We start from the raw sequence: 57671 nt of genomic DNA on the forward strand, positions 1-57671 counted from the left end.
GCTTCCGCCCCCTTGCCGTGCCACGACACATCGGCGTTGAGCATCACCCAGCGCCCGCCGGCGAAATCGTTCTGCAGGTGGTCGATGGCGATCACCGGCGCGGCGATGCGGTGGCCGTCTTTCTCGCCCCAGATGAGCGCGCGCTCGGTGGCATCGAAGGTGCCGCTGCCGCCGACCCGCTTGGCGCTTTCCTGCTGGCTGAGCCGGATCACCGCACTATAGGCCGCTTGCCAGCGCAAGCCTTCGAACTCGGGACGCGCCGCCGCCCGCGTCAATCCGGCGGCGCCGGGCGTCTTCTGGTAATCGCTGATCAGCAGGCGGCGGGCAAAGGCGTAATTCTCGGGCTGCGCCGTCCAGTGGCGGCCCTGACGCACCACGGGGCGGGTGAACGGCCGCCCCCCGAGCGTCAGCAGATTGCCGCCGCGCACGAGAAACGCCTCAATCGCCGGCCATTGCGCTTCGGGAAAGCTCGATCCGAAGGGCAGCACGAGCAGTTTGGTGTCGGCGCGCTGCAGCGTCAGCGCCAGATGATCGGCGGCGGCAAAATCGGCGCCCTTGAAGACGCGGTGCAGCAGCGCGGCCGGCACCGGCTGACTGTCGGCGGCAGGAAAACCCTTGTCCTCGAACACCACCACGCCGGACGGTCCGGCAACGGCCGCACCGCCCAGCGCCAGCGCCAGCGCCAGGATGCCGCCAACAAGCCAGCATTTCATGGCGCCATTCCGCCCCCGCTTGGACCCTGCCCCGTCAGGCGCGATGATTGCACCGCCCTGATGGCGCGACAATCGACGCCCAACCGGCAGATCAACAGAAAGGTGCGGCATCGTCATAGTCGCCATCCGGCCAACGGGTTTCCACGTCCCGGTCCGGCGATCGGGCGAGGGGATTGAAGACAGGACGGGAGCCGCTCGTCACAGCCCCCGCCAGCACGCCTGGGAGCGGGAGGGTTACCAGGGCGCATAAAAACTCATGACGGCGCGCGAACGCTGCGCCGGGCGGCACGCCGCAGCGCCACATCGCGGTGCAGCAAACCAACACGTTCGATCGCTGTGGTGCGGAGCAGAGGTCAGATTGGTGTTGATAACGCGCACGCCGAAACCCCATGACGAACAACTCTGCACACCCGACGACAGCCTTATTGCGGCCCGCTGCCCGGCATCCACAGGCGTCTAATCTAGGCCGTCTGAAAACGCTTTCCAAGTATATAAGAAAACGTTTTACTATGAGCCGCAGCGCGTCGCCGGCAAAACAAGTTTACCCACGCGGACGCCAATTTTTCCAATATTGACAAGGGGGTATAGAACAGCCCAAGCAGACATCATTCTGGCGCAGCACTCGGGCGCGGCAATATGGCTCCCCGCACTTTGTGAACGTTGCCCAACCCCGACGAGAAGGCCGCGACGCCTCGCCGGCGAAGTGGTCCGTCCAATGTCTCTCGACGCCAGCAAAGAAGGTGATGTCCTTCCGTAAACTTCGATTTTCACAAGCCTGCTCCGGATGATAAGTCTTATCGCTGGAGGCGCTTGAACAGCTGATGGGTCGCACACGCGTGAACGCATCAATCCGTTCTGCAGGAGCTCGCCGAGCCCGGGGAGGTCCCCATGCGGCGGACTAAAAGCCGGCGGTCGACTGCGACCGGGCCGACGGCGCTTTCGCTCGACCAGATTGTCGACCACAGCCATGTGCTGGTGGAACTGACCGAGGCGATCAACTGGCGCCAACTCGAAAAGATCTATGTCCAGACCTTCGTCCGCCCCGGCGAGGATCTGGCGCTCGGCGCCCGCCTGACCGTCGGTCTGGCGATCCTCAAGCAGCTTTATGAGCTGTCGGACGAGGTCCTGTGCCAGCGCTGGGCCGAGAATCCCTATTACCAGTTCCTCTGCGGCGAAAAGGAGCTGCAGTACCATCCCTCGTTCGACCCCGGCCGCATCGGCTTGCTGCCGCCGATCGGCGATCGCCGTTTCGGCACCATCTTCCGCGAATGTTTGGCCGGCACCGACGCCGACCAGGGCCTGCACCCGAGCAGCTCGCTGCTCGATTTCGTCAATCGCTGGGCCAGCGAGAAGGCGGCGCAGCGGCAGAACCCGACCCCAGCCAAATCCGAAACCACCGGCAAGCCGGCCAGCATCTTCGACGTCGCCAAGCTCGCCAGCGTCTCGATCAAGACCGTGTCGCTGGTGCTCAACAATCGCCCCAACGTCAGCGCCAAGACCCGCGCCGCCGTGCTCGAAGCGATCCGCGCTCTGTCTTATCGGCCCAATGTCTTTGCCCGCGGGCTGGCCAGCGAGCGCTCCTATCTGATCGCGCTGCTCTACGACAACCCGTCGATGGGCTACATCTCGGAGCTGCAACAGGGCGCCCTCGCCCATTGCCGCGACGCCGGCTACCACCTCGTGGTCGAGCCGCTCAATGCCCATACCGAAAACCTCGGCCAGGCGATCTCGACGCTGCTCGCCAGTTCGGGCCTGCACGGCATCATCCTGGCGCCGCCGTTGTGCGACATGCCGGAAGTCATCGACGAGGTGATCCGCACCCAGACGCCATGCGTGCGCATTTCGGCCGGTACTTATGTCGAGAAGCTGCCAACCATCGGCATCCGCGAGCAGAAGTGCGGCTACGACATGACCGCCTATCTGATCAGCCTGGGTCATCGCCGCGTCGGCTTCATCAAGGGCCATCCCGACCAGAGTGCCGCCAAGGGCCGTTTCGAAGGCTATTGTTCGGCGCTCGATGATTTCGGCCTGCCGCTTGACGACAGCCTGTGCGCCCAGGGCTTTTTCACCTTTCAATCGGGCAAGGACGCCGCCGAGCAGCTGCTGGTGCAGGACGATCCGCCGACCGCGATTTTTGCCGCCAATGACGACATGGCGGCGGGCGCGATCGTGGCGGCGCAGCGTCTCGGCATGAAGGTGCCCAACGACATTTCGATCGCCGGCTTCGATGATTCGATGGCCGCCAAGCTGGTGTGGCCGCAGCTGACCACCTGCCGCCAGCCGATCCGCGAAATGGCCTCGGCCGCCGTCGACCTGCTGCTCAAGAACGGCAAGAGCGGCAGCCCGATGCTGCAATACCTGATGCACGAACTGGTGATCCGCGATTCCACCGCCCCGCCGCCATTGCGCTAGGGCTGCGCTTACGCGGGCTTGCGGGTCCGATTGAGATAGGTGATCTCGGCCCGCGCCAGATGGGCAACGCCGGTGAACACGATCTTGACGAACCGAAACGGTTCGGTGCCGGAATGCGAATAGATTTTCGGCCGCCAATAATCATAGATCGTCTCGATGCTGGAGAAGGACTCGGTGGCATAATCGAGTTCCGTCCAGCTGTTGCCGTCGACCGAGCCGAGCAGCGTCAGAGAGGATTTCTGGGTCTGCTCGAAGGCGTGCAGCACGAAGCTCCTGAACCGCCCCGGAACGCTGTAGACCAGCTCCGAACCGGCATTGCCCGCCAGCCGGTTGCGGATTTCCTTGTATTTGCGGTCGTTGCCGCTGACCGGTTCGACCTTCTTGAAGAAGGTGGCCTCGTCGAGGCTGCGCATGGTGTCGATCTTGGAGCGATAGGCGACCGTGACCGGACCGACGACGTTGGAGGGAATTGAGGCGCCGACGCTGTTGATCGAGCGCACGCGATAATAATAACGCCCGCCGACCACCGCGCTGGTGTCGTTGAACAAGGGAAAATACGGCGTGGCGCTGTCCGAAACATTGGGGCCGACCGTTTCCCACGGACCTTCGGCCGCCTCGGCGCGCTCGACGACATAACCGGTGGCGCCCATCGCGCCGCGCCAGGAGATCGCGGTGACGCTGTCGATCGGCAGCAGCACCGGCGGCTGCACCGCCGAGACTTGCGGCGGCGGCATGCCCTGGATCTCGAACGCCTTGCGCCGGATGACCCGCAGCATGTGGGCTTCGTCGTAGGCCTGACCGGAGGGGAATCCCGGCCAATGCAGCGCCTTATGGATGCCGCCATACGGTTCGCTGTGCCAATAGAAGCCGCCGTCGCGATTATGAAAGCGCAGGCTCCACAGCAGCACGCCGACGACGCCGTCGGAGCGCGCGATGACGTTCGACAGCACCGTGGCGACATCCTCGGTCGAGACGAATCCGAACTCGCCGATGATGTAGGCCTTGCGGCCGGCGATGGTGCGGATGTTGTTCTCGATATGCGCCGGGATCGTCGACGGATCTGTCTCGTAGTGATGGGTGGTGACGATGTCGATCGCCGGCTCGACCAGGGCGCCGTATTGCACCGAGGGCACCGCGTTGCTGAAATCGCCGCGGCCGCCGTCCATCACGAGGTGATTGGGATCGAGCGACTTGATGAAACGGGCGATCTCTGCCGTCCACTCAAAAGGGGCGAACAGTTCGCTGCCGGTTTCCCAGCACAGGATCGCCTTGTCGTCGCGATAGGGCACGCCGGTGACCGTGTTGGTGCGGCCCAGCACGTAGCGAATGGTGGCCTTGAAATCGTCGATCAGCTCGCGGTCGGTCCAGAAGTCGTTGGGCTGCTTGCCGCGAAAGGCGGCGTAGCCGGGGCGCCCGCCCATCCACTGGTAATTGCTGACCAGCGACACCACGATGCGGATGCCGTATTCGTTGGCCAGCGCCAGCATCGAATCGAAACAGCGAAACGAGTCCTCGTCGAACTGGCCCGGGGCGAGCACATAGCTCGGCGCCTCAGGCGGAAACTCAACGGACTTCACCGGAAACGAGTAGATCCGCAGCACCCGCCCACCCATCTCGGCGACGGTGGCGAAGGCATCGCGCATTTCGTATTCGGTCGGCAGCCGATACGGATTGGAGCGCCGGAACTGCATGTCGTCTTCGATGTAGTTCAGATTGGGAACGTTGAACGAGACGAAGCGGAATGGCTTGCGCCCATCCATCAGCACGCCGTGATCGACGCTGATGAAGTGCTCGAATGCGGATGTCGCAGGGGCCATGATGATACCAAGCACGACTACAGGCAGGGCGTTACCTCGCCTGCCGGTCACGCCGAGGGCGAAGAGGAATTCGGACGCAATTTAGACCAAAACCATGGGCGTACCAGCCGGATTTCGAGCATTGATGGAAGTCATATTGCCCCTTGTCGAGACCACCGACGACGTGAACACCCCACCGTGAGATTGCGGCGAGCTTGTGGCAAAGCGGGCGCCCGCACGCCGCGCCGCTTGAGCATTCTCGACCAACAACTCTGGCGCGCAGGAGCGCCAGATCGCTTGCCGTTAACGGTAAGCGATTTCCGCCCGCGCCAGTTCAGCGTTGCCAACGAAGACGATCTTGAGGAATCGCGCCGCCGAAGTTGCCGACAGCCGATACAGTCGCGGCGACCAATAATCGTAATTGGATTCGCTGCTGGCATACGTCTCGGGCGTAACATCAAGCGCGCGCCAGGTCTTGCCGTCGTCGGACGCCAACAGGCGCAGTTGCGGTGTGGGCGAACGTTCGAAGGCATAAAGCGACAACGATACGAAAGCGCCCGGCACCTGGTAGACAATTTCCGATCCGGCCGCGCCGGCAAGGCGATTGCGGATCTCCTTGAAGCTGCGGTCATCACCCGTCACCGCCGCGACCGCCGTCGCCGCGTGGACCAGCGACAGGTCCTTCATGGTATCAAGCTTGACCTTATAAGCGACCGTCACCGGCCCGACGACGTTCGACGGCGGCGACGCCCCGGCGCCATTGCGGGCCACGACCCGGTAATAGTAGCGCTCGCCGAGCGTCGCGCCGGTATCATTGAACAGCGGGAAATAGGGCACGTCGGCATCGGAGACATCGGCGGCGACAACCGTCCAGGGTCCGCCGGTCTGGCTCGCGCGCTCGACGCTGTAGCTCGATGCGCCCATGGCCCCGCGCCAGGTAATATCGCCAACCGAGGCAAACGGCAGCAGTTCCGGCGCCGCGGGCTTGGCAACCAGCGGTTCCGTGAGGCCGCGGATTGCGAATGCCTTCTTCCGCATCAACGCCATCATGCCGGCTTCATCATAGGCCGCGCCGGAGGCGAAGCCCGGCCAGTGCAGCGATTTGTAGAGCCGCCCGCCGAACGGTTCGAAGTGCCAATAATAGCCGCCGTCGTCGTCGTGAAACCGAAGGCTCCAGAACAGGGCGCCGGAGATGTCGTTGTTGGCACCGACAACCGTATCGAGAATGGCCGCGTTCACCGGCGTCGGCGCAAACCCGAACTCGCCGATGACATACGCCTTCTTGTGGCCGATGGCGGCGATATTGCCGTTGATGTCGCCGACGATGCGGCTGACATCGGATTCGTAATGGTGCGTGGTGACGATGTCGATGGAGGGCTCGTCGAGCGCGCCCGGCTGCACCGAGGGGGCGATCTCGTCATGATCGCCACGGCCGCCGTCCATCACCAGATGATGGCGGTCGATCGACTTGATGGTGCGGGCGATCTCCACCGTCCAGGCGAACGGCGCCTGCAATTCGTTGCCGGTCTCCCAGCACAGGATCGCCTTGTCGTCCTTGTAGAGCGTGCCGGTGACGGTGTTGCGGCGCTCGAGCACATGGCGGATGGTGGCCTTGAAATCGGCGATCAGCTGGGGATCGGTCCAGAAGTCCTTCTCGCTCTTGCCGCGGAACGCCGCGTAATTCGGCCGCCCGCCCATCCATTGCCAGTTGTTGACCAGCGGAAAAATGATCCGCACGCCGTACTGATTGGCCAGCGCCAGCATCAGATCGAGGCGGCGGAACGATTCCTCGTCGAATTTTCCCGGCGCCACGACATAGGTCGGCGCCCCGGCGGGAAAGCTGGCGCTCTTGACCGGCACGGTGTAGATGCGAATCGCCTGCCCGCCCATCGCATTGATGGTCGCGAACAGGTCGCGCATCTCGAACTCGGTCGGCAGACGATAGGGATTGATCTGCCGGAAACGCATGTCGTCTTCGGTGTAGTTGAGGTTCGGCACGTTGAACGACACGAAGCGGAACGGCTTGTCGCCATCCATCAGCATACCGTTCTTGACCGTAACGAAACGGTCGAAGGCATGCGCGGAAGGCATCAGCGACAGGACGGCGGCCAGGATCGCCAAACAAAGCGGGCTGCGATGGCGCATGGCGGTTTCTCCAAGGTCAAGCGAGAGCTCTAAGGCCGGGTGCAGAGCGGCGCGACGCTGCCGGCGAGATCGGTGCGCGCCGCCGGCCCTTCAGCGGTGAATTCGAGATAGTTCTTGGCGGTACCGAGTTCTTTCCACGCCGGCAGACCGTTGCCGTTGGGATCGCCGGTCTTGGCGAAGTTGGTCCAGTATTCCTGCAGCGGCGGCCAATGCGCCAGCCCCTTGGGCTGCCAGCCGAAAACATAGGACAGTTCGGCGCCGTGCTCGACCGGCATATTGGAGCCGTAGGAGCCGAGATCGAACTGGTACTGCCATACTTTTTGGCCGCCCGCATGATGGCGCGTGGCGGTGAACGCCGACGGACAGCGGAACATCAGATCGGTCGAGACGCGCGTGGCGATGCTGCCGAACAGCGGATCGTCGGCAGGATTGTCGGTGCCGTCGAGGCCATAGAGCTTCAGCGCCAGCGCCGCCTTGTCGCCGAAACCGGCCGCCACGGCTAGGCGAACCGCAGCCACTCCGCCCGGCAGCGCAATCTCGCGCGCGGTAATGCCGGTGATCAGCGGCATCTTGGCCTCGTCATGGCGTGCAAGAATTGCGGCCGGATCGCGCGGCACCACCAGGCCATCGACGACCAGCTGGTCCCACATGAAGGTCGGATTGTCGATCGTCGTCGGTGCCAGCTTCTCGGCCGCATCGAGCAGCGACGCACCGGGCGCGGCGCGCAAGCGCGCCGCCACGTCGGGACCCTCGGCAAGGCCGGCGAAGCGCACGAGGTCCTTGCCCAGCTTTTCATTCTGAGCCAGCGTGCGCGGCACATAGCCGAGGCCGGCCGAACCGCTTTCCTGGATCGCCTTGTGAAACAGACCGCGCGCCAGCGGCGACAGCATCAGGATGCCGGTGTCCTGGGCGCCGGCCGACTGGCCGATCAGGGTGACGTTGCCGGGATCGCCGCCGAAATTCGCAATGTTCGCCTTCACCCACTTCAGCGCCGCGACGAGATCCATGATGGCGTAATTGCCGGAGGCGCCGTTGGCTTCGGCGCTCAAGGCGGGATGCGACAGGAAGCCGAAAATGCCGAGGCGATATTGCACCGTCACCAGCACGACACCGCGCTCGACGATGGTCGATTCGGTATAGCCGGCATTGGACCCGGCGCGGTTGGCACCGCCGTGAATCCACACCATCACCGGCAGATGATCGGCGTTCTTGGGCGCGTGCACGTCGAGGGTCAGGCAATCTTCCGATGTCTTCTCGATCTGGATTTTCTGCAGGCACGGCGGCGCCTGTGTGGTGGCGTCACGCACGCCCTGCCAGGCGACCACCGGCTGCGGCGCTTTCCAGCGCAACGGCCCGACCGGCGGCGCGGCAAACGGAATGCCGTAGAACAGCGTGTCGCCACCGCTGCCATCGACACCGTGGACGATGCCGCCGGTCACCTCGCGATCCGCCGCGGTGCCGGGCGCGGCGATCACGCCCGCCGTGAGAACGCCGAAGACCGCACACCGCAACACATCTTGGAACCGCATGGATCGCACTCGCTTGGAACAGACACAGCACTCCGTGGACGGCCGGGCCGTCAGGGCAAAGGCACAGGACAGACCGCTTTCGGCCGCGGCTTCGGCGCCACGACACCGGCAGCCATCGCAGCCTTCACTGGCGCCGGCATGTCGCCGAGCGCGAGCATGCGCGGCTGGGCGAGAAAGGCGCGCACCAGATCCGGCGTGTTGCAGGATTTGCACTCGCCTTTGCGCGACCAGGCGGCGTTGAGATATTCCCCGCCCCACAGCAGCACCCAGGCGGGATTGATCTTTTCCAGCATCGCCGGCGACGGCACCTTGCCCGACTCGGCGAGCGCAAACGGCGTTCCGGGGAAAGGCGCCATGACGGCAGCGCGCCCGCTGGCGAACTCGGGGCTGTCCGAACTTTCCTGATAGACGTCGACGCCGACGATATCGGGCTTGTGGCGCTTGGGAGCATAGAGCCCGGCTTCGGTCTGACCGCTGTTGGGCGACCACACCCAGATCAGGTTGTCGAGCTTCTGGCGCACCGCCAGTTCGTCATAAAGCGCATCCCACAGCTGCGCGAACCCATCCTTCTTGCCCCACCAGAACCAGCCGCCGTTCATCTCGTGATAGGGACGGAACAGGACGACGATGTTGCGATCCTTGAGGAGCTGCAGCGTTGCGGCCATGGCGTCGACATCGGCCAGCCATTTGGCATGTTCGGGCGTGCCCGGGGTCAGCAGCGCCTTGAAATCGACCTCCGACATCGGCCGCTGGACGCATTCGAAAACCTCGCCGCGCAAACAATTCTCGAGCGGCATGCGGGCGTGCCAGGTCAGGGTGACGAGGCCGCCGGCCGCGGACTGCGCCGCCGCGCGATCGATGAGATAGGTGTGATAGGGGGGAACAGCGATGGCATTCATCAGCTCCAGGCCGAGCACGGCCGGACGCTTGCCGGTCATCTCCTCAAGGCGTTCGGCCGAGGAGCAATCGAGATAGACTTCGTATTCGTTGACTTGCACGCCGACCAGCGATTGGCCGCTCCGCTGCAGTTGAGCGATTTCGCCGAGGATGGCCGCCTTCTTGGCGGCGATAGTATCGGAAGAGGCAGCCTGGGCGGACGCCGACAAAAGCATCCAACCCAGGCCAAAAGCTACAGCAATATCACGCAAACGATGCGCTAACCGGGAGAGGAAGGGCATAAGTGCACTGCATAGCTGCATCTGGCGACGGCTTCCGGACGAGGTAGGGGCTAGCCCTTCCACCGCCGCCAGAGCATTCCTTAGAACCGGTAGCGGCCTCCGACGGAAACTTCGCCGGCCCGGCTGTAGTTGGTGAACCGGCCGTTGACGCGGCCGAACAGTTCGATCCCGTTGGTGATCGGACCGGCAACATCGACCCCGACCAGGACGGCATTCTTGTCGTTGCCCTTCCAGCTGTAGGTGAAGTCCGAACCGGTCAGAGTCGCGAACTGGCCACCGACGAGCTCACCGCCCTTGGTGAAGTCGTGCTCAAGCGCGACCAGCAGGCTGGCCTCGATGCGCCGGCCCTGCTCGGGACGCAGCAGGTGCAGCCGCACGCCGACATCACCCATGAAGGTGTCTTTGTCGATCGACTGGTACTGCAGCGCCAGGGCGCCACCACCGGTTTCGGTCGCAGCATCCTGATGCACGCGAGCGAAGATTCCGCGCAGGTATGGCGACACGATGTCGTTGACGTAGCTGGTCGAGACCTGCAGCGAGCCGCCCCACGCCCAGCCGGTCGGAGCCGACTGTGCGGTGCCGTTGCCGACGAGATTGCGGTGAATCTTGCCGTCATACGAGTTGTAGAACACCGTGCCGTCGATGCGGGCGTTCTTCACGCTGGCACCGCCGTACGCGGCCACGTCATAGGTGTTCGAGGAGGCATTGGAATCCTCGCCGCGCACGTCCATGGTCTGGTTGGCATACGAACCGGCAATACCGACCACCGCGTCATGCCACGGCAGCTTGTATTGGGCGCCGGCGTCGAGGCCGCCGGTCGTCGTCGAATAGCCGAGACCGCCGCGGCCGACGCTCTCGAGCTGGCCGAACGGTGTCATCCATACCGAGAGCTCGCCGCCGTCGCGCGCCTTGGCGGCACCGGCCCCCGGAAGGCCCATGTCGATGCGATCGAACAAGGCGTGGTTGAAGTCGTAGATGTTGGTCCGGTTCGCCTGCACCATGTGACCGGTGGCCTGGGCGCTGGTGGCCTTTTCGGTCACCACACTGTAGCCGGTGCTGGTGACCGACAGACCGACGATCGCGCCCGCCGTGTTGCCGTTGGTCGAGACGTTGGCGAACGAGCCGCTGACCGACGCCGCCGACAGGATCGGGAAGATCGAATTGCCGTAGGAACCCTGGTCGATCGTCACCATCAGGCTGCCGCCGACGGTCGCCGCACCGAGCACGTTGAGCTTGGAGGCGCCGGTCGGAGAGATTTCGACCTGCAGCGTGCCGGTCGAGCCTTGGGTGTACTTCGAGACCGTCAAGGTGCCGAGCGAGCCCGAGGTGCCGCCGGGCTTGACGATGCCCGAGGAATTGTTGACCACGGCATAGATCGTGCCGTAACCGCGCAGCGACGCGGCAGTGCCGTTGGTGCGGGTGACATTGAGCGTCATGCCCGAGCCGTCGGTACGATTGGGATCGCCGAAAATGGCGCCCGGATGGGTCGCATCGCCGACCATGAAGACCGCGCCCGGATCGAGAATGATCTGGCCGAGGTAGGGATTGGCCTTGGTGTTCTGGCCGTCCATGACCAGCGTGCCCTGCACCAGCTCGAGCTTGGCGGTGGCATCGGTCGACGTCATGATGCCGCCGAGTGTCGACGTCCAGCTACCCGGCATTCTCAGATAGATGTAGGTGTTGGCACCCATCTGGATGTTCGAGTTGGCGCCGAACGTGACCGACGAGGTCGTCCAGGCTTCACCGAGGTCGAGCGCGGCGCCGTCAAGCAGCTGGAGCGTGCCGAGAAGGTTGGTGTTGCCGTTGAAATGCACGGTGCCGTCGCCGCAGGCTTCGACGATGACCGTGCCGCTCGAGTTGATCATGTTGGTCAGGCGCCACCAGGCACCCCAACCTTGGGTCTGGCCGCCGGTGATGCGCAGCGATGCGCCCTGTTCGATGTTGATGACCGGCGCGCCCGCCGTCCCGTCGAGGGCGTTGGCGCTGACGATCGACAAGGCTGGATAGCTGGTGCTGGGGTAGGCTTCCCATTGCGAATACTGCGACACCAACAGGGCGTCGGTCCCCGACGCGATGGTGACGGTCTTGTCGGTGGTCTTGTCGAGAAGATACGGCGTGTTGCCGGTCGACAGGATCGTTTGTGCCTGGGCCGCGCCGAAGCAGGCGGCGGCAATGATCATGGTACTGGCGGATTGACGAAGCCGACGGCGAACATTTCTCGCGTGCGTTTCCATCATAGAACTCTCCCAAATTCGGCAGCCTGTGGCCGCCTGTGTAATGCAGTGGCGCTTCCGTCCGCCGCCGGATGCTGGTGCACCCGGCAGAAGACAGAAAAGGCCGTCAGAACTTCACCCGGATCTGCGTGGTGTACCGCGTGTCGGCGACGTACCAACTGCGGTTCACGCGCTCGTTGCCCATGCCCATGTAGAGGCGGGACACTTCCTGCGTCAGGTTGGAGGCTTCCAGCGTCCAAGCGACGTTGTCGGTGAGGGAGTAGGTGAAGTTGAGATCCAACGACCCGGACGGATACTGGAAGACCGGAAGCGCATAGCTCGTGACTGCACCCTGCTGGCCTGCCGTCTGACCGCCGATCGGCGGCAGATTGTTCAGGTAGTTATAGGTGCCGGCCGTTTCCCACGCCGCGGTCGAGACCAGGAAGTCGTCGCGCCAGTTGTAGGCCAGGCGGAACGAGATCGGGCCCTTATCGAACATCACCGAGGCGTTGTAGGTGTTCTTCGACAAACCGGTCAGCGGCAGGTTGTTGATCCTGTTGCCGCGGATGTCGAAGGCCAGCGCGCCGGGCTGCTTTGAGTCGATGTAGGTGTAGTTGATATCGACGCCGAGGCCGTCAAACGGTGCCGGCAGGAAGCTGGCATACTTCTGCAGGCCGACTTCGTAGCCATCGACCGTCGCGGTCGCCCTTTCGTTGAAGAACTCGGTGACGTCGGTCGGCACCGACAGATTGCAGGTCGCGTTGTACTCGACGTCCGGGCAACCCATGTCGGTCACGCCATTGTAGGTGTGCCCCTTGGCGCCGCTGGAGATGATCAGCGGCAGGGTGGTGTTCTGGGTGACGCGTTCGGTCGAGATGAAGTTGTGGATCTTCTTGTAGAACGGCGAAACGTGAATCTGGCCGCCCGACGGGAAGTAATACTCGATCGAGCCATCGAACTGCTCGGCCTTCTCCGACTTCAGGCTCGGATTGCCCTGGCTGCCGGTGAAGTAGCTTTCGTAGGTGCCGACGTAGTTGCCGTAGGCGCCGCCGCGCGGATCGATCTGGTAGAAGCTCGGACGCGATACGCCCTGCGAGAAGGCGAGGCGGATATGCAGGTGATCGGACGGCAGGAACTGCAAATTGATCGAAGGCAGAACGTCGACCTGGGAGTGGCCGCCCGAACGCGGCGTGATGCTCTGTTTGGACGTGAACAGCAGTGTGTTCGCGACCGAGTAGCCCGGATCGTGGATCTGCAGCGGCGAGCCGGTCGCCACCCAGTCGGTGACCGGAACGAAGGCGGTCGGGAACATGATCGCCGGGATCTGGAAGAAGCCGCTCGAGTGATCGCGATAGCCCGCGACGCGCACGCCGACGTTGCCATTGAAGGGCACGATAAAGTGGGTTTCGTCGGCAAAGTCGAGCTGGGCATAGCCCGTGATCGACGTTTCCGTGATCTTGGAAAGATCGGTCGGCGCGAACTGAATGGCGGTGGCGGTGTCGCCCGGCGCGCCGAACAGCTTGTGCATCGTGGTGTAGCTTTCGGTCAGCGCCTTGACCGACGGGAACACGATCGCCGACGGCAGGCCGGTCTGGCCGTTGAACAGCGTCGACATGTCGTACTTCTGCGAATAGGCCGGATTATCCGAGAGATAATGGAAGCCCAACGTGTAGAGGGATTCGTACTGGCCCTGGGCGTTGATGCCGCTGCCGTACCACGGCGTCAGGTCCCGGTTGTTCCAGTTGGTCTCGAAATCGCGCTCGCCGCGATAGGTGACCTTGAGACCGGTCTTGAGGTCGCGCAAGAGGCCGTGGTTGCTGAAGTTGTAGGTGGTGTCGAGATAGCCGGCAAATTCCTGGCCGCGGTCGCTGCGCAGGTGATCCATCGTCGACAGCCAGGTCAGGTTGTTGGCGTTGGCGAGGTCGATGGTATTCGTCGACATCGTCAAGGTCGGCGTCTTCGAGCTGCCATACGGGCTCAGCGCCAGCGAGTAGTCTGCGAGGAACGCGTAGGCATAGGCGCCGTTGTTGTTCTGCTGCGAACGCGAATCGACGAACTGCAGCGCGAACTTGGCGAGGAAGTTGTTGGTCGGCTGCCAGTTGCCGCCGATCGAATAGTCGCTCGTCGTGTTGATGCTGTGATCGCGATAGGATTGGAAGTCGTACGGGATCGGCTGGTAGTTCCAGCCCGACGCCGTGCCGCTGCCGAGATCGGCGCTGCCGACATACATGAAGTTCGACATGCCGGTGGTCGAGGTCAGGTTGCCGTTGGCGTCGAACGTCGACTTGCTGTCCGGCGTCAGGACCACGTTGGCCGAACCGTTGACGTACATCGCGTGGACCAGCGAGTTCGACGTGTAGCGCGAGCGGAAGAAGGTCGCGAACAGGTCGAGCTTGTCATTCGGGCGCCACTGGAAAGCGGCGTAGAGGCCGAGGCGGGTACGGTCGTTGTCGCTGCGGTTGAAGTCGATGCCGCCCGGCACGTAGACTTCCTTGGCGCCGGGATCGCCGAGATAGGGAAGGCGAATGGTCGAGCTCTGCAGGCCCGGGTCCCACACTTGCGGGAAATACGGCGACACCTGGATGCCGTCGGCGCGGGTCGCCAGATCGGAATAGGCGACGTTCAGCAGCAGGCCCATTTCGCCGACCGAGGTGTTCCAGCGGTCGCTGATGAAGCCGACGCCGCCGAGGTGGCCCTTCTGCGAATAGTCGGCGAAGTTGCCAGTCAAGGTCGCGGCCGCCGATAACCCATCAAAGTCGAACGGCTGGCGGGTGCGCAGATTGACGACGCCGCCGAAGCCGCCTTCATCCATCACCGCCGACAGGCTCTTGTAGACGTCGACGCCTTGGGCCAGTTCCGGCGGGATGTCTTCCCACGCCAGATTGCGGCCGTTGATGGCGCTGAAACTGTCGCGGCCGTTGAGTTCGCTGACCACGTTGGTCAGGCCGCGGATCTGAATGCCGGTGCCTTCGCCGGTGAAGGTTTCGGAACTGCCGCCCGTCATGATGTGCGTGACATTGACACCCGCCACGCGCTGCAGAACTTCGGTGATGGAGTTGTCGGGCAAACGGCCGACGTCTTCAGCCGACACCGAGTCGACGATCACGTCAGACGCTTCCTTGACCTGAATGGCGGAGGCGATAGCCGCCCGCTGTCCGGTCACGACGATGGTTTCCATCTGGTCGGTATCCGCCGCCGACGCCGATTGAACCGACGTCGTCAGCGCCAACGCGGCAACCGCCGCGGTACAGAATAGATAGGATTTCGTTTTGGCCGTCCCAGAGACGGCTCGACACAATTCACTACGCTTCATTTGGGCGTCCTCTCCAAAAACAGATTCTTGCTTCCCGTCGTTCTTGGTTTTTTGGCGCAGCCGGAAGCACCCCTCCCGTGGCCACTGCTCGGGGCGGACTATAGGCACAGTTGAAAACGCTTTCCATTTGTTTTGGTAAGCGCCTTACCTTTTTTGCTTTCCGTTGTAAAAATGCGACCCTGGTAAGGGGGATATAATTTTTCCTTTTGTTTTCAAATAGTTGAAATTTGCCCCAAGGGGCAGATCGGCAAGTCCGGCCCGCTTCGAGGTGCGTCAGGGCGGTAAAGCCGCGACATCGCATCCTTGCCTATTTATAGGCGCGATTTTATTCCGCGCTGGCGATTTCGCGGCAAACCTCGTGGGCTGCCCCGGCAGGCGGGTTCAGCCGCACCATCGCGTCCCGTCGCTTCGCCAGCGACGTCCTATAAAACCCAGCCACGGGCTCCGAGGCCCGGCAGGAGGATTGATGCAAGACCAGGCCGCCACTGCGAGGACGCTGAACGTATCGCGCGCACTCCTGATGCTCTCTGCCGCTTTGGCCGCGCTGAGCCCCGCGGGCGCCCAGGAAGCCCTGCAGCACCGCAATGTCATCGTCCGGATCGAACGCCAGCCGAACGACCTGCTCGTGCATTTGAAAGACGGCGTCCTGCGCATCCAGCCCTGCACCGCCGATCAGGTTCGCATCACCTTTGCGCCTGGCGCCAAGATTCCCGAGCTGTCCAATCCGGTGGTCGCCGATTCCGCGTGCGGCGGCTCGCCGTTCGCCGTCGCCGAAAACGATAAGAACGTCGAGGTCACCACTGCCGATCTCAAGATTTCGGTCAATCGCGCCAGCGGTGCCGTGCGCTTCCTCGATCACGCCGGCAAATCGCTGCTGTCGGAATCGGACTGGCCTTTCCCACGCACGCTCACGCCGACCACCACCGCGGGCCTCGCCACCAATCGCGCCGCGATCTGGTTCGCGACCACGCCGGAGGAGCGGTTCTATGGTCTTGGCCAGCACCAGCACGGGCTTTTGAACCAGCGCAATCTCGAAATGGAGCTGACCCAGGACAACACCAACGTCTCGATTCCCTTCTATCTGTCGTCGAAGGGCTACGGCGTGTTCTGGAACAACATGTCGGCGACGAACTGGAATAACCGCTTCCAGCAGGTCGTCACCCTGCGCTCGGCGGTTGCCGACGCGGTCGACTATTACTTTTTCTATGGTCCCGACTTCGACCACATCATTTCGGCCTATCGCACCCTGACCGGCCCGGCGCCGCTGTTTCCAGAGTGGGCCTACGGCTATTGGCAGTCGAAGCTCGGCTATCGCAGCCAGAAGGAGATGCTCGACGTCGCCGGCCGCTACCGGGCCCTGCACATCCCGCTCGACGCCATCATCCTCGACGCCGGCTACGAGACCAAGATGGGCTCGCGCGTCTTCAACAGCAACTTCCCGTCGCCGCGCGACATGGTCGAGGCGCTGCACAAGGAAGACGTCCGCCTGATGGTGTCGGTGTGGCCACTGTTCGAGCCGGGCAGCGCCACCTACGACGAGATGGCCAAGAACAACTTCTTCCTGGCGGGCGGCGAGAACCAGATTCCGGAATACGTTCCCGGCAGCCGGATGTACGACGCCCTTAATCCCGCCGCGCGGGCGCTCTACTGGAAGCAGATCAAGCAGGCCTATTACGACATCGGCGTCGATGCCTTGTGGATGGATTCGACCGAGCCGCTCGACAGTTTCGGCGAAGAACACGGCCCGGTGCTTGCCGGCGTCGCCACCGCGCTCGGCAACGGCGCCCGCTATGCCAACATCTATCCCTTGATGACGACCAAGGCAGTCTACGACGGCCAGCGTGAGGCCGGCAGCGCCAAGCGCGTCTTCACCCTCACCCGCTCCGCCTTCGCCGGACAACAGCGCAACGCCGCCGCGGTGTGGTCGGGCGATACCGCGACCAATTTCGAAACCTTGAAGCGCCAGATTCCCGCCGGTCTCAACTTCGCGATGACCGGCCTGCCCTATTGGACCACCGACATCGGCGGCTTCGTCGGCGGCGACACCTCGGACCCCGCCTATCAGGAAGTATTCGTGCGCTGGTTCCAGTACGGCAGCTTCAGTCCGGTGTTCCGCGTCCACGGCACCCGCGCCAACGACCAGAACGAATTGTGGTCGTATGGTCCCAAGGCGCAGGCGATCCTGACCAGCTACGACAAGCTGCGCTATCGCCTGATGCCCTATATCTATAGCGTCGCGGCCCGCACCACCGAAGCGGGCTACACCCCGATGCGCGCCCTCGCCTTCGATTTCCGCACCGACACCAAGGCGCTCGACATCACCGACGAATTCCTGTTCGGCCCGTCGCTGCTGATCGCGCCCGTCACAGAAGCCGGTGCCAAATCCCGCTCGGTTTATCTGCCGGCGGGTGCCGACTGGATCGATTTCTGGACCGGCGCGCACCTGGCCGGCGGCCAGAGCGTGCAGCGCGCCACGCCCTTGGCGATCATGCCGATCTATGTTCGAGCGGGCACCATCCTGCCGTTCGGCCCGGAGATCGAACACACCGGACAGGACCGCGACAAGCCAGTGACGTTGCGCATCTATCCCGGCGCCGACGCCTGCTTCAGCCTCTATGAGGACGACGGCGAGAGCTATGGCTACGAGAAGGGCCAGCGCGCCTGGATCGGGATGGTGTGGAACGACATTACCCGCACCCTCACCATCGCCGACCGCCAGGGATCGTTCCCCGGCATGGCCGCACAAAAGACGTTCCGCGTCGTAATCGTCAAACCCGGCCATGAAACCGGCGACACCTCCACCACCGGCGGCCGCGTCGTGCAATATCACGGCACCCGGCTCGAGGTTCGCCTTTAAGCTCTCAGGAAAGACATTAATGCCGACGACATTCCCGCGCGCGACGCTGAAAGCGCTTCTGCTGGCTTCAACCCTTTTGCTCGCCACACCGGATGCGGTTTGGGCAGAACCCGCCAATCCCGCCGTCGTGGAAGTAACGACCGACAACGGCACCATGCAGGTGGAACTGATCGATGCCAATGTCGTGCACGTCACGGTGCAGCCGCGCGGCAAAACCAGCGGCCATCGCACCTTGGTGCTCGATCCCAAGCTGACCACGACGCCGTACGCGGGCGTGACCATCAGCCACCAAGGCGATACCGACGTGATCCGGTCGGAGAAGCTGACGGTGTTCGTCAGCCGCAAATATCCCAACGCGATCCGCGTCGTCGACGCCGCCGGCCATGAGATTGCCCGCCAGGTCGATGCGATCAACGAAGCCAAATATCACGACGTCGTCTTCGAGCATCCGGCCGGCGAGAATCTCTACGGCATGCGCGGTCTCGACTGGCACGACAACGGCCACACCATGCTGCGCAACCACGGCGCCATCGTCGCCGCCGGCGGCCAGGGCGATTCCGGCGCGCCGTGGTTCTTCACCACCCATTTCGGTGTCTTGATCGACTCCGCCGGCGGCGTCTTCAACACCCGCGACGGCAAGGTGCTGTTCAACGGCAATTCGCGCGATGACGTGGAGTATTTCCTGATCGCCGGGGCGCCGAAAGAGACCATGGCGCGGTTCGCCTCGTTCAGCGGCCGCCCGCCGTTGCCGCCGAAATGGAGCCTCGGCTTCATTCACAGCATCTGGGGCACCAACGAGGCCAACATCAAGGAGATCGCTGGCGGCTATCGCGCCCGGCACATTCCGCTCGATGCCTTCATTCTCGACTTCGACTGGAAGGCCTGGGGCGAGGACAATTACGGCGAATGGCGCTGGAACAGCACCTCGGGTGCCGGCGATCGCAATCCCGACACCTTCCCCAATGGCGCATCCGGAAAATTCGCCGCCGACATGCTGAGTATGGGCGTGAAAATGGCCGGCATCCTGAAACCGCGCGTCATCCTCTACAAGGACGGCAGCACGACGGAGATGCAGGAAGCCGCGCGCTATGCCGACGAGCACAATCTGTGGCTTTCGAGCCTGCCGGCGGTGATCGATTATGTCACCGAGCGGCCGGCGCGCGACCTCGATTTCGCCAAGCCGGAAACCCGCGCCTGGTACTGGCAGCATCTGGCGCCGTCGTTCCATGCCGGCATGGTCGGCTGGTGGAACGACGAAGCCGACAACACCAACGAGAACTTCCAGTTCTTCAACATGCAGCGCGCCGTCTATGACGGCCAGCGTTCCGACGCCGACGTGCGGGTCTGGAGCATCAACCGCAATTTCTACGCCGGGGCACAGCGCTACGCCTATGGCGAATGGTCGGGCGACATCCAGACCGGCTTCGTCACCATGCGCGGCCAGCGCGCCCGCATGCTGTCGGCGCTGAACACCGGCGAACCGCATTGGACCATGGATGCCGGCGGCTTCGTCGGCCATCCCTCGGACGAGAACTATGCCCGCTGGATGCAGTTCGCCGCCTTCGTGCCGATCGACCGCGTCCACGGCGTCAGCGGCGAGAAGCGCTATCCCTGGGCCTATGGCGCCGCCGCCGAAGCCGCCGCGACGGGCGCGATCCGCTTACGCTATGCGCTCTTGCCTTACATCTATTCGTTCGAGCGCCGCGCCGCCGAAACCGGCATCGGCATCGTTGAGCCGCTGTTCTGGCAGTTCCCCGACGATCCCAAGGTGGCCGACGAAAGCGGCGCCTGGATGTTCGGCGATGCGCTGCTGGTGTCGCCGGTGGTGAACGAAGGCGAGCGCATTCATTCGGTCTATCTGCCGGCCGGCACCTGGTACGACTACTTTCGCGGCACCCGCCTCAGCGGCGGCAAGGTGCTGCAATACCAGATCGATGCGAAAACCTGGAGCGACATTCCGCTGTTCGTCCGCGCCGGATCGATCATCGCCAGCCAGCCGCCGCAGGATTTCGTCGGCCAGACGCCGGTCGGCGAGGTGACGCTGGATGTGTTCCCGTCCAGCCAGACGGCCGCGTTCACCTATTACGACGACGACGGCTCGAGCTATAGCTATGAGAAGGACAATTTCTACCGCCAGACCATCACCGCCGAACGCCAAGCCGCGCGCACCATCCTCACCATCGCGGCACCGAGCGGGCATTATCAACCGGCGCTGAAAACCTATTTCGTCCGCATCCACGGTGTGGCGGCCAAGACCGTCACCAGCGACGGCGTGAAATTCGCCAAAGGTGCGCTCGACGCCGGCGAACACTGGACCACCGGCAAGGACAAGTTCGGGCCTTACGTGAGCATCCGCCTCAATGCCGAGCGGGCACGGCGGCTGGTGCTGCAGTAACCACCCGACTATTTCCGCACGACATCCAAGCAGCGGCGCAAGCCGCTGCTTTTTTGGTGGTGATATATGGAAACGGCGTTTGATGCGGCGGTGCGCGGGGCGCCGATTGGATCGACCGCAACGTCCGATCAGGACTTTGGGCCCTTGAGCTGCCGGCTGAACTGTTCCCAATGCTGATAAAGTTCTTCGGGCAAAGCCTCGCGACACTTCTTGATGGTGTCCTGTAGCCGGCTCAGGTGGGACTGATGCGCGAGAACGTTTTGAAGATGAATCTCTTGCTCTTGGAACTGCTTTATCACAGCTCCCAAGATGTTGAAGTTGTCAAATTCGTGCTTGGGAAACATCGGCTTGAGTCCCGAGACCAGTGCGCCTGCATCGGCCTCAGCCACCAAACTCAGCTTCTGCGCCAGGGATGCGAGCTCGCGCAGACGATGCGCGCCTTTTATGACGTCGTGAGGCTCCGGCGAATTCGCCGATACTAGCCAGGCACGGACGATTTCGTCGATCCGCGCCTGGGTATCACGTAGATCCTTCCGGAGCGAAATATCTATTGTCTTGAGTTGAGAATCGATCCGTCCCACGCCCTGGCAAAGGGCATTGAACGCATTTCTCGGGATGCCGACTCGAACCAGATGGTGATCGGTAAGCGTATCCTTGAGGCTCTTAAGCCAGTCATCCATAACCCCGCAAATAGTCTCGCCTTCCTCAGTCGACTGGGTTATGGCCAGTTCATTGGCGAGCCGGTCAAGATTGCGATCCACCATGCCCGCCAAGGTCGACGCCGACAGACTGGCGCTGGTCGCGCCGATGGAGGAGGCCAGCTGCCGGTATATCTGGCGTGCCTCGTCAAGGCGCTGTTCGGCCAGCCTGATCTTTTTATCGGCTTCGTCGAGACGCGCCTCGCTTTCGCTGATGTTCGCTTCGGCCTTTTTCAATTTTTTTTCCGTGCCCGAGAATACCTTCACCGCAACGGTAACGACGATGACGATCATCAACTCGACCAGAAAAGTGATCGCGTCGGTGCTCAACAGCTGTGAACGGGCTGCCTCGAACGCCTTTGCGCCGGCCTCAAGCTTGGCGAGATCGTCAGCGCTCGGAACCGCATTTGGTCTGAGGTGACTGAGCGTCGTGTAGACGGTCCAATCCAGCACATACTGGTGATTACAGAATGCCGCGTAGAAGAGCGCCGCGCCGAGGACGACGAACCCGAGCAACGCCAAGCCACAAAGACGGTCGAGCGTGATCTGCCGCAGGAGCCAAATCAGCCCCCGCAAGATCTGGGCGCCAAAAGACGGGCGGGTAACGCCCCCACTGTCGCCGAGGCTCATGTCACGCACTCCTACGGCGCTGTTATTGTCTGCACATAGTCCAACAAATTTTCTGCCGACCCTGATGCCTTGGAGAAAAATTTGACCCCCAGGTAATCGCTTTCGCGGTAGCCCTGCGCACGCCAAACGTCGAGGTAAGCCGAGAACACCGCAATTTTCGGCGATCCTTTCTCCGGCGCCTTGTCCTTGCGGACCAGACCCTCCTGCTCCAACCAGATCCACCCTGCGAGTTCGTGCCACTCCTTGATGACGCTGGTCCGGTTCTTCTCGTCGACGGCGTTTTGCGCGCGCTTGTCGGCGGGAATGTTGAGGTCAACGATCAGCAGCGCGACATCGCTTTTCCCGCTGTCCCATTCCGCCCGCGCCTGCGCGACGTTGTAGGCGGTGAAGACTTCGTGGCCGGAGTCTTCAAGATCGTCGTTCAACGGGTACAGAACGGCACCGCTGTCTTCCACAATCAGGATTTTCATCGTCTCGGCTCCCGCGACCGCCTGGGAAGATCGACCCACACGGTGACTTTGTAGGTAGGCTTTTCGAGATCTTCGCGCGTAAACGACTGCCGATCGGGCTTGTAGATCGTCTCGCCGGTCCAGAAATCCGTAGCAAGTATCGCCTCCATACGATCCGCAATGCGGTGGCGTTCGGCGGAGACCTCGCGATACAGTTCCTCGCTGCCCCAGGCACAGTTCCCCTCTTCGAAGTCCTTGAGGAAGCGGTTCATGCGCGGCACGTTAAACCGGGATATGAGTTGACAAGCGTGATCGATCCGGCCGCCATGAGCATCGGCGATCCGCTGGCAAAGGAATAGTCCGACACCGAGACCTTCGATCGAGCTATTCTCCCGGTGATAAAGTTCATAAACGCGCCGACCGGGCGGCATCAGAACGCCATAATCGACGACCGACAGGCGATGCGGAGCATTCCAGGCGCCGGAGGAGACGCTGCAGTCGAGATGGATCTTCGTTCCCCGGTGACTGTATTTCACCGCGTTGTTGAGGAGGTTGTAGACGAGCTGCTCGAATAGGGCCTTGTCGGCCCACACCGGAGGATACGCTGCTGACGCATAGGAGGGGATTTCCGGGATGCGCACCTGAAGGTTCTTGCGTCGCGTCTCGGTGCGATAGAAATCCTTCCACTTGAACAGGAACTCTCGTTCGACCTGGAATTCGAGGGGGTGGTACGGGAATTTGTCGAGCAGCAGCGATTTCACGCTGACGAAAAGATAGCCCAGGTTTTGAAGGAATGAATTCAGATTGCGGCAGATATGATCGCCCTTCTCTGGCGACATGCTCGCGATGGTCGCATAATTTCTCAGGTGCCTGGCACGCATCAAGTCGATGCCGGTAATCAATTGCGCCGACTCGTGGCCGAGGATCTTCAGCACGTCATAGGTGATCTTCTGGGCGATACCGCCCAGCGCCGCTGAGACCGATGACGCAAGCAGCGAGCCAAATGCTTCGAGTGCGCTATGCAAATCCCCGCCATGACGATTTTCCGGCGCCGATCGGGGATGGTCGTCTTTGTAGCCGAACAGAAGACCGATCGAGCTCTGCGGATGAAGTGGGACCGGTAACAGAACAAGTTCAAAATCGCCGCACTGCCTGCGATCGCAGTTCTCCAGGGCCGCCAGGCACTCGGCGTTTTCAACTGCGGAAGCATAGACGAACACGCTCTCGCGCTTGTCGGATTGCGCACTGAGAATCTTTTCGACGGCTTTCAGGTTCAGCGTCGGTTTGGAGTCTTTGCCGGCGAACTGCGTCGGACAATCGCCGGCACAGGCGACAACGTGGAGGGTCTGGACGCTTGTCACGGCGACCTGATTGACACCGAAGAGCACGACATAGCGAAGGTCAAATGCTTTGACGACCGCCTCGAACGCCGTATTGGCGCTTTCCCACAAGGCCTTGAGCGTGGCCGCGGCGTCGCCGACATCATGTGGAAGACCGGCGCGGAAGTCCTTCATGATTTCGCGGATGTGCGCGTTGACATAGATTTTGCGCTGAAGCTTGAGGTTGTCGCCAAGCTGGCCTTCGAGCTTGGTCAATTGATCGCAGACCTTGGAGACAAGTTCGCCGAGATGGCGCGTGTCGATTATGTTTTTCGGATCGGCGATATAGTCGATGTGTTCCCGCTCGACCGCCTTGGCAAGTTCTTCGGCAAACGGCAGCTTGGGGCCGCCTTTCAGCCGCTCGGGAAGGCTGCGGATCTGCGCCAGGATCGCGTCTTGCCGTGTGTCGAGAATGATCTGGCCGGCAAAGAAAACGCCGAGCAGCTTTTCCCGGAAGATGATCGGAAACACGTATTCGCGATAGCCGATGTTGGGACAGTCGTAGGTCAGGTAGACGCGGCCATCATGTTCGCCGACTTCGACGTTTTCGCCAAGGTGTTCTCGTTGCTTGGCGTCATCGACATTGGCACGCAGCCGCTCGCGCGATGTGTAGGCGTCGTGCTTGCGGAACAGCTCGGCGTGTTTGATGTCCGCGGGCTGGCAACAGTCGCAGCCATCACGAAGCTTGCGGCAGGCCGGATTCATCAGCCGTTCAAGGAATGGCGAATCGGTGCGAACCGCCTCGCCGTCGGGCGTAAATTCGATGATCGTGGTGGCAAGCCCGATGGCGCTCGAGATGGCGGATTGAAACCCCTGCAAATGGCTGTGGGAGAGAATCCCGGGACCGGTCAGCTTGGCGAGATCGCCCAGCACCTCTTGCAGCGACGCGGGGTCGTGTTTGTAGTCAGCGGTGACATCGGTGATGTGCACAGGCCGGAACGGCCAGTCTTTACATTTCACGCCCACAGCCCCCCTGGCTCATGTTGAAATGGAGACGCCGCACTTTCTGCGTGCGAAGGGGCGGGAGTCAAGGAAAGCTGGTTGTTCCGGGGCTGCAGGCGGGCCTGCGATATTGAAGTGAGACTAGTCCTCACCGCGCGCCACGGCCGTCGATCCAATCAGCCGACGGCAGCAGCCCCCGGAAATGGGGCTGGAACACGTCGGGACTGTTTCGGGAAAAGAACTGGCGCACCGGGCAGGATTCGAACCCACGACCCCCAGATTCGTAGTCTGGTGCTCTATCCAGCTGAGCTACCGGTGCCGCGTTCAGGGCGCGCAACCTATTCATCGGCGCGGACAAACGCAAGTGATCCGCAAGGCCATGACGATTCGTCGCCGATGACCCTGCAATTACCAACTAAATGCCCGGAATCCCCCCAGAAAGCCGCACTCTCTGCCCTTGTCCCGGCGCACGACGGTGGATAAGACTTCCCCGGACCTTGCGCCCCTTGGGCGCAGGCGGGCTGGATGTCCGCAGGGCTTGGCGCCTGGGCGGATTTGGAGAGGCTGCGATGACAGTGAAATTGGCCGAGCGGGCTGCGATTTCAGGCGTTTCGACGCGCGTTCTGGGAGCTTTGATGCTGGTCGCATCACTGGGTCTGGCGGGCTGCTCCGACGTCGATTCGATGCTGTTCGGTGATTCGGGTTCCGAGCCGGATGCCGGCACGACGGTCGCTGCGGCACCCTCCACCCCCTATAATCCGGCGCCATCCGCGACCCCGATGGCGTCTGCTCCGGCCGCCGCCAGCGGCAGCGGTGCGGGACAGATTGCCGCCATCACGCCCGTCACCATCGAGCCCGGCGCCGACACCGGCACCGCCGTCGGCAAGACCGCCGCCAGCCTGCGCGCCCAGCTTGCCGGCCTGCAATCCGGCCTGCAGACCAACGCTCAGCGCTACAGCGAACTGCGCGGCTCGGGTGCCTCGGCCGCTTCCACGTATTATGACGCCCGCGCCCGCATCACCAGCCGGCTGCAGATCGGCACTACCCGCGGCAACCCGGAACTGGTCGCCGAATGGAACCGCGCCCAGTCGGCGCTCGACCAGCTGTCGACCAACATCAACAGCCTCAATGCCCTCGGCGGCGCCATCGCCAGCCAGTCCAATACCGCCCATTCGACGCTCGACCAGATCGCCGTGACCTTCAACGTCTCCGGCGCCGTCGACGAAGACCACCGCCAGTTGACGGTGCTGCAGGACGAAACCAACCAGTCCATCGTGCTGATCGACCGGCTGATGACCCAGGTGTCCGCCGACATCCAGCGCCAGACAGCCTATGTCGCCAACGAGCGCGCCAACCTGACGACGCTGGCCAGCGCCATCAAGAATGGTGAACTGTACGGCGCCGATCTGTCGGCTCCGATGTTTGCCACGCCCCGCGCCGGCATGCGCACGGCCGCCGTCGGTGGCGGCGCGCCGCTGGTCACCATCCGCTTCGACAAGGCCAACGTCGATTACCAGCAGATCCTCTACGCGGCCTTGACCCAGGCGCTGCAGAGCCGTCCCGGCGCGGCATTCTCCATCGTCGCCGTGTCGCCGACCCGCGGCACCGTGACGGCGGTGCAGCTGGCCCAGACGGCGGCGCAGCGCCATGCCCAGGACGTGCTGCGCTCGATGACCGATATGGGTGTGCCGGCCTCGCGCCTGGCGGTGCAATCGGCGACCGATCCCGGCATCTCGGCCAATGAAGTGCGGGTTTTCATCCGCTAAGCATTGCCGATCACGCCTTCGAAACGGCGGGCAGGACTTCCTGTCCGCCGTTTTCTTATGCGGGAAAGACGTCGCGAACGGCGCGGAACGACCCCAGCGTCCTGGCCTCCCACACCCCGCGAGCGATGGCCCTTGCGATCGTATCGGCGGCGAGCGCACCCAGTTCCAGCACCGCGAGGGGACCACTTACCGGCCGGCGGCGGGTCGACACCGCGTAGACCAGATCGCCATCGAACGGCGTATGGACGGGGCGCAAGGCGCGGGCGAAACCGTCGGCGGCCATGATGGCGAGGCGCTTGAGTTCGATCCGGGAAAGATCGGCATCGGTCGCAACCACGGCGATGGTGGTGTTGGCGCCGGGCTGGATCGCTCCTTTCATATCGGTGGGCAGGCCGATGGCGCGGACCGGTCCGGGACGACGGCCGCCGAATTCGCCGTCCATTTCGAACGGAGCGGCCCACAGCGCCGCGCCACCCGGCATCACCGGAGAGCCGACGGCATTGACCGCCACCAGCGCCCCGACCGTCACGCCGCTCTCCAGCACCGCTGAGGCGCTGCCGAGACCGCCCTTATAGGCGCCGGCGACGGCGCCCAGCCCCGCCCCGGCATTGCCAAGTGCGAAATCGCGGGCCGCCGTTTCGGCAGCGGCGCGCCCGAGATAGCGATAGGGGTTCTCGGTCCAGTTTTTGTCGCCGCCACTCGCCAGATCGAACAGGATGGCGCCCGCCACCACCGGAACGCGCGGCAAGCCGGGCGCGATCTCGTAGCCGCGGCCGATCGCGCGCAAATGCTCCTGCACCCCGCCGCCGGCATCGAGACCGAAGGCGGAGCCACCGGCGAGGAACAATCCGTCGATGCCTTCCACCAGCGACACCGGATCGAGGGCGTCGGTTTCGCGGCTGCCGGGCGCCCCGCCGCGAACATCTACCGCCGCCGCCATCGGCCGTTCGGGCAGCAGCACGGTGACGCCGGTGCGGATGGAAAAATCTTCGGCATTGCCGACCACGAGGCCGGGCACGTCGGTGATGCGGTTCAATTCGCCTTTGCGGATCATGGGGGAGACGCTAGCCTGCCACGGCTTTTCCCGAAAGAGACCGCATGAAACGGCTGGCTGCGATTTTCTTCGTCCTGGTGATGCTCCCGGCGGCAGGCGCGCCGGCCCAGCACCACATGATCGCCGCCGCCAATCCGCTCGCCGCCGACGCCGGCCTCAAAATGCTGCGCCAGGGCGGATCGGCGGTCGATGCCGCGATTGCAGCGCAAGCGGTGCTGACGCTGGTGGAGCCGGAATCCTCGGGCATCGGCGGCGGCGCCTTCCTGATGCTGTACGATCCGGCCAAGAACAAGGTGACGAGCTTCGACGGCCGCGAGACCGCGCCGGCTTCGGCGACGCCGACCATGTTCCTTGATGCGGCGGGCAACCCGCGCGCCCATCGCGACGCCATTCCGGGCGGGCTGTCGGTCGGCGTGCCGGGCACGCTCGCGATGCTGGAACAGGCGCACAAGAAATACGGCAAGCTCGCCTGGGCACGCCTGTTCGAGCCCGCCATCGCGCTGGCCGAGCACGGCTATCCCGTCACCGCCAAGCTGACGCATCTGCTCGCGAACAATCCCGACATCGCCGGCCGGCCCGACATCCAGCGCCATTTTTCCCGGCCCGACGGCGCGCCCTTGAAGCCCGGCGACATCGTGAAAAATCCCGAGCTTGCCGCCACCTTCCGCGCCATTGCGGCCAACGGGGCCCGTGCCTTCTATAGTGGCCCGATCGCGCAGGCGATTGTCGCCCGCGTCCGCAGCGGGGCGCCGCAGCCGGGCGGCATGACGCTGGCCGATCTCGCCCGCTATCGCGCCGTGGAACGGGCACCGGTGTGTGCGCTGTATCGCGTCTACAAAATCTGTTCGATGGCGCCGCCGTCGTCGGGCGGCATTGCGGTGTTGCAGATCCTGAAGCTGGTGGAGCGCTTCCCATCGTCGTCGCTCCAGCCCGACAGCGTCGCGGGCATTCATCTGTTCGCGCAGGCGAGCCGGCTGGCGTATGCCGACCGCGGCCAGTTCGTCGGCGATCCCGCCTTCGTCAAGGTGCCGGTGGCGGGGCTGCTGCAGCACGCCTATCTCGCCGACCGCTCGCGCCTGATCGATCCGACCCGCGATGGCGGCGAAGCCCGGCCGGGAACGCCGCCGCTGATGAAGGCCGAGTTCGGCCGCGGCGATACCGCCGAGCAGGAAGGCACCAGCCATCTGTCGATCGTCGACGACGACGGCCGGGTGGTAGCGATGACCACCACGGTCGAATCCTTCCTCGGATCGCAGATGATGAGCGGCGGCTTCGTGCTCAACAACGAGCTGACCGATTTTTCCTTCGTGCCGGTCAAGGATGGCAAGTCGGTGGCCAACGCCCCTTCCCCCGGCAAGCGGCCAATGAGTTCAATGGCGCCGACGCTGGTGTTCGATCAGGGCGGCAAATTCCTCATCGCGGTCGGCTCGCCCGGCGGGCCCGCCATCATCGATTATGTCGCCCAGGCGGTGATCGCGATGCTGGATGGCGGCCTCGATCCGGCCCAAGCGGTGGCGCTGCCGCATGTCGTCGAACCGAATGGGCCGCTGATCCTCGAAAACAGCGCCGCCCTCTCGGCGCTGGCGCCGCGCCTCGCCGCGCTCGGCTACGACGTCCATCCGCTGGCGAGCGAAACCAGCGGCCTGCATGTCATCAAGCGCGTGCCCGGCGGCTATATCGGCGCCGCCGATCCCCGGCGCGAAGGCGTCGCGGTGGGGGAGTGAAAGAAAGATCGCGCGTCGCGACGGCGCAGCCATTCGTAGGCTACGAGCGGATTACAGCATCCGCGGATCGAACGCGACGATGATCTCTTTCCACACCGAATACCGCTCGGCCGGCAGATTGTACGGCGCGCAGGCGTAAACGGCCTTCGTCGCCGTCAGAATCGCCGCCTTCACGTTGGGATCGCTCAGATCGAGCGATTCGGCGGGCGTCGGCATCGCGGCCAATCGGCCCTCGATGCTGAGGCGGATGTCGAGCCGGACAGCAATGCCTTTTGTGTCCGGTGCCGCGACGGGCGGCTTCCAGCACCGCAGGACCTGTTGCGCCACCGATATGGCGAGATATTTAGCGCCCGCCGGTTGGCTTGCATCCGCGGCCATGCTCGGTACCGCCATCATCGCCACGCTTGCGAGCAGTCCCGCCAATCTGTTGCGCGTCATCATTCCCCCCATCCCATCCGAACCTATTATGCCTATTCAGCGATCGTTTGGGAGTGAGGTGAACAGCGCAGAGAAATCTCGGTTTGCGCCAAGGCCGTGCGCCTCACGATCCTGATCGCGCCGATTAGGCCGGCAGCGTGATGCGGAAGACGGTGCCGTCGGGGCCGGAGGAGACCAGCACCACATCGCCGCCATGGCCGCGGGCGAGGTCGCGGGCGATGGCAAGGCCGAGGCCCGAACCACCGGGGCGTCCGGCCGACACGAACGGCTGGAACAGGCGGGCGCGCACCGTCTCGGAAAGACCGAGGCCGGTATCGGCGATATCGATCGCCACCAAGCCGTCGTCGCACACCGCCGACACGGTGACGGCACTGCGTGGCGTGATTGGCCCCGCAATGGCCGGCACCGCGGCGCATTTTTCCCGACAGCTCTCTTTTTTTTCTGGTCGAGCAGCCGGACGGAAAACCGTTTCACACTTTTCCTGGCTTCTCTCCACCGCTTCGCCGGCATTTTTCACCAGATTGAGCACGGCGCGAAAAAGCTGATCACGATCGGCGCGCACCATCAAATCCTCGGCCACGCGATTGTCGAGCGTAATGGCCGCATGGCTTTCGAGCGCGGCGGCGGCGGCTTCCTCGATCAGGCCATGCAGCGCGAACGCCACCGCCATCGGCGGCAGGTCGCGGGCGCGGCCGTATTGCAGCGTGGAGGTGGCGAGCGCGATGGCGCGGTCGATTGCCGTCATCAGCCGCGGCGCCAGGCGCTGCACTTCGGGATCGCCCGAGCCGGCAACGCGGTCGCAGGCAAGCTGGGCGTTGGCGAGGATGTTGCGCAGATCGTGCTGGATGCGCGACACCGCCGCGCCGACCGCCGCCAGCCGCTCCTTCTGGCGCAAATAGCCGTAAAGGTCCTTCTGCATCGCCGCGAGTTCGCGTTCGGCGAGGCCGATCTCGTCGGCGCGCGCACTCGGCACGATGATGCGCGAGGCGTCCTCGGGATTTTCGTGGAACGCCCCCATGGCGCGGGTGATCCGCCGCATCGGGCGCACCGCGAAGAAATAGAGGCTGAGAAACACCAGCGCGCCGGTCAGTCCCGAAATGAAGGCGGCGGCGAGCATCACCCGGCGCGCATAGCGCATCAGCTCGGCCCGGATCGGCGCCTCCGACAGGATGATGGAGATCGACGACGCATCCTTGATCTGGGTCGGCGCGATCACATGCAAAGTGCGCTGGCCGTCGTTCGCCAGGCAATCGAGGGCATTGATGATGTCGCGCCACAATCGCTCGCGCTGCAGATCGATGGTGCGGTCGATCTTGGAATGGGGCATGCCGATCTGGAAATAATCGCGCTGGTACTGGCGGCGTAAGAGCACTTCGTCGGCATCGGCGTGGCGCAGCAGGTTCTGGCGCAGATCGTCGGGCCAGTCCTGGTTCGGGGTGGTGAACGGCAGGATGGACAGTTCCGCCGACAGGATGTGATCGCCGAGGATGTCGCGCTCCTCGATCCCCATCGCCGGCAGGAAGATCAGCGCCATCGACGCCAGCACATAGAGCACGGTCAACAGCAGCAATCGCCCCGACAGGCTGTGCGCCACGAGGCTCCATACCCCCTGGAGCTGCCCCGTCCTGATGTTCATGCCGCGGACATATCGCGCCCGGCCCGGGGCAAAAAAAAGGCTGCCGCCCGCCAAATCGCCATCTGCGCCGAGGCATGAGCACAGCGCATGCCTGCATACGGCCGCCGCCTGCCCGGAACGAGATGCCGGGTGCCAGGAACGCCGGCGCGCGGCGGAAACTTCCCAGCCAGGTTGTGGGCGGGCGCGACCTCGGCTAACGAGGCCGGAACTATTGCCGCCCCAGATGGCAGGCCGCGAAGTCTGGGGCAAGCCGGGGCGTTGACAGGCGGAGCCCCAATGCTTAGAACCCCCGCCTCTTTTCGCCTACCGGAGATGTGCCCATGAAGCGCACTTATCAGCCCAGCAAGCTCGTGCGCAAACGCCGCCACGGCTTTCGTGCCCGTATGGCCACCAAGAGTGGTCGTCAGGTGTTGTCCCGCCGTCGTGCCCACGGCCGTCAGAAGCTGTCCGCCTAAGACCGGGCCCGCGCAAGGCAGGCCATGGCTGATCTCAAGGCCGACCGCCTCCCGACCCGCGCCGATTTCTTGCGTGCCCAGAAGGGGATACGCCGGAGTTCTGCAGGCTTAACCCTGGAAATCTGCGTTACCCCGGCGGCCAAGGCCCGTCCGGGGTGCTTTCGTGTTGGGTTTACCGCCTCCAAGAAGGTCGGCAATGCGGTGGCGCGCAATCGGGCCAAGCGGCGCCTGAGGGCCCTCGCCCAGGCCGTGCTGCCGATTTCGGCGTACGAATGTACCGATTATGTTCTCATCGCCCGCCCCGTCACGCTGACGCGGGACTTCGCCGACCTGACGAAAGACCTTGCCCAAACCCTCGCCGCAGCCCATGTGAAGCTCGCCTCGGTTGAAGGGGCCGGAGAACGCTGATGGGCTTGAGTGAGAGGCTGCGGCAGATTGCCGGGGCGGTCCTGATCGCGCCGATCCGCTTCTACCGCTACACCATTTCCCCATTGTTGCCGCCGTCCTGCCGTTTCACCCCGACGTGCTCGCAATACGCCATCGAAGCCATCCGGGTACATGGTCCCTTGAAGGGCCTGTACCTGACGATCCGGCGGCTGTTGCGCTGTCACCCGATCAAATGGCTCGGCGGCCGCCAAGGTTACGACCCGGTTCCACCGCGATAGGACTTCTGCAGGACTTCCATGGACAACAACCGCAATCTGTTCGTCGCCCTCGCCCTCTCGATTCTCGTTTTCGCGGCGTGGATGGGCGCCCAGATGATGTGGGGCCCTCACCCCAAAAACCCACCTGTCGCGACGCAGCAGAAAGAGGCTTCCAAACCGGCGCAGAGCCCGACCGGCGAAGCTCCGACCGCGATCGCGGCGCCGACGAGCGGTACCCAGCCGTTGCAGAGTGCGGCGCTGACGCGTGACGCGGCCCTCAAGCTCGGCGGCGCCCGCATCGCCATCGACACCCCGACGTTGAAAGGCTCGCTGCTTCTGAAGGGCGCGCGCTTCGATGACCTGAAGCTCAAGAACTATCACGTTTCCACCGACCCCAAGAGCGCCAATATCGACCTCTTGGCCCCGTCGGGTTCGGAGAACCCCTATTTCGCCCAGTTCGGCTGGAGCCCGGCCGATCGCGCCACGCAGGTGCCCGACGACAAGACGGTGTGGACCGAGACTGCCGGCGCCGCACTCGCCCCGGGCCATCCGGTGACCCTCACCTGGGACAACGGCCATGGCCTCGTCTTCACGCGCCAGATCGCGGTCGATGAGCAGTACCTGTTCACCGTCACCGACAGCGTCAAAGAGACCGCCGGTGCCAAGACCACGCTCTATCCCCACGCCCTCGTCGTGCGCGACGGCGTGCCGAAGGTCGACAAGCACTTCGTCACTTATCTTCTGCACGAAGGCTTCGTCGGCGTCGGCGACGGCAACCTCAAGGACAAGACCTACAAGGATTACGACAAGGACGACGCCCAGCCTCTCAATTTCGAATCCACCGGCGGCTGGCTCGGCATCACCGACAAATACTGGATGGCCGCCGTGGTGCCGCCGCAGAACGAGAAGTTCTCGGGCACCTTCCGCGCCACCCCGTGGGGTTCGGCCAAGTCGTATCAGTCGAACTACATCCTAGGCGCCCGCAACCTGCAGCCCGGCGGCACCGTCAGCGTCACCCATCGCCTGTTCGCCGGCGCCAAGGTGGTTGCGATCCTGCGCCATTACGAAAAGACGCAATCGATCGAGATGTTCGACTACGCCACCGACTGGGGCTGGTTCTGGATGTTCACCCGGCCGCTGTTCTGGGTGCTCGACCAGATCTTCAAGCTGGTGGGCAATTTCGGCATCGCCATCATCCTCGCCACCATTCTCTTGCGCCTGATCCTCTATCCGATGGCGAACCATCAGTTCAAATCGATGGGCAAGATGAAGAAGCTGCAGCCGCAGATGGAGGCGCTCAAGAAGAAGTACGCCGACGATCAGCAGAAGCAGCAGACCGAGATGATGGAGCTGTTCAAGCGCGAAAAGGCCAATCCGGTCGCCGGATGCCTGCCGATGCTGATCCAGTTCCCGATCCTGTTCGCCTTCTACAAGGTCCAGGTCGTCACCATCGAGATGTTTCATGCCCCGTTCTGGGGCTGGATCCACGATCTGTCGGCGCCCGATCCGACCACCTACGCCAATCTGTTCGGCCTGCTGCCCTACACCGTGCCGGACAACATTCCCTACATCGGGTTCCTGCTCCATGTCGGTGCCTGGCCGATCATCATGGGCGCCACCCAATGGGTGCAGATGAAGATGAATCCGTCGGCGACCGATCCGATGCAGCAGAAGATGTTCGCGCTGATGCCGCTGATCTTCACCTTCATGTTCGCGACCTTCCCGGCCGGCCTGGTGATCTACTACACCTGGAACAACCTGCTCTCGATGGCGCAGCAGGGCTACATGATGAAGCGCGAAGGGGTGGAAATTCACCTGTTCAACAACATGCCATGGCTGAAGAAGCTGTTCGGCAAAAAGGCGGCGGCGTGAAAGAAGGCGAGCGCGTCGCTGATCCGGTGCTGGCGAAGAAACTGTTCGCCGGCGAGGCCAAGTTCGTCTGGGGGGCGCAGTCCGTCGACGGCCTGCCGCCCGCCAAGCTGCCCGAGATCGCCTTTGCCGGCCGTTCCAACGTCGGCAAGTCGAGCCTGATCAACGCGCTCACCGGCCGCAAAGCGCTGGCGCGCGTATCGCAGACCCCGGGTCGCACCCGCGAGATCAATTTCTTCGACCTCGGCGGCACGCTGATGCTGGTCGACCTGCCCGGCTACGGCTATGCCAAGGCCTCCAAAGAGCTGGCCGCCGAGTGGCAGAACATGATTTTCGCCTATCTCAGGGGCCGCGCCAATCTGCAGCGCGTCATGCTCCTGATCGACGCCCGCCGCGGCATCATGGACGTCGACCACGCGGTGATGGAACTGCTCGACAAGTCGGCGGTGTCCTATGCCCCGGTGCTGACCAAGACCGACAGCCTGAAGCCGGCCGAGCTTGCCCAAATGCGCGCGAAAGTGGAGGCTGAGGCCAAGACCCACACCGCCGCCTATCCCCATCTGTTCGCCACCTCGGCCTACATCGCCGCCGGGCTTTCCGACGTCCAGTGCCACATGGCAGCGTTGGCGCAGACGCGAAGTTCGGGTTATAAGCCACCGACTTCTTGAGACTCTGAGCAATGGCCTTTTCCGACGATCTGGGCGACAAAAACCTGCGCTCGATGGCGCGCTGGCGCTCGACCGCGCGGGTGCTGGTGGAAGCCCTGCCCTTCATCCTGCAATACGACCAGAAGGTCGTGGTGGTGAAGTTCGGCGGCAACGCCATGGACGAAAACAGCGCCCACGATTTCTCCCAGGACATCGTCCTGATGAAGCAGACCGGCATCGAGCCGGTGGTGGTGCACGGCGGCGGCCCGCAGATCGGCGCCATGCTGAAAAAGCTTTCGATCCCGTCGCAGTTCATCGACGGCCTGCGCGTCACCGACAAGGCGACCATGGACGTGGTCGAAATGGTGCTAGTCGGAACCGTCAACAAGCAGATCGTCACCGGCATCAACGGCGCCGGCGGCCATGCGGTCGGCCTGTCGGGCACCGACGCCAAGCTCATCGTCGCCAAGAAGCTCGAGCGCATGAAGATCGATCCCGAGACGCACGAGTCCAAGCCCGTCGATCTCGGCTTCGTCGGCGAACCCGACGAGATCAATCCGGAGGTGCTGCGCACCTTCATCAAGTCCGATCTCATCCCGGTGATCGCGCCGGTCGGCGTCGGCCGCCATGGCGAGAGCTACAACATCAACGCCGATACCGTCGCCGGCGCGGTGGCGGGCGCGATGCAGGCCGAGCGCCTGATCCTCTTGACCGACGTCGACGGCGTGCTCGACAAGGACGGCAAGCTGATCCCGCGCCTCAGCCTCGGCGAAGCGCGCACCCTGATCGCCGACGGCACCATCAAGGGCGGCATGATCCCGAAAATCGAAACCGCCATCGAAGCGGTGGAGAGCGGGGTGTCGGCCGCGGTCATCCTCGACGGGCGTATTCCCCATGTGCTGCTGCTCGAACTCTTCACCCAGCACGGCGCCGGAACCCTGATCACAGCCGAATGAAATGAAACGGGGGGTCTTCGCTTGGGTGTTCGCTCTGGCGGCCTTGGGCGCGCCGGCTGAGGCCGGTCTGACGCTGTGCAATCGCACCAGCACCGTCCTCTATGCCGCCACCGCCGCGCTCACCATGCCCGACGCCACGGTCAAAGGCTGGACGCGGCTGGCGCCCGGGGCCTGCGCCGAAGCGATTCGGGGCGATCTGACGGCGCAAGCCTATTACCTTTATGCCAAGACGAGCCGTGCTCACGCCGGGGCGCCGCGGGCCTGGAGCGGTGCCACCCGCGTCTGTGCCAAAGACAAGGACTTCTCCTGGCGCGGCAGCCTCAACGCCCGCTGCAGCGGCGACAGTTACGAACTGAATTTCGCCGAGATTTCGACCCAGCACCTGCGCAGCTGGACGACGAGCTTCCACGACACCCCCGATTTCCCGTCACTGCAAGCAGCCGAACGCGCCGGGCTGAAGCGCCTCCTCACCGATATCGGCGTACGTACCGCAGCGACCGACCGCCAAGTTGATGACGCGCTGAAGGCGTTCCGCGCCCGCGTTCATCTGGCGCCCAATGCGCCCACGGCGGCGCTGTTCGATGCGCTGGAAACCGAAGCGCTGAAAGCGGCGAACGCGAGCGGCTACACGCTGTGCAACGACACCCAGGGCGAAGTCTATGCCGCCATCGGGCTCGACATGGTGAGCCAGAAGGGGCCGGTCAAGGCCAGCCGCGGCTGGTGGACGGTGGCGGGCGGCGCCTGCTCGCAGCTCATCACCGAAAGCCTTGCCGGCAAGACGATCTGGCTGCGGGTGGAACGCAGCAAGGCCGCCGCGCTGGTGCAAGGCCCGGCGAAATTCTGCGTCACCAATATCGAATTCGACATCCAGGGCAACGAGCGCTGCGCCGCCCGCGGCCTTGTGGAAGCCGGTTTTGCCCAAACCCACACCGGCGCCAGCCCCGGCTACACCGCCCACGTCACCGCCAACGGACTGGGGAAGTGATCCTCCTCGCCCACGAAGGGGAGAGGGGTTTTACGTGCTTGTTTCGGCCGTTAACCAGCGTTTACCATGGGCGCGCGGCGGTTAAGGCTCGGGAAAAGGGCGCTGGCGCATAGTGGTCGCGACAGAGGCACCGCCATGGCTGTTCCTTCCGATCATCCGGCGCACGAAGCCCCCGATTTCCGGGCGGTGAAGACCTTTATCTTCGATCTCGACAACACCCTTTATCACGCCGATTCCAACCTGTTCGCGGCGATCGAATCGCGCATGACCGAGTTCATCGCCCACCGCCTCGATGTCCACCCGGGCGAAGCCTACACGCTGCAGCACTTCTATTTCCGCACCTATGGCTCGACCTTGCGCGGGCTGATGGAGTGCGATCACGTCGATCCCGACGAGTTCCTCAATTACGTCCACGACGTCGATCTGACGCCGCTGCACGCCGAGCCCGTCTTGCGCACCGCGCTGACGCGCCTTCCCGGTCGCCGCTTCATCTTCACCAACGGCAGCCGCAACCATGCCGAGCGGGTGCTGCGGCAGATCGGGCTCGATGGCCTCTGGGACGACATCTGGGACATCCACACCCTCGGCTTCGTGCCCAAGCCGCGCCCCGAAGCCTACACTAAGGTGGTGGCGGCGGGCGGCTTCGCGCCGGCGACGGCGGCGATGTTCGAGGATACCGCGCGCAATCTCGTGCCGGCGCAGGACCTCGGCATGACGACGGTATTCATCCGCTCGGATTCGCGCTGGTCGATCCAGGGGCCGCAGACCGCGGCTGCGCCCGGCCGCCATTTCCACCACGAGATTGACGATCTCGCCGATTTCCTTCAGACCATCCGGCTCTGAAGGGACCTGCCATGACGCACGAGCTCGCCAGCATCATCGACCGCGCCTGGGAAATCCGCGACCAGATCAATCTGCAGACCGAAGGCGAAGTGCGCGAGGCGGTGGACTCCGCGCTTGGCGGCCTCGATGCCGGGTTGGTGCGCGTCGCCGAGAAGATCAATGGCGTCTGGACTGTGCATCAGTGGCTGAAAAAGGCGATTTTGCTGTCGTTCCGCCTCAACGACAACGCCCTGATCGACGGCGGCCCCGGCGCCTCGTCGTGGTGGGACAAGGTACCGATGAAATTCGCCGGCTGGGACGAAGAGCGTTTCCGCGCCTCGGGCGTGCGCGCGGTGCCGGGCGCCTTCGTACGTCATGGCTCCTTTCTGGCGCCGGGCGTGATCGTGATGCCGAGCTTCGTCAATATCGGCGCCTGGGTCGGCAAAGGCACCATGCTCGATTCCTGGGCCACCATCGGCTCGGCCTGCCAGATCGGCACCCATTGCCATATCTCGGCCAATGTCGTGATCGGCGGCGTGCTCGAGCCGGTGCAGGCCGGGCCCGTGATCATCGAGGACAATTGCTTCGTCGGCGCCTGTTCGGCGGTGACCGAGGGCGTCATCGTTGAAGAGGGCTCGGTGATCGCCATGGGCGTCACCATCGGCGCCTCCACGCTCATCGTCGACCGCACCACCGGCGAGACCTTCCAGGGCCGCGTGCCGGCTTACTCGGTGGTGGTTTCGGGCACGGTGGGCGGCGGCGACGGCAAACCGGCGCTTTACGCCCCGGTGATCGTCAAGCGGGTGGACGCCAAGACCCGTTCCAAAACCTCCATCAACGAGCTTCTGCGGCCCTGAGGCCGCCACAAAACGGCGATTTGACCGGTCGCGGGGCGGGAGGTACACCGCCGCGATGATCGACCCCGTTCCGCTTGCCCAGGCCCTGATCCGTCGCCCTTCGATCACGCCTGACGACGAAGGCGCCATCGGCGTGGTGGCCGGCGCGCTCGCCCCCCTCGGCTTCGACATCGAGCCGCTGCCGTTTGCCGGCGATGGCGGCCCGCGCACCGAAAATCTCTACGCCCGCCTCGGCGACGAGGGCCCGGTGTTCTGTTTCGCCGGCCACACCGACGTGGTGCCGCCGGGCGAGTTGTCGCTATGGAAGCATGACCCGTTTGGTGCCGTGGTCGAGAACGGCATCCTTTACGGGCGCGGCGCCGTCGATATGAAGTCGGCGATCGCCTGCTTCATCGCGGCGGTGGAACGCCATCTCGCCAAAGGCCCGTTGCAGGGCTCGATCGTATTCCTGATCACCGGCGACGAGGAAGGCGATGCCATCAACGGCACGCCGAAAGTGCTGCGCTGGCTGAAAGACAAGGCCATCACGCTCGATCATTGCCTGATCGGCGAGCCGTCCTCGAGCGTCGCCATCGGCGACGGGCTCAAGGTCGGCCGCCGCGGCTCGCTCAACACGCGCGTGACCGTGGAAGGCGTGCAGGGCCATGTCGCCTGGCCGGAGAAGGCCAAGAACCCGGTGCACGCGCTGGCCGAGTTCATCGTGCGGCTGACACGGGCGCCGCTTGATGCCGGCACGGATCTGTTCGATCCCTCTACGCTCGGCTTTTCGACGGTGGATGTCGGCAATCCGACCTGCAATCTCATTCCGGCCAAGGCGAGCGCCGCCTTCAACATCCGCTTCAACGACGCCCATTCGTTCGGAACGCTGGCGGCGCATCTGAACGCGGTGGCCAAATCGGTTTCCGACGATACCGGCTGTGTGATCACGCTCGACTTCAATCTTTCCGGCGTCGCCGATGCGGTTGGGCCCGGGCCGTTCGTGGATGTGCTGGACAGCGCCGTCGCCGGCGTGACCGGGACCGTGCCGCTTCATACCACCGGCGGCGGCACCTCGGACGGGCGCTTCATCAAGGAGTTTTGCCCGGTGGTCGAACTCGGACTGATGAACGCCACCATGCACCAGTCCAACGAGTGCGTGCCGCTCGCCGATCTCGCCACCTTGACCGACATCTACACCGCCATTCTCGACAAGTATTTCTCATGAACAATGCACCCATCGGCGTGTTCGATTCGGGCATGGGCGGGCTTACCGTCATGCAAGCCTTGAGCGCGCGATTGCCGGACGAGCAGTTCGTCTATCTCGGCGATACCGCGCGGCTGCCCTATGGCACCAAAAGCGCCGACACCGTGCGCCGCTACGCCTTGCAGGCCGCGCACGCACTGACGGCACGCGGCGTCAAGCTGGTGGTGATCGCCTGCAACACCGCCTCGGTCGGTTTGTCCACCTTACAAGAAGCCCTGGCGCCCTTGCCGGTGATCGGCGTGATCGAGCCGGGTGCCGAAGCCGCGTTGCGCGCCGCCCCCGATGGTCCGATCGGCGTCATCGCCACCGAAGGCACGGTCAAGGGCGGCGCCTATGTCCGCGCCATCCATGCCCATTCCACCGCGCCGGTGGTTCAGCAGGCGTGCCCGTTGTTCGTGCCGCTCGCCGAAGAAGGCCTGACCGCCGGCCCCATCGCCGAAGCGGTGGCGCATCGCTATCTCGATCCCTTGATGGCACGGCTGCCCAAACCTAAGGCGCTAGTGCTGGGCTGCACCCATTATCCGGCCTTGAAGGACGTGATCGCGCGCGTGGTGGGCCCCGAGATCAAGCTTGTCGACAGCGCCGCGATCACGGCGGAAGCGGTCGAGCGCCTGCTCGATGGCCGGAATTTGCGCGCGACCGCGAAGCCGGGCGAGCATCGCTTCTATTGCACCGATGCCCCCGACCGCTTCGCACGCGTCGGCGAAATCTTCTTCGGCACTGCCATCGATCCCGGCGCCGTGGAGCAGGTGGATCTTCAGTAATCCACCCTGACGAAATAGAGCCCGTCCGGCGGGGCGACGGGGCCGCAGCGCGAGCGGTCGCAGGCGGCGAGTGCGCTGGCGACATCGCGCGGGCGCCATTTGCCTTCCCCGACCAGCTTCAGCGTGCCGACCATCGAGCGCACCTGATGATGCAGGAACGAGCGCGCGCTCGCTTCCACCGAAATCTCGTCGAGCGCGCGGCGCACGGTCAGTTTGTCGAGCGTCTTGACCGGCGATTTCGCCTGGCATTCGGAAGCGCGGAAGGTGGTGAAGTCGTGCAGGCCGACGAGTTCCTGCGCCGCGGCGTGCATGGCGTCGGCATCGAGATCGTGCACCACCTGCCAGGCGTGACCGCGCTCCAGGGCCAGCGGCGCGCGACGGCAGACGATGCGGTACAGATAATGACGCGTCGTGGCCGAAAAGCGGGCGTGAAAATCGGGCGCCGCAATCTCGGCCTTCACCACCGCGATCGGCGACGGCCGCACGAAATGATTGAGGGCATCGCGGACTTTGTCGGGGTGGAACTCTTTCACCAGATCGAAATGCGCCACCTGCCCCAGGGCATGCACGCCGGTATCGGTGCGCCCCGCCCCGGTGACGGTGACGGTCTCCGACGAAAACGATTTGATCGCCGCTTCCAGCGTGCCTTGGATCGACGGCCCGTTGTCCTGCCGCTGCCAGCCAACGAACGGCCCGCCGTCATATTCCACGGTGATGCGATAGCGCGGCATCAGGCGAGCACCGAGCCCTTGGCCAGCGACCAGCCGCGCAACAGATCGACCGCCGCCATCGCGGATTTGCCCGGACGCTGCAGGCGCAGCAGGCGGATGGCGCCCTCGCCGCAGGCGATGGTCAGCTGATCGTCGAGCACCGTGCCGGGGGCACCCTGTCCGGCGACCGGTTCGGCGAAGAGGATTTTCAAGCGCTCGCCAGTGGCTTCAGAAAACGCGCCGGGCCAAGGCGACAGGCCGCGGATGTGGCAGTCCACCTCCACCGCCGATTTCGTCCAATCGATGCGGGCTTCGTCCTTCAGGATTTTCTTGGCATAGGTCACGCCGTCTTCGCCTTGCGGCACCGCAGTGAAATTTCCGCTTCCGAGCAGCTTCAGCCCGCGCGCCATCAGCTTGGCGCCGCTTGCCGCCAACTCGTCGGTCAGCTCGCCCGCGGTCTTGCGGCCAATGACGGTTTCTTCGCTGAGCAGCACCAGGCCCGTATCCAGGCCCGCTTCCATCTGCATCACCATGACGCCGGTTTTGGCATCACCGGCCATCACCGCACGTTGAATCGGGGCGGCGCCGCGCCAGCGCGGGAGCAGCGAGCCGTGCAGATTCCAGCAGCCCAGCCGCGGCGCGTCGAGGATCGGCTTGGGCAGGATCAGGCCGTACGCCGCCACAACGGCGACATCGAGATTGAGCGCGGCGAACTCCGCCTGCGGCTCGGGTGGGCGCAGCGATATCGGGGTGCGCACCTCCAGCCCATGCGCCAGCGCCAGCTTGGCGACCGGTGACGGCTCTTCCTTCATGCCGCGGCCCTTGGGGCGCGCCGGCTGGGAATAGACCGCGGCGATGTCGTGGCCTTCTGCGATCAGTTCGGCAAGCAGCGGCACCGCGAAATCCGGCGTGCCCATAAATGCAAGTCGCATGGGTCCCCCACCCGAAGCGCCGAGCGCTTCGACCTCCCCGCGAGGGGAGGTAAAAGAGTTACGCCGTTTCCTTCTGCCTCTTCGCCAGCTTCTTCAACGCCATCGAACGCTTGAGGCGCGACAAATGGTCGATGAAGAGGGTGCCGTTGAGATGGTCGATCTCGTGCTGCAGGCAATCGGCGAGGAAACCGTCCGCTTCCACCGTTTGGGGTTTGCCCTCGCGATCCATGTAGTCGACGCGGATGGCGGTCGAACGCACCACCTCTTCCCAGATATCGGGCACCGACAGACAGCCTTCCTCGAATTTCGCGGTTTCGTCGGAGGCCCACACGATCTTGGGATTGAGGAAGACCTGCGGCTCGTTCTTGCCCTCTTTCTGGGCGATGTCGATCACCACCAAATTGAGGCTGACACCGATCTGCGGTGCCGCCAGACCGACGCCATCGGCCGCGTACATGGTTTCGAGCATGTCGTCGATCAACTGGCGGATGTCGCCGTCGACTTTGACGACGTCTTTACCCGCCTGCTTGAGGCGGGGATCGGGGGCGGTCAGGATCGTGCGTAGGGCCATGGCTGTCAGATAATCACGGGGGCCATTGGGGTCAAGCTACGGCAGATCCCCCTTCGACAGGTCGGAGATCAGCAAGTCGCGGTTGGGCTGCGGAAAGCGCACAACAACCTCGGCTTGCGGCGTTTCGGGCATCGGCTTGGACGTGCCTTCCACGCCAAGCTCCTGGAACTTGCGGGCGCCCGGCATCACCGAGGTTTCGAGGCTGCCGACGAAACTGTTGTAGGCCTTGACCGCGTTGGTCAGCCCCTTGCCCACACTTGCGACGTGGTCTCCCATGGCGCTGAGGCGGGTGTAGAGATCCTTGCCGAGACGGGCGACGTCGGCCGCGTTCTGCGCCAGACGCTGCTGCCGCCAGCCGTAGGAAATCGCCTTGGCCAGCGCGATGAAAGTGGTGGGGGTGCAGATCAGCACACGGGCCTTGATGCCGTCCTCGAACAACGAGGGGTCGCGCTCGAACGCCGCCGAGACGAAATTGTCGCCGGGCACGAACATCACGACGCTATCGGGGCTGCCTTCGATGCGCTCCCAATAGGATTTGCTGGAAAGATTGTTGAGGCGCTCGCGCAACTGGGCGGCGTGGCGCTTGAGCAGGGTTTCGCGTTCCTCCTCGCTGGTAGCGGACAAGGCATCGATATAGGCCGAGATCGGCGCTTTGGCGTCGACCACGATCACCCGCCCGCCGGTCACCGAAATCACCACGTCGGGCCGCAGCGAATCGTCATCGCCGCGGAAATGCTTCTCGGTGGCGAAGTCGCAATGCTCCACCATGCCTGACAATTCCATCACCCGGCGCAAGGTTTCTTCGCCCCACCGGCCGCGAGTCTTGGGCGAGGCGCGCAGCGCATTGACCAGGCTGGCGGTGACCGTTTTGACGTCTTCATTGCGGGCGGTGACGTCTTTCAAGGCGTTGGCGACCTCGCCGAAGCGGACGCTGGCATCTTTTTCCATCACCTTGAGCGCCTCGTCATAGGCCTTCAGGGATTCGCCCAACGGCTTGACCAGCTCGGCGATCTTGGCGGTGCGGTCGTCGATCTCCTTGGCGGTGAGTTGCTTCTGGGCCGCGAACAAGGCGCCGGCCTGCTCGAGAAATTCCTTGTTACTCGCCTTCAACACGTCGCCGGCCAGGAGCTGGAAGCGGTCCTGCAGATCGGCGCGCAACACGGTGAGTTGTTCGATCTGTTCGAGGCGCGCTTTTTCCGAGGCGGCAAACCCGGCCTCCAGCCCGGCCTTCTCTTGCGCCAGTGCGCCATGAGCCAAACGCAAGTCCTTCAACTCCGCCTCGGTCCGCGCCATGCCGTCCAATGTCGCTTTGGCGCCGGCAAGATCCGCCGCCAACGCCGCCGCTTCGGCCCGCGCCGCATCGGCTGCTGCCGCGCGTTCCCTCAGGGACGCCATTTCCACTGCGGCTTCCGCCAGACGGGTCGCTACCGTCTGGACCTCACGCCCACGCGCGATCCACACCGCCAATCCGCCGATTGCCAGAGCACCGAGCGTCACGATCGCCGTCAGCAGCCAATCCATTTTTCCCCACCTGCATTGCTGGAACAAATAGTGTACTCGCGTTGAGGCAGCCACGCCAAGCATTGCGTTATGACCGCCGCAACATTGCCGCAGCCCGGCACGGGTATGAACTTGGCGCGGGATTCTCGCGACGTGGAAATGCTGCCCGAAGCGCAGGATCTGCTTGGCCTGGCGCCGCCGGAAGCGGACGCTTAACGCGACTGCGGCGCCGGTAACGCTTTGTTAAGAGCTGTTTGGGTTGTTCCAGTTCTATTAAATTCCTCCGGCGTAAGATCGGCGCCATGACGGCTCACGTTCCCTTCGCTGGATTTGAATGTGCCCGGCCACCGGATGCGGCGGCACCGGAGCGCTTCAAGGCGGCCAATCCGGGCGCGGCGATCTTCGTCCGCCAAAAGCCGAGCGGCGTCGCCATGCTGGCGGTCGCGCCGGGGCGCATCGTGCTGACACTCGCCGGCACCATCGGCAGCGAACACATCGTCGGCGTGTTGAAGGACGCCAATGTGGCGGAGCGCCTGGGCTCGGATGCCTTTCACGCCCTGATCAATCTCGCCGATTACAACGCCTCGGTCGATTGGAAAGATATCCAGGACATCCGAGAGGTGATGCCCAAAGGCGCCAGCCGCACCAACAGGAACGCCTATGTGGTGCGCAACAGCTTTTACGCCATGGTGGCCAAGATCACCGGTGCGATGTTCCCGCAGACCGAATGCTCCGCCTTCACCCGCGAACAAGACGCCCGCGCCTGGCTGGGGTGGACGTAGCCCTACGGTCAGAACGCGTTCAACGACGCTGAGCCCCATGGAATATGCCGAGCACGATGAGGGCGTCATGCCCATCGTCGGCTTGGTACACGATCACATGGGGCAGCCCTGAGACGACCCACTCGCGCGTTCCGCGATCCGTCCGACCCGGCCCATCGATGGAAACAGCCGTAGCCGGTCTTCGATCGCGGACAGGATTCGCTCGGCGACCGAGCGGGCGTTGGCGGGACTGTCGTGCGCGATCCAGCGGACGATCCCGGCGAGATCGTCGTACGCCTCTTCGCGAATGATCACCGTCACGGCAGCAGCTTTTCGATCCGCGAACGCAACTCGGCGGCGGTCATGGTCCGGACGTCGGGCGTGTCGATGCGCCGTTCCACTTCCTGCGCATCGCCATCCGACAGGGTGGGGCCCGCGGCCGCGGTGGCGTAATCCAGGATCGCGTCGGCGGCGATTTCCTGTTCGCGCGGCGTCAGCGACTTCAATACCGACCAGGCGGTGTCGATCTTGTTCATGCGGCGGCTTTAGCAGAACCGGGCCGGCGGCTACAGCGCGCGCCGCGCCTTGAAGGCGGCGGAGAGGGTGCCTTCGTCGAGGTAATCGAGTTCGCCGCCGACCGGTACGCCATGGGCCAGCCGCGTCACCGTCACGCCGGTTTCGGCCAGCGCATCGATCAAATAGTGCGCCGTGGTCTGGCCTTCCACCGTCGCGTTCATGGCGAGGATGATTTCCTCCACGCCGCTTTGCGCCCGCGTGATCAGGGTTGCGACATTGAGCCGGTCGGGGGTGACGCCATCGAGCGCCGACAGCGCCCCGCCGAGAACGTGATAGCGGCCTTTGAACACGCCGGCGCGCTCCAGCGCCCATAAATCGGCGACGTCTTCCACCACGCACAGGATGCGACCCTCGCGGCGCGGATCGCGACACAGGGCGCAGGGGCTGGCGGTATCGAGATTGCCGCACATCTCGCAAGTCTTGATCGCGCCCGCGGCGTCGGTGAGGGCCAGCGCCAGCGGCTCCATCAACACTTCGCGCTTTTTCAAGAGATCGAGCGCGGCGCGCCGCGCCGAGCGCGGCCCCAGCCCCGGCAATTTCGCCAAGAGCTGAATCAGCCGTTCGATCTCGGGACCGATGGTGCTCATCAGCCCCTCGGTGTCATCGCCCGCCACTGCGGGCGACCCAGATCGTGTTGTTCCGTTTTGCGGAAGAATTCAGGATTTTCTGGAACGGCGGTGCCGGCGGGACCTGGATGGCCCGCAGGTGCGGGCCATGACAAGTCGTCGTATGCAATAGCCTTTCCCCTCAAGGGGGGCGCAAAAAGAAGAGCGGTGTTCATTCTTCGTCGCCTTCCGGCATGGGAACATCCATACCGGCCTCTTCCGCGATGACGTCGCGCACGGCGATGATTTCGGCGCCGGGGAAACGATCCATCACGGCGCGCACCAAAGGCTGCTGCAGCACGGCTTCGTGACGGGCCTGTTTGACCGCCTTTTTCTGCTCGGCAATGGTCGGCGCCCCGCCCTGGCTGACGACGGTCACGGCCCACCGGGCGCCGGTCCAATCCTTCAGCTTCTGCGTCAGGTCGGCGGCAAGCGAACGCGGCGCCCGCATCGACGGGCGAAACTCCAGCCGCCCCGGTTCGAGCGCAACGAGATGCATGTCGTTTTCGATGTGCACCTTGAGCAGTGGCGCGCCATGGCTTTGGGCGTAGGCGGCGAGGTCTTCCAGGCTTTTGAACACCGGCGCATCGTCGGTCGCCAGCATCGGCGCCGGCGCGGCCATCATCACCGGGCGCTCATTGGACGCCGCCATGCGCGGGCCCGATCCGACGGGGGCACCACCCGGTGCCGGCGTCCGCGGTGCGGCGACCGTTGCGCCGTCCATCACATCGCGCACCAATTTGTCGGTCGGCGGCAGATCGACGGCATACGCCAGCCGGATCAACGCCATTTCGAGCGCCTGCACCGGGCGGGCGGCATCGCGCACCTCGAACAGGCCTTTCAGCAGCATGGTCCAGGCGCGGGTCAGCGACGACACCGCCAGCTTGCCGGCCATTTCCGCGGCGCGTTTGGCTTCGGACGAGGCACCATCGAAAAAGCCTTCAGCGCCGGGGGCGACCTTGATGCGGGTGAGGAAGTGCGTGATCTCCAGCAAATCCTGCATCACTGCCAAGGGATCGGCGCCGCGATCGTAAAGCTCGCCGAGGCTGGTCAGCGCCGCCGCAATCTCGCCGGCCATCACCTTCTCGAACAGGTCGAGGACGCGGCCGCGATCGGCCAGGCCCAGCATGCCGCGAATGGTGTCGGCGGTGATCACGGTTTCGGTGCCGTGGGCGATCGCCTGATCGAGCAGCGACAGCGAATCGCGCACCGAGCCCTCCGCCGCCCGGGCGACGAGCGCCAGCGCCGCGTCCTCCAGCTTGACGCCTTCCTGGTCGGCGATGTTGGCAAGATGTTTCACCAGCTCGGCGGTCTCGATGCGGCGCAGATCGAAGCGCTGGCAGCGCGACAGCACCGTCACCGGCACCTTGCGGATTTCGGTGGTGGCGAAGACGAACTTCACATGCGGCGGCGGCTCTTCCAGCGTCTTCAACAGGCCGTTGAAGGCCTGCTTCGACAGCATGTGGACTTCGTCGATGATGTAGACCTTGTAGCGCGCCGAGGCCGGGGCATAGCGCACGCCCTCGATGATCTCGCGCACGTCGTCGATGCCGGTGCGGGAGGCGGCGTCCATCTCTTGGACATCGACGTGACGGGATTCGGCAATCGCCCTGCAAGGTTCACACACGCCGCACGGGTGGATGGTCGGCTGTGTCGCCTTTCCATCCGCTCCGATGCAATTCAGCGCCCGGGCGATGATGCGGGCGGTGGTGGTTTTGCCGACCCCGCGCACACCTGTCAGCATGAAGGCATGGGCGATGCGCCCGGTGGCGAACGCGTTCGACAGGGTGCGGACCAGGGCTTCCTGGCCGATCAATCCGGTGAAATCGGAGGGGCGGTACTTGCGGGCCAGGACCTTGTAGTCGCCCGCGGCCAACGCCGGGGCGGGACCAAGACCTAACGATGGCGTTTCGCTGTCGTCCATGCTCGCCTAAGAGGTAGGTGGGAACCGGCGACGACCCGGACCGGATTCGTTACGGCTGCTTCCTTCCGGACCTGACCGGGTTGGCGAGCGTTCCGTCCGCCACCGGTTCCCGGGTTCTCTATAGAGATTGCCGTTGCCGAAGGCCAGCCCGGACGATAATCCAGGTCCGGAAAGGTGTTAGTTGCCATGCTCCCGTTTACCGGAAATTCGCTCGACCGCTGCTCGGACAGGCGCGGGGATGCTGCCTGGGTGGCCGAGCGGCTGGCGACCGCCCGCGTCCTGCCGATCTGGCAGACCCAGGTACTGGTGACCGGGTCGCCGATGCTGAAAGCGGCCGACATCCCGCTCGACATCGCCCAGACGCTGGTGGTGCCGCGGGGCGCGATGGTGTTCCTCGGGCTCGAAGACGCCGAACTCGGCGACGGGCGGGCGGTGTTCGCGCTGGAAGTGTCCGATGCGGCGCCGGAAGCATTGGCGGCATTCGGCGAGTTCCGCGATCTGCGCGGCGCCTCGCTGGTCCTGCGCAGGAAGGACCTCGCCATTCTCTCCCAGGCCAAGGGGATGATCGAATGGCACGCCCGGCACGGCTTCTGCTCGCGCTGCGGGGCGAGAACCAACAGCGCCGATGCCGGCACCAAGCGGGTGTGTCCACTCTGCGCGGCGGAACATTTCCCGCGCACCGATCCGGCCGTGATCATGCTGGCGACCCACGGCGAGCGCTGTCTCGTGGCGCGCAACGTCGCCTGGACGCCGGATTTCTATTCCTGCCTTGCCGGTTTCATGGAGCCGGGCGAAAGCATCGAGGAAGCCGTGCGCCGCGAACTGTTCGAAGAGGCGGGCGTGACGGCGGGCGTTGTGCGCTATGTCGCCAGCCAGCCGTGGCCGTTCCCCGCCGCACTGATGATCGGCTGCACGGCCGAGGTCGACAGCGACGCCCTCACCCTCGCCCCCAACGAAATCGCCGACGCGATGTGGCTGACCCGCGCCGAAGCGCGGGCGTTGTTGGACGGCAAAACGGAAGGCCGCCGCGGCCCGATAAAGGCCGCCATCGCCTGGCATCTGATTGATGGATGGGCGAAGGGGTAAGTCGCGTCAAAGCGCGCACTCATTTTGTCATCTCCGACGGGCGCGAAGCGACCGAGCGACGACCGGCTGCGCAGCTACGACGGACTCGCCGGGGATGACGACCTTTTTTGTGATTCCCCGCTCCCCATCATCCGGACAACATCGGAGGGATTGATGGTCGCAGCGGGTGGGGTTTTTTCGCGGGGTGATCGGGCTTAGCCTGATCCAAGAGATGGTCTTGGGGCGTAGCATGGTCAGGGTTGGCGTTGCGGCGATAATTGTGGCCGCATTCCTCGGCGTCCCGGCGTCGGCGCAGGTGTCGCCGTCCGGCTGCAAGGCGTTGGCCGAACTCAAGCTCGACAATGTGAAAATCACCGCGGCCGAGCATGTGTCGCCGGGCTGGAAGTTCCCCAAATCGCCGTTCAACGCCTTCTACCGCCCGGCGGCCGAGGCGCGGTCGACCTTCTGCCGCGTCGCCTTCACCATCGACAAGGAGATCAAGGCGGAAGTCTGGATGCCCGACATCTGGAACCACCGCTTCGAAGGCGTCGGCAACGGCGGCCTGACCGGGGCGCTGAATTATCCCGAGATGGCGCGTGCCGTCGGCATCGGCTTTGCCACCGCCTCCACCGACACCGGCCACGAAACCCCGGACGGCTACTTCGATGCCAGCTGGGTCGCCGGCCATCCCGACCGGGTGGAGAATTTCGCTCATCGCGGCCATCATCTGATGGCGGTAAACGCCAAGAAAATCATCGCCGCCTATTACGGCCGCGAACCGCGCAAAAACTATTTCACCGGCTGCTCGTCGGGCGGCTGGCAGGCGCTGTCGGAAGCCGAGCGCTATCCCGACGATTACGACGGCATCGTCGCCGGCGCCCCGGCGATCAATTTCGTCAAGCTGCAGTCCTCGGGCTTCGTCCAGGCTTGGCGGGCGCGCGCCACGCCGAAAGGCGATCTCAGCCAGGCCAAGCTGTCGTTCCTGGCCAAAGCGATGGTCGCCCAATGCGACCTCTCCGACGGCGTCAAGGACGGCGTCATCGCCGATCCGCGCCAGTGCACGTTCGATTGGACCAAGGTGACCTGCAAGGCGGGCGACAAGCCGGATTGCCTGACCCGGATGCAGGTGGCGCGGGCGAAAACATTGTATGGACCGCAAACGACGCCGAAGGGGATGAAACTCTATCCTGGCCTGCCGCTCGGCGTCGTCTCCGCCTTCGGTCCGCATTCCATCGCGCCCGGCCGCGACCCCTTCACCACCACCATGATGATCCTGGCGCTGAAGCAGAAGCCGGCGTGGGACGTGCGCTCGTTCGAGCCCGATCGCGACATCGCCCGCATCGAGCGCGAACTCGGGCCGATGATGGATGCGACCAATCCCGATCTCAGCGCCTTCAAGGCGCACGGCGGCAAGCTGCTGATCTATCACGGCTGGGCCGATGGGCTGCTGTCGCCCTACAACACGCTCGATTACGTCCACGCGGTGGAAGCCAAGACGGCGGGCACCGACAGTTTCCTGCGCCTGTTCCTGGTGCCGTCCTACGGCCATTGCGGCGGCGGCGAAGGCCCCAACGGCTTCGATTCCAACGCCGCCATCGTGTCGTGGGTGGAAGGCGGCGAGGCACCCGACGAAATCATCGGCTATCACACCGGCCTTGACGGCGTCATCGGCCTGACGCGGCCGTTGTGCGCCGAGCCGAAAGTCGCGGTCTACAAGGGAACAGGACCGACCGACGAGGCCTCGAGCTTTGTCTGCAAGCTGCCCGAGGCGCGGCCGGTGACGGCGGTGCGTGCCGCTACGACGCTGCGCGCGGCGCCACCTCGAAAGCCTGGTGGATGATCAGTTCGAGGCGGCCGTCATCGTCGAGCACCGGGGTGTTGAGCGGGTTCCACCAGCGCTCTTCGAACACGCCGTCGCGGTTGCGCACGTCGTAACGCAGCCGGCCGATGCTATCGGCACAGCCGTGATCGAGCACGCGGCCGAAGGAATCGGCGAGATCGCGCGTGCTGTTGACGCTTTTTTCGGCGGGATTGTCGGGGAACACGGAAAACAGATCGCAGCCGACAATGTCGTCGCCGGACATATCCATGGTCTTCAGGTACGCCTGGTTGGCGCCGACTATCACCAGATTGGGCTGCAGCAGCAGCGACGGCTGCGGCAGGCTCCGGAACACGCGCCGGACCAAGGCGCTGGGCAGGATGATCGGGCGCGGGCCCTGACCGACACTGTAATAGGCCGGGTCTGAGAGCAGAAGGAAGCGCACCGCCTTGGCGACTCGCCGCCAATAGGCCTCGGTTTCCGCATCGCCCTCTTCGGCGTGGGCGCTGGCACGCAAATCGATGATTTCCGGGGCGCCCTTGCCGAGCTTATCCAGCATCTGCTGCGCCACCGTTACGATGTTTCCCAGGCTCGCCGCCACGTCCGTCTCGCACCATTGATCCAGTGCAAAGGTGGGCACGATGCGACATCGTAACAAGTAGGGAATACCCCGCAATTTGAACGCCGCAAGCAGACGGCATTCGGTGGCGGAGGTGTCAGGATTTTGCCCGCTACGGCATCTCGATGCGATAGGGATGGGCGGGGTAGATGCCGAGCATGATCACCCGCGAGGAAAAGAACGACAGCTCTTCCAGCGCCAGGCGCACGTTGCGCGAATCGGGATGGCCTTCGATGTCGGCATAGAACTCGGTGGCATTGAACGACCCGCCGAGCTGATAGCTTTCCAGCTTGGTCATGTTGACGCCGTTGGTGGCGAAGCCGCCCATCGCCTTGTAAAGCGCCGCCGGAATGTTGCGCACGCCGAACAGGTAGGTGGTGATGACCGGGCGACCGTCATTGGGCGGATCATCCGGCTCGCTGCCGACGATCAAAAAGCGCGTCATGTTGTTGGGCGCATCCTCGATGTCGGCCTTCAACACTTCCAGCCCGTAAATCTCGCCCGCCAGTTTCGAGGCGACGGCGGCGGCGGTCGGGTCCTTCAATTCGGCGATGTGACGGGCGGCGCCGGCGGTGTCCGACCACTGCTTTTCGGCGAGACCGAGTTCCTTGGTCACCTTGCGCACCTGGCCGAGCGCCGGGGCTTGGCTGTAAACGGTTTTCACGTCTTCCAGCTTGGTGCCAGGCACGCCGAGCAGCTGATGGCGGACGCGATGGAAATGTTCGCCGAGAATGAACAGGCCCTTGTCCTGCTCGTCGGGCACGAAGCCTTTCACGGCGCGGCCGAAATGGCGCACCAGCAGATGCACATCGGCGATGCGGCCGTAGACGGAATTTTCGACCGGCACGAAGGCGAGATCGGTCTCCCCCGAACGCACGGCATCGAGCGCCGCATCGAAGGTCGGCTTGCCGATGAAGGTCGCCTCAGGCATCGCCTCTTTGGCCGCGAGATTGGCATAAGCGCCCGCCTCGCCCTGAAACGCCACCGTGCGGGCGCGCGAAATCAACGTGTCGTCACTCATTTTTTCTCACGCGCGATGACGGCGCGGGCCTTTTCGAGGTCGGCGGGGGTGTCGACGCTGAGCGGCACCTCGTCGATGCGGCCGACCGCGATCTTGATGCCGGCTTCAATGGCCCTGAGCTGTTCCAGCTTCTCGGTCAGTTCCAGCGGCGACGGCTGCAGGCCGACGAAGCGCTGCAACGCCTCACGGCGATAAACATAGATTCCGACGTGCGCGAACCATGGCCCTTTGCCCGAGGGGATGCGCGAGCGCGAGAAGTAATGGGCGAGGCCGCGCTTGGCGCCGACGTCCCAAGTCGCCACCACTTTCACCACGCTCGGATTGTCGGCGTCGGCGGCGTCCTCGATTTCGGCGGCGCAGGTGCCGATGTCGGCGCCGGTGGTCACCATGGCGTCGATCGAGGCGCGGATGCAGGCCGGGTCGAAAGTCGGCAGGTCGCCCTGCAGATTGACCACGAAGTCATGTTCGAAGGCGCGATCGACCGCGTTCAGCGCCGCCCACACCCGATCCGACCCCGAGGGCAGCGCGGCATTGGTCATCACCGCCCGACCGCCGGCGGCCTCTACGGCTTGCTGGACTTCCTTCTCGGCGCAGGCGACCACGACCGGGCCGACACCGGCTTCGACCGCTTTCTGCCACACCCGGACGATCATCGCGGTGCCGCCGATGTCCGCCAGCGGCTTGCCGGGGAGGCGTGTGGAGGCCATCCGGGCCGGGATCAGCACGATCGGTTTCATTGGGTCTCCCCCTTCCAAAAGTGCGACAGTCTGCCGCACTATCGCCCCGGGTTGGGCTTGTAATGTCGCACCCGGCGGTCCTTATCGGACCTCTTTTTCGTCCTCGTTCGCATCTGGCGCAAGGCCACATACGACGCACTCGATAGGATTTACGGAGCCAGACCTTATGGATTCCTGGGAGTGGAACAAGATCGCCGGTGCGGTTCTCGGCACATTGCTTTTTATACTCGTTGTAAGAACCGTCGCGAACGCGCTGTTCGATACGCCGTTGCCGGCGAAGCCCGGCTACGCCGTGGAAGTGCCGCAAGAGGGCCAGACCCAGACCGCCGCCGCCCAGCCTGCCGCCGAGCCGCTGCCGGATTTCGCCGCCGTGCTGCCGACCGCCGATTTGAACCACGGCAAGGATGTCGCCGGCCGCTGCTTGCAGTGTCATGACGAGTCCAAGGGCGGGCCCAACAAGATCGGTCCCAATCTGTGGGGCGTCGTCGATCGCGCCCGCGCCAGCCATCCCGGCTTCTCCTATTCGAGTGCGATGAGCGCCAGCCACGATCCCTGGACCTATGACAAGCTGTTCGTGTTCCTCAAGGCGCCGCAAGCCACCGTGCCCGGCACCAAGATGAGCTTCGCCGGATTGCGCTCGGCGCAGGATCGCGTCGACCTGCTCGCCTATCTGCGCACCCTCAACGACATCCCGGCACCGCTTCCCGATAAGTGAAGAGGCTGTCATCCCGGCCAAGCGCTTTACGCGAAATAGCCTTCTCGCGCCCGATGGTTTAGGGCTGCGCGCAGAGCCGGGATCCACCCCGACGCAAGTCTTTTTGTAAAGTGGATCCCGGATCGCGCCATCTGTGCCGGACGGCAAGAGACTTGCGGGCGCGTCCGGAATGACAAATTACGAAGTGCCAATATGTCCAAGCCCAAACTCTTGATGCCAAAACTTTTGATGATCGTGTCGCCCAAATGGAAAGGGCTGACGGAAGCAACGCTCGACAATGCCGAGGTGGTGCTGGAGGGGCGCGATGCCTATGCCCCCGAAGAAATCGACTATGTGATGAGCTTCACGCCGCCGCCGGGCAAGATCGCCTCGTTGCCGAATTTGAAGGCGGCGTTCTGCCTCGGCGCCGGTGTCGACGGCTTCCTCGCCGATCCCGATTATCCGCGCGCCGTGCCGCTGGTGCGCTTCGTCGATCGCACCCTGTCGGCGGAGATGGCGCAGTACCTGCTGATGCATATCCTGATCCACCATCGCCGCCAGCGCTTCTTCGACGCCGCCCAGCGCGACGGCCACTGGCGCCAGCAGACGCTGCCGCGCCGCACCGAGGACACCCGCATCGGCTTTCTCGGTCTCGGCGAGATCGGCCGCTTCGCGGCGACGCGGTTGGCCGATCTCGGCTTTCAGGTGTCCGGCTGGAGCCGCAGTCGCAAGACGATTTCCGGTGTCACGACCTTTGCCGGCAACGACGAACTGCCCGCCTTTTTGGCGCAGAGCGATGTCCTTATCTGCTTGCTGTCGCTGACCCGCGCTACCCGCGGCATCCTCAATGCCGAAATCTTCGCGGCGCTGCCCAAGGGCGCTTTTGTCATCAACGTCGCCCGCGGCGCCCATCTGGTGGAAACCGATCTGATCGCGGCGCTCGATAGCGGGCAGCTGTCCGGCGCCGTGCTCGATGTTTTCGGCGAGGAGCCGCTGCCGTCAGCCAGCCCGCTGTGGCATCACGCCAATGTGACGATCACGCCACACATTGCCGCGGTGTCCCAGACCCCCGTCGTTCTTAAATACATCAGCGACGGCATCGCCGCCTTCGAACGCGGCACGGTGCCCGACACGCTGGTCGCTATCGACACCGCATATTAGGAGATGGACATGGCCTACACGCTCGTCATCGGTAACAAGAATCTCTCGAGCTGGTCGCTCAGGCCGTGGCTGGCGCTGAAGACGACCGGCGTCCCGTTCACCGAAATCCTGGTGCGGCTCGATCAGCCCGAAACCCGCGCCTCGATCGCGCAGCACTCCGCCGCCGGCAAGGTGCCGGTGTTGAAGATCGACGAGGCCGGCCGCGCGCTCACGGTGTGGGATTCGCTCGCCATCTGCGAAACCATTGCCGAGCGTCATCCCGAAGCGCATCTGTGGCCCGCCGATCCGGCCAAGCGCGCACTCGCCCGCTCCTATGCCGCCGAAATGCATTCGGGCTTTCCCGACGTGCGCCAGAACCTGCCGATGGATTTCGCCCGCAGGATCGCCACGCCGGCGCTCGATGAAGCCACCAACAAGCAGGTGGCGCGCATCATCAACGCCTGGGAAACCGCGCTTGCCGACAACGGCGGCGAATTCCTGTTCGGCGCCTTCTCGATCGCCGACTGCCTCTACGCGCCGGTGGTATCGCGGTTCACGACTTATGGCATCGACCTGCCCGCCGCCTCGGCCGCCTACGTCGCCCGGATGCTGGCATTGCCGGCATTGCAGGAGTGGAAAGCCGACGCCGAAGCCGAAGTCGGCAAAGGATGGAAGTGACCTTCCGCACGACGCGGTCGGGCTACTTCAATATCCCCGCCTCGCGATAGAAACGGGCGGCGCCGGGGTGGAGCGGCACCGACGACAGGCTGGCGGCATCGCCGATGCGGATACGGCCGGCGTCGGTTTCCTGGTCGAGCAGCGCCCGGTTGCCGGGGTGATAGAGCGCCCGCACCAGATCGTAGACCGCTTCCGGCGGAGCGCTGTCGGCGACGATCCAATAGGTGTGGCTCGACACCGTGGCGATGCGCGGGCTGCCGCGATAGGTGCCGGCGGCAATGGTGTCGGCGGCGATACCCTTGACGGTGGCGAGCAGCTTGGCGCGCCCGGCGCCCTCGATCGGCACGATCCGCGCCTGACCACGGCCGACCATGTCGGCAATCAGTAGCGCCGGCGCCCGACCGAGGAAGAAGAAGGCGTCGATCTTGCCTTCGCGCAGCAGGCCGCCGCTGATTTCGTAGGTTTCGCGTATGACTTTGGCGGGACGCACGCCATAGGCCTTCAGAATTGCCTCGGCGATGACGTCGGCTCCCGACTTGGCGCCGCCGAGCGATACCCGCTTGCCCTTGAGGTCGGCGAGGCTCTGGATCGGCGAGCGTGCCGGCACCACCAGCTGGACGTCTTCGCTGAAGAGATCGGCCATCACCCGGATATGGCTCTGCCGGCCCGATTGCCGGAAGGCGCCGCGACCCGCCACCGCATCGCCGACGACATTGCCCTGGGCAAGGCCGGAGGCGGCTTGCCCGGCGTTCACCGCCAGGACGTTGGCGACTGCCCCGTCACTCGAACGCGCCGACACGATCACGCCGGGCGGGCCGCATAACGGGCTCATCTCGCACCGCGCCAGGCCGGGCGGATGGGAAACGATGCGGGCGATCAACTCGCCGGCCGGGAAATAGGTTCCCGCCGCCGGTCCGGTCGCGATCTCGAACGAGCGGCGCGGCGGCAACGGCTGCGCCACCGCGGCCAATGCCACGACGGCGACAAGTCCCGCCTGCAATTTGAATCGTCTCCGGCGCAAACCCTAATGCCTTTTAACACCCTCGGCCGATGATTCGTCGGCGTCGCAGCGCAACTTAAGCCTTTGTTGACCGCATTTCGCCCATTCTGGCAAGGCAATCGGAAGGCTTTCTGACGATGTCCCGTCTTGGTCTCGCCCTCAGTGCTGCCGCGGTGTCGGCCCTTTTGGGCACCAGCGCGCTCGCTTCCCCACCGGAACCGTCGACCGCCACCTTGGCGCAAAGCATCGATGCCGGGGTGCGCGAAGCGCAACTGAAGCGCAGCCAAAGCGACTATGCCGGCGCGGTCAAGGTGTTGAGCCAGCTGATGCTGGTGGCGGCCGACGATCCACGCGTGGTCGGCGAATACGGCAAGGTGCTGGTGCAGCAGAACCGCCCGACCGAGGCGCTCGATTTCCTGCAGCGCGCCGTGCAGCTCAAGTCGAACGACTGGATGCTGTTCTCGGCGCTCGGCGTCGCCTATGACCAGAAGGGCGATTACGCCAACGCCCAGGCCGCTTATCAACGTGCTCTGACCCTGAAGCCTGGCGAAGCCGCGGTCCTCAACAATTACGCCATGAGCCGTTTGCAGGCCGGCGATCTCGCAGCCGCGCGCCAGCTCATCGCCGAGGCCGCCAACGGCTCGAAAGACGAACGCATCGCCAGGAACGTGAAGATGATCGCCGCCCTCAAGGTGCCGCCAGCGGGCAAGGGCGCCGCTGCGACGGCGGTTGCCGCGGTGCCCACCGCCTCGGCGCCGCCGCGCCCGCTCGCCCGCACCCTGACGCCGGCCGAAGGCAACAGCGTCGTGA

48 protein-coding genes, 1 tRNA gene and 1 other RNA gene (1 of these 50 running past the window's edge) are annotated in these 57671 nt (G+C 64.3%); 23 read left to right on the forward strand and 27 right to left on the reverse strand.

Annotated elements, in window-relative coordinates; translation table 11 throughout:
• A partial coding sequence (locus AC1P6P_RS10640; RefSeq protein ID WP_481402416.1) for a hypothetical protein occupies positions 1-713 on the reverse strand: 713 nt, incomplete at its 3' end.
• 888 nt (positions 714-1601) lie between these two features.
• On the opposite strand from AC1P6P_RS10640, the gene AC1P6P_RS10645 reads away from it, so the two are divergent.
• Positions 1602-3125: a LacI family DNA-binding transcriptional regulator gene (locus tag AC1P6P_RS10645; protein ID WP_481402417.1), complete on the forward strand. Its 1524-nt coding sequence runs from the start codon at positions 1602-1604 to the stop codon at positions 3123-3125.
• 8 nt (positions 3126-3133) lie between these two features.
• Here AC1P6P_RS10645 and AC1P6P_RS10650 read toward each other — a convergent pair whose 3' ends face one another.
• The 6 genes from AC1P6P_RS10650 to AC1P6P_RS10675 form a co-directional block, all read right to left on the reverse strand.
• Positions 3134-4942, reverse strand: coding sequence for a glycoside hydrolase 5 family protein (locus AC1P6P_RS10650; protein WP_481402418.1), 1809 nt, complete (start codon positions 4940-4942; stop codon positions 3134-3136).
• Between the two features lie 282 nt (positions 4943-5224).
• Entirely contained in the window at positions 5225-7066 is a 1842-nt protein-coding gene (locus AC1P6P_RS10655) for a glycoside hydrolase 5 family protein (RefSeq protein WP_481402419.1), read from the reverse strand.
• Between the two features lie 29 nt (positions 7067-7095).
• The gene (locus AC1P6P_RS10660) at positions 7096-8595 is read right to left on the reverse strand and encodes a carboxylesterase/lipase family protein (RefSeq protein ID WP_481402420.1); all 1500 of its coding nucleotides are present in this window, start codon (positions 8593-8595) and stop codon (positions 7096-7098) included.
• A gap of 50 nt (positions 8596-8645) precedes the next feature.
• Positions 8646-9707, reverse strand: a complete 1062-nt coding sequence (locus AC1P6P_RS10665) for a glycosyl hydrolase (protein ID WP_481402421.1) — start codon at positions 9705-9707, stop codon at positions 8646-8648.
• A 146-nt stretch (positions 9708-9853) separates the two neighbouring features.
• On the reverse strand, positions 9854-11953 hold the full coding sequence (locus AC1P6P_RS10670; protein WP_481402422.1) for an autotransporter family protein: 2100 nt from the start codon (positions 11951-11953) through the stop codon (positions 9854-9856).
• A gap of 160 nt (positions 11954-12113) precedes the next feature.
• On the reverse strand, positions 12114-15299 hold the full coding sequence (locus tag AC1P6P_RS10675) for a TonB-dependent receptor (RefSeq protein ID WP_481402423.1): 3186 nt from the start codon (positions 15297-15299) through the stop codon (positions 12114-12116).
• 466 nt (positions 15300-15765) lie between these two features.
• On the opposite strand from AC1P6P_RS10675, the gene AC1P6P_RS10680 reads away from it, so the two are divergent.
• Positions 15766-18156 carry a glycoside hydrolase family 31 protein gene (locus tag AC1P6P_RS10680; RefSeq protein WP_481402424.1) on the forward strand — a complete coding sequence of 797 codons (2391 nt, stop codon included), beginning with the start codon at positions 15766-15768 and terminating at the stop codon, positions 18154-18156.
• 19 nt (positions 18157-18175) lie between these two features.
• Complete coding sequence (locus AC1P6P_RS10685; RefSeq protein WP_481402425.1) at positions 18176-20551, forward strand: glycoside hydrolase family 31 protein; 2376 nt, start codon at positions 18176-18178, stop codon at positions 20549-20551.
• Positions 20552-20679: 128 nt separating this feature from the next.
• Here AC1P6P_RS10685 and AC1P6P_RS10690 read toward each other — a convergent pair whose 3' ends face one another.
• The 4 genes from AC1P6P_RS10690 to AC1P6P_RS10705 all read right to left on the reverse strand — a co-directional run bounded on the left by AC1P6P_RS10690 (position 20680) and on the right by AC1P6P_RS10705 (position 24968).
• Positions 20680-21879 (reverse strand): hypothetical protein, encoded by a 1200-nt coding sequence (locus AC1P6P_RS10690; RefSeq protein ID WP_481402426.1) that lies wholly within the window; start codon positions 21877-21879, stop codon positions 20680-20682.
• 11 nt (positions 21880-21890) lie between these two features.
• Complete coding sequence (locus AC1P6P_RS10695; RefSeq protein WP_481402427.1) at positions 21891-22349, reverse strand: response regulator; 459 nt, start codon at positions 22347-22349, stop codon at positions 21891-21893.
• Entirely contained in the window at positions 22346-24667 is a 2322-nt protein-coding gene (locus tag AC1P6P_RS10700; protein ID WP_481402428.1) for an ATP-binding protein, read from the reverse strand. Before AC1P6P_RS10700 ends, AC1P6P_RS10695 begins: the two co-directional genes overlap by 4 nt.
• A 224-nt stretch (positions 24668-24891) precedes the next feature.
• Positions 24892-24968 (reverse strand) — tRNA-Arg (locus tag AC1P6P_RS10705).
• Positions 24969-25218: 250 nt separating this feature from the next.
• Between AC1P6P_RS10705 and AC1P6P_RS10710 the strand changes: the two genes are divergently transcribed.
• The gene (locus AC1P6P_RS10710) at positions 25219-26415 is read left to right on the forward strand and encodes a hypothetical protein (RefSeq protein ID WP_481402429.1); all 1197 of its coding nucleotides are present in this window, start codon (positions 25219-25221) and stop codon (positions 26413-26415) included.
• A 55-nt stretch (positions 26416-26470) separates the two neighbouring features.
• Here AC1P6P_RS10710 and AC1P6P_RS10715 read toward each other — a convergent pair whose 3' ends face one another.
• On the reverse strand, positions 26471-27469 hold the full coding sequence (locus AC1P6P_RS10715; protein ID WP_481402430.1) for a P1 family peptidase: 999 nt from the start codon (positions 27467-27469) through the stop codon (positions 26471-26473).
• Positions 27470-27513: 44 nt separating this feature from the next.
• Between AC1P6P_RS10715 and ggt the strand changes: the two genes are divergently transcribed.
• Complete coding sequence (ggt, locus tag AC1P6P_RS10720) at positions 27514-29193, forward strand: gamma-glutamyltransferase (protein ID WP_481402431.1); 1680 nt, start codon at positions 27514-27516, stop codon at positions 29191-29193.
• A 51-nt stretch (positions 29194-29244) separates the two neighbouring features.
• Here the strand turns inward: ggt and AC1P6P_RS10725 are convergent, their stop codons facing one another.
• Positions 29245-29634 carry a hypothetical protein gene (locus tag AC1P6P_RS10725; protein ID WP_481402432.1) on the reverse strand — a complete coding sequence of 130 codons (390 nt, stop codon included), beginning with the start codon at positions 29632-29634 and terminating at the stop codon, positions 29245-29247.
• A gap of 121 nt (positions 29635-29755) precedes the next feature.
• Positions 29756-31267: a sensor histidine kinase gene (locus tag AC1P6P_RS10730; RefSeq protein WP_481402433.1), complete on the reverse strand. Its 1512-nt coding sequence runs from the start codon at positions 31265-31267 to the stop codon at positions 29756-29758.
• Between the two features lie 320 nt (positions 31268-31587).
• Between AC1P6P_RS10730 and rpmH the strand changes: the two genes are divergently transcribed.
• The 11 genes from rpmH (at position 31588) to murI (ending at position 40509) form a co-directional block, all read left to right on the forward strand.
• Entirely contained in the window at positions 31588-31722 is a 135-nt protein-coding gene (gene rpmH / locus AC1P6P_RS10735; RefSeq protein WP_166935365.1) for a 50S ribosomal protein L34, read from the forward strand.
• A 24-nt stretch (positions 31723-31746) separates the two neighbouring features.
• On the forward strand, positions 31747-32130 hold the full coding sequence (gene rnpA, locus AC1P6P_RS10740) for a ribonuclease P protein component (RefSeq protein WP_481402434.1): 384 nt from the start codon (positions 31747-31749) through the stop codon (positions 32128-32130).
• Positions 32130-32387 carry a membrane protein insertion efficiency factor YidD gene (yidD, locus tag AC1P6P_RS10745; protein ID WP_481402435.1) on the forward strand — a complete coding sequence of 86 codons (258 nt, stop codon included), beginning with the start codon at positions 32130-32132 and terminating at the stop codon, positions 32385-32387. Before rnpA ends, yidD begins: the two co-directional genes overlap by 1 nt.
• Positions 32388-32405: 18 nt before the next feature.
• A complete protein-coding gene (gene yidC / locus AC1P6P_RS10750; RefSeq protein WP_481402436.1) occupies positions 32406-34238 on the forward strand; it encodes a membrane protein insertase YidC in 1833 nt (610 codons plus the stop codon).
• A complete protein-coding gene (gene yihA, locus AC1P6P_RS10755; protein ID WP_481402437.1) occupies positions 34199-34903 on the forward strand; it encodes a ribosome biogenesis GTP-binding protein YihA/YsxC in 705 nt (234 codons plus the stop codon). The genes yidC and yihA overlap by 40 nt, the downstream gene beginning before the upstream one ends.
• A gap of 11 nt (positions 34904-34914) precedes the next feature.
• A complete protein-coding gene (argB, locus tag AC1P6P_RS10760; protein WP_481402438.1) occupies positions 34915-35838 on the forward strand; it encodes an acetylglutamate kinase in 924 nt (307 codons plus the stop codon).
• 1 nt (position 35839) lies between these two features.
• Positions 35840-36823 carry a DUF1036 domain-containing protein gene (locus AC1P6P_RS10765; protein ID WP_481402439.1) on the forward strand — a complete coding sequence of 328 codons (984 nt, stop codon included), beginning with the start codon at positions 35840-35842 and terminating at the stop codon, positions 36821-36823.
• Positions 36824-36958: 135 nt separating this feature from the next.
• Complete coding sequence (locus AC1P6P_RS10770) at positions 36959-37666, forward strand: pyrimidine 5'-nucleotidase (RefSeq protein WP_481402440.1); 708 nt, start codon at positions 36959-36961, stop codon at positions 37664-37666.
• 11 nt (positions 37667-37677) lie between these two features.
• Positions 37678-38502, forward strand: a complete 825-nt coding sequence (dapD, locus tag AC1P6P_RS10775) for a 2,3,4,5-tetrahydropyridine-2,6-dicarboxylate N-succinyltransferase (RefSeq protein ID WP_481402441.1) — start codon at positions 37678-37680, stop codon at positions 38500-38502.
• A 55-nt stretch (positions 38503-38557) separates the two neighbouring features.
• The gene (dapE, locus tag AC1P6P_RS10780; protein WP_481402442.1) at positions 38558-39706 is read left to right on the forward strand and encodes a succinyl-diaminopimelate desuccinylase; all 1149 of its coding nucleotides are present in this window, start codon (positions 38558-38560) and stop codon (positions 39704-39706) included.
• Positions 39703-40509: a glutamate racemase gene (murI, locus tag AC1P6P_RS10785; RefSeq protein WP_481402443.1), complete on the forward strand. Its 807-nt coding sequence runs from the start codon at positions 39703-39705 to the stop codon at positions 40507-40509. The genes dapE and murI overlap by 4 nt, the downstream gene beginning before the upstream one ends.
• Here the strand turns inward: murI and truA are convergent.
• From truA to AC1P6P_RS10805, 4 genes are read right to left on the reverse strand one after another with little or no spacing between them, the layout of a single operon-like run.
• The gene (gene truA, locus AC1P6P_RS10790) at positions 40503-41240 is read right to left on the reverse strand and encodes a tRNA pseudouridine(38-40) synthase TruA (protein WP_481402444.1); all 738 of its coding nucleotides are present in this window, start codon (positions 41238-41240) and stop codon (positions 40503-40505) included. The two genes, murI and truA, sit on opposite strands and share 7 nt — an antisense overlap.
• Positions 41240-42151, reverse strand: coding sequence for a methionyl-tRNA formyltransferase (fmt, locus tag AC1P6P_RS10795; protein ID WP_481402445.1), 912 nt, complete (start codon positions 42149-42151; stop codon positions 41240-41242). The genes truA and fmt overlap by 1 nt, the downstream gene beginning before the upstream one ends.
• Before the next feature lie 58 nt (positions 42152-42209).
• Positions 42210-42722: a peptide deformylase gene (def, locus tag AC1P6P_RS10800; protein WP_481402446.1), complete on the reverse strand. Its 513-nt coding sequence runs from the start codon at positions 42720-42722 to the stop codon at positions 42210-42212.
• A 36-nt stretch (positions 42723-42758) separates the two neighbouring features.
• The gene (locus AC1P6P_RS10805; RefSeq protein WP_481402447.1) at positions 42759-44243 is read right to left on the reverse strand and encodes a DNA recombination protein RmuC; all 1485 of its coding nucleotides are present in this window, start codon (positions 44241-44243) and stop codon (positions 42759-42761) included.
• Between the two features lie 281 nt (positions 44244-44524).
• Between AC1P6P_RS10805 and AC1P6P_RS10810 the strand changes: the two genes are divergently transcribed.
• Positions 44525-45004, forward strand: coding sequence for an STAS/SEC14 domain-containing protein (locus AC1P6P_RS10810; protein WP_481402448.1), 480 nt, complete (start codon positions 44525-44527; stop codon positions 45002-45004).
• A gap of 93 nt (positions 45005-45097) precedes the next feature.
• Here AC1P6P_RS10810 and AC1P6P_RS10815 read toward each other — a convergent pair whose 3' ends face one another.
• The 5 genes from AC1P6P_RS10815 to ffs all read right to left on the reverse strand — a co-directional run bounded on the left by AC1P6P_RS10815 (position 45098) and on the right by ffs (position 48199).
• The gene (locus tag AC1P6P_RS10815; protein ID WP_481402449.1) at positions 45098-45304 is read right to left on the reverse strand and encodes a type II toxin-antitoxin system RelE/ParE family toxin; all 207 of its coding nucleotides are present in this window, start codon (positions 45302-45304) and stop codon (positions 45098-45100) included.
• Entirely contained in the window at positions 45301-45519 is a 219-nt protein-coding gene (locus AC1P6P_RS10820; protein WP_481402450.1) for a hypothetical protein, read from the reverse strand. Before AC1P6P_RS10820 ends, AC1P6P_RS10815 begins: the two co-directional genes overlap by 4 nt.
• A 30-nt stretch (positions 45520-45549) precedes the next feature.
• Complete coding sequence (recR, locus tag AC1P6P_RS10825) at positions 45550-46146, reverse strand: recombination mediator RecR (RefSeq protein WP_481402451.1); 597 nt, start codon at positions 46144-46146, stop codon at positions 45550-45552.
• Positions 46147-46336: 190 nt separating this feature from the next.
• A complete protein-coding gene (locus AC1P6P_RS10830; RefSeq protein ID WP_481402452.1) occupies positions 46337-48088 on the reverse strand; it encodes a DNA polymerase III subunit gamma/tau in 1752 nt (583 codons plus the stop codon).
• 16 nt (positions 48089-48104) lie between these two features.
• Positions 48105-48199: signal recognition particle sRNA small type (gene ffs / locus AC1P6P_RS10835), an RNA gene on the reverse strand.
• Between the two features lie 75 nt (positions 48200-48274).
• Here ffs and nudC point away from each other — a divergent pair.
• Together nudC and AC1P6P_RS10845 are read left to right on the forward strand one after the other, a co-directional pair.
• Complete coding sequence (gene nudC / locus AC1P6P_RS10840) at positions 48275-49174, forward strand: NAD(+) diphosphatase (RefSeq protein WP_481402453.1); 900 nt, start codon at positions 48275-48277, stop codon at positions 49172-49174.
• A gap of 229 nt (positions 49175-49403) precedes the next feature.
• On the forward strand, positions 49404-50993 hold the full coding sequence (locus tag AC1P6P_RS10845) for a tannase/feruloyl esterase family alpha/beta hydrolase (RefSeq protein WP_481402454.1): 1590 nt from the start codon (positions 49404-49406) through the stop codon (positions 50991-50993).
• On the opposite strand, the gene AC1P6P_RS10850 is transcribed toward AC1P6P_RS10845, so the two are convergent.
• The 3 genes from AC1P6P_RS10850 to AC1P6P_RS10860 all read right to left on the reverse strand — a co-directional run bounded on the left by AC1P6P_RS10850 (position 50950) and on the right by AC1P6P_RS10860 (position 53349).
• Positions 50950-51612: a PAS domain-containing protein gene (locus AC1P6P_RS10850; protein ID WP_481402455.1), complete on the reverse strand. Its 663-nt coding sequence runs from the start codon at positions 51610-51612 to the stop codon at positions 50950-50952. The two genes, AC1P6P_RS10845 and AC1P6P_RS10850, sit on opposite strands and share 44 nt — an antisense overlap.
• Positions 51613-51703: 91 nt before the next feature.
• Positions 51704-52612 carry a prephenate dehydratase gene (locus tag AC1P6P_RS10855; protein ID WP_481402456.1) on the reverse strand — a complete coding sequence of 303 codons (909 nt, stop codon included), beginning with the start codon at positions 52610-52612 and terminating at the stop codon, positions 51704-51706.
• Positions 52609-53349: a 3-deoxy-manno-octulosonate cytidylyltransferase gene (locus AC1P6P_RS10860; protein WP_481402457.1), complete on the reverse strand. Its 741-nt coding sequence runs from the start codon at positions 53347-53349 to the stop codon at positions 52609-52611. The genes AC1P6P_RS10855 and AC1P6P_RS10860 overlap by 4 nt, the downstream gene beginning before the upstream one ends.
• Before the next feature lie 166 nt (positions 53350-53515).
• On the opposite strand from AC1P6P_RS10860, the gene AC1P6P_RS10865 reads away from it, so the two are divergent.
• From AC1P6P_RS10865 to AC1P6P_RS10875, 3 genes are all read left to right on the forward strand, one after another.
• A complete protein-coding gene (locus tag AC1P6P_RS10865) occupies positions 53516-54064 on the forward strand; it encodes a c-type cytochrome (RefSeq protein ID WP_481402458.1) in 549 nt (182 codons plus the stop codon).
• Between the two features lie 192 nt (positions 54065-54256).
• Entirely contained in the window at positions 54257-55204 is a 948-nt protein-coding gene (locus tag AC1P6P_RS10870) for a 2-hydroxyacid dehydrogenase (RefSeq protein ID WP_481402459.1), read from the forward strand.
• 9 nt (positions 55205-55213) lie between these two features.
• A complete protein-coding gene (locus AC1P6P_RS10875; protein WP_481402460.1) occupies positions 55214-55861 on the forward strand; it encodes a glutathione S-transferase family protein in 648 nt (215 codons plus the stop codon).
• A 22-nt stretch (positions 55862-55883) separates the two neighbouring features.
• Here AC1P6P_RS10875 and AC1P6P_RS10880 read toward each other — a convergent pair whose 3' ends face one another.
• Positions 55884-56882 carry a TAXI family TRAP transporter solute-binding subunit gene (locus AC1P6P_RS10880; RefSeq protein WP_481402461.1) on the reverse strand — a complete coding sequence of 333 codons (999 nt, stop codon included), beginning with the start codon at positions 56880-56882 and terminating at the stop codon, positions 55884-55886.
• Positions 56883-56998: 116 nt separating this feature from the next.
• Here AC1P6P_RS10880 and AC1P6P_RS10885 point away from each other — a divergent pair, with 116 nt between their 5' ends.
• Positions 56999-57671: the 5' portion of a tetratricopeptide repeat protein gene (locus AC1P6P_RS10885; protein WP_481402462.1), read on the forward strand. It continues 143 nt past the right edge of the window; only the first 673 of its 816 coding nucleotides appear in the window; it begins with the start codon at positions 56999-57001; its stop codon lies beyond the right edge, outside the window.

The organism is Rhizomicrobium sp., from assembly GCF_056722145.1.

Excerpts from the sequence above, each read along its gene's own strand:
- AC1P6P_RS10680 (WP_481402424.1), top strand. The coding sequence starts at position 15,766 with ATGCAAGACCAGGCCGCCACTGCGAGGACGCTGAACGTATCGCGCGCA.
- AC1P6P_RS10770 (WP_481402440.1), top strand. The coding sequence starts at position 36,959 with ATGGCTGTTCCTTCCGATCATCCGGCGCACGAAGCCCCCGATTTCCGG.
- AC1P6P_RS10665 (WP_481402421.1), bottom strand. The coding sequence starts at position 9,707 with ATGCTTTTGTCGGCGTCCGCCCAGGCTGCCTCTTCCGATACTATCGCC.
- ggt (WP_481402431.1), top strand. The coding sequence starts at position 27,514 with ATGAAACGGCTGGCTGCGATTTTCTTCGTCCTGGTGATGCTCCCGGCG.
- AC1P6P_RS10820 (WP_481402450.1), bottom strand. The coding sequence starts at position 45,519 with ATGAACAAGATCGACACCGCCTGGTCGGTATTGAAGTCGCTGACGCCG.
- AC1P6P_RS10710 (WP_481402429.1), top strand. The coding sequence starts at position 25,219 with ATGACAGTGAAATTGGCCGAGCGGGCTGCGATTTCAGGCGTTTCGACG.
- nudC (WP_481402453.1), top strand. The coding sequence starts at position 48,275 with ATGCTCCCGTTTACCGGAAATTCGCTCGACCGCTGCTCGGACAGGCGC.
- argB (WP_481402438.1), top strand. The coding sequence starts at position 34,915 with ATGGCCTTTTCCGACGATCTGGGCGACAAAAACCTGCGCTCGATGGCG.
- AC1P6P_RS10765 (WP_481402439.1), top strand. The coding sequence starts at position 35,840 with ATGAAACGGGGGGTCTTCGCTTGGGTGTTCGCTCTGGCGGCCTTGGGC.
- AC1P6P_RS10725 (WP_481402432.1), bottom strand. The coding sequence starts at position 29,634 with ATGATGACGCGCAACAGATTGGCGGGACTGCTCGCAAGCGTGGCGATG.
- AC1P6P_RS10845 (WP_481402454.1), top strand. The coding sequence starts at position 49,404 with ATGGTCAGGGTTGGCGTTGCGGCGATAATTGTGGCCGCATTCCTCGGC.
- AC1P6P_RS10655 (WP_481402419.1), bottom strand. The coding sequence starts at position 7,066 with ATGCGCCATCGCAGCCCGCTTTGTTTGGCGATCCTGGCCGCCGTCCTG.
- rpmH (WP_166935365.1), top strand. The coding sequence starts at position 31,588 with ATGAAGCGCACTTATCAGCCCAGCAAGCTCGTGCGCAAACGCCGCCAC.
- AC1P6P_RS10670 (WP_481402422.1), bottom strand. The coding sequence starts at position 11,953 with ATGATCATTGCCGCCGCCTGCTTCGGCGCGGCCCAGGCACAAACGATC.
- truA (WP_481402444.1), bottom strand. The coding sequence starts at position 41,240 with ATGCCGCGCTATCGCATCACCGTGGAATATGACGGCGGGCCGTTCGTT.
- AC1P6P_RS10805 (WP_481402447.1), bottom strand. The coding sequence starts at position 44,243 with ATGGATTGGCTGCTGACGGCGATCGTGACGCTCGGTGCTCTGGCAATC.
- murI (WP_481402443.1), top strand. The coding sequence starts at position 39,703 with ATGAACAATGCACCCATCGGCGTGTTCGATTCGGGCATGGGCGGGCTT.
- def (WP_481402446.1), bottom strand. The coding sequence starts at position 42,722 with ATGGCCCTACGCACGATCCTGACCGCCCCCGATCCCCGCCTCAAGCAG.
- yihA (WP_481402437.1), top strand. The coding sequence starts at position 34,199 with ATGGCTGAAGAAGCTGTTCGGCAAAAAGGCGGCGGCGTGAAAGAAGGC.
- AC1P6P_RS10870 (WP_481402459.1), top strand. The coding sequence starts at position 54,257 with ATGTCCAAGCCCAAACTCTTGATGCCAAAACTTTTGATGATCGTGTCG.
- recR (WP_481402451.1), bottom strand. The coding sequence starts at position 46,146 with ATGAGCACCATCGGTCCCGAGATCGAACGGCTGATTCAGCTCTTGGCG.
- yidC (WP_481402436.1), top strand. The coding sequence starts at position 32,406 with ATGGACAACAACCGCAATCTGTTCGTCGCCCTCGCCCTCTCGATTCTC.
- rnpA (WP_481402434.1), top strand. The coding sequence starts at position 31,747 with ATGGCTGATCTCAAGGCCGACCGCCTCCCGACCCGCGCCGATTTCTTG.
- AC1P6P_RS10855 (WP_481402456.1), bottom strand. The coding sequence starts at position 52,612 with ATGAGTGACGACACGTTGATTTCGCGCGCCCGCACGGTGGCGTTTCAG.
- AC1P6P_RS10730 (WP_481402433.1), bottom strand. The coding sequence starts at position 31,267 with ATGAACATCAGGACGGGGCAGCTCCAGGGGGTATGGAGCCTCGTGGCG.
- AC1P6P_RS10685 (WP_481402425.1), top strand. The coding sequence starts at position 18,176 with ATGCCGACGACATTCCCGCGCGCGACGCTGAAAGCGCTTCTGCTGGCT.
- AC1P6P_RS10865 (WP_481402458.1), top strand. The coding sequence starts at position 53,516 with ATGGATTCCTGGGAGTGGAACAAGATCGCCGGTGCGGTTCTCGGCACA.
- AC1P6P_RS10650 (WP_481402418.1), bottom strand. The coding sequence starts at position 4,942 with ATGGCCCCTGCGACATCCGCATTCGAGCACTTCATCAGCGTCGATCAC.
- yidD (WP_481402435.1), top strand. The coding sequence starts at position 32,130 with ATGGGCTTGAGTGAGAGGCTGCGGCAGATTGCCGGGGCGGTCCTGATC.
- dapE (WP_481402442.1), top strand. The coding sequence starts at position 38,558 with ATGATCGACCCCGTTCCGCTTGCCCAGGCCCTGATCCGTCGCCCTTCG.
- AC1P6P_RS10675 (WP_481402423.1), bottom strand. The coding sequence starts at position 15,299 with ATGAAGCGTAGTGAATTGTGTCGAGCCGTCTCTGGGACGGCCAAAACG.
- AC1P6P_RS10875 (WP_481402460.1), top strand. The coding sequence starts at position 55,214 with ATGGCCTACACGCTCGTCATCGGTAACAAGAATCTCTCGAGCTGGTCG.
- fmt (WP_481402445.1), bottom strand. The coding sequence starts at position 42,151 with ATGCGACTTGCATTTATGGGCACGCCGGATTTCGCGGTGCCGCTGCTT.
- AC1P6P_RS10690 (WP_481402426.1), bottom strand. The coding sequence starts at position 21,879 with ATGAGCCTCGGCGACAGTGGGGGCGTTACCCGCCCGTCTTTTGGCGCC.
- AC1P6P_RS10695 (WP_481402427.1), bottom strand. The coding sequence starts at position 22,349 with ATGAAAATCCTGATTGTGGAAGACAGCGGTGCCGTTCTGTACCCGTTG.
- AC1P6P_RS10860 (WP_481402457.1), bottom strand. The coding sequence starts at position 53,349 with ATGAAACCGATCGTGCTGATCCCGGCCCGGATGGCCTCCACACGCCTC.
- AC1P6P_RS10645 (WP_481402417.1), top strand. The coding sequence starts at position 1,602 with ATGCGGCGGACTAAAAGCCGGCGGTCGACTGCGACCGGGCCGACGGCG.
- AC1P6P_RS10810 (WP_481402448.1), top strand. The coding sequence starts at position 44,525 with ATGACGGCTCACGTTCCCTTCGCTGGATTTGAATGTGCCCGGCCACCG.
- AC1P6P_RS10830 (WP_481402452.1), bottom strand. The coding sequence starts at position 48,088 with ATGGACGACAGCGAAACGCCATCGTTAGGTCTTGGTCCCGCCCCGGCG.
- dapD (WP_481402441.1), top strand. The coding sequence starts at position 37,678 with ATGACGCACGAGCTCGCCAGCATCATCGACCGCGCCTGGGAAATCCGC.
- AC1P6P_RS10715 (WP_481402430.1), bottom strand. The coding sequence starts at position 27,469 with ATGATCCGCAAAGGCGAATTGAACCGCATCACCGACGTGCCCGGCCTC.
- AC1P6P_RS10660 (WP_481402420.1), bottom strand. The coding sequence starts at position 8,595 with ATGCGGTTCCAAGATGTGTTGCGGTGTGCGGTCTTCGGCGTTCTCACG.